We start from the raw sequence: 41,769 nt of genomic DNA, 5'->3' as shown, positions 1-41,769 counted from the left end.
TTTTTGAAAAAGCATTATTCCGACTTGGAACTTTCTTGTTTGGATGATGCTTTTGAAAATATTTTTAGCGCGCCCTTGATTTCTCGTATACATTTATAAATGTGCCGGTGGTAGCCCACTGGTACAAAAAGGAAGAAGGGAAAAATTAGGGTGTTTGGGATGTTTGGGGGGTGTGGGTACATTGCTCGTGAGTTCTGTCGCAGCTGAGGCTGCGATTCGGGAATGAAAGGTATGAGAGTTCTCACAGCAATGTAAAAATCCGCCGGAGATTTCTCCGACGGATTTTTTTTATGAAAGTCGCTATGGTTGTCATGCCCGACTTGAACGGGCATCTCCTTCTTGTTAATGCTTGAAAATAGCGATGTGCTTGTTCTTGGCGGGGCGACCGAGCAAATCGAAGTCCTTTGATTTTGCCGGATTCAATTTGGGGCGACGTTTCGTGGAAATAATGGCGGTAGAGTATTTTTCAATGGGAACGAAGAAAAACGTGAGTGTATTTCTGTAGCCTCCGTGAATTTTTTCGGTGGCGGTAAGTGTGTCGCCTCTCATTTCGTATTCGTAAGTGGCGCGAATTTCGTTTTTGAGGTAGGAAATATATTCGTAACACTTGTTTTCGTTTGCTGAGTCGCGAACAATATAATTTCCGGAGCCGTCTTCGGATTGATATAAAGTATCATTACGGATGTAAACTGTGTGCACATAGGTGTTTAGACCATCGGGGTTTTTATTTCCTGATGAATCGAGATATGAAACAACGTAAAAGACGGAGTCTTTTGTTTCGTAGATCAAGTATTCAGTGATTGGTGGATTACCTTTGCCTTCTTGGCGGACTCTTTTGAAATCGCCCTCTTGTGTAATGGTGGTCTTGACTCCATAGGCTTCAAGAGTTAACTCTTCTGGACTTAGGACTTTGATTTCCCAATTGTCGGAGCCGTGTTTTTTGGTGTAAGTCTTGGCACTGTCAACATGAGTGCCTGTGTAGTAATACTTGTTGTTGTCGAACTCCGTGCTAAGGCTAGTGTCCGCATAATGGAGGTAAATGCTATCTACAAAAAAATTCTTGTAAATCGCTGTTATAGGCTCACTAGATTTTGGATATTCTTTGGCGAAAATGTCAAAGGTGGAACGGAGGCAATCGATAGCGAATGCGTTCAATGCTCCCAAAGTAATGATAAGGATAAGTTTTTTCATATAGAAGAATATACAAAAATCTTATTTGCATAAATAAAATAAGGCGACCGAAGCCGCCTTTTTATAGTATTGTCATTCCCGCCTCCGAGCGGGAATCTCCCTCTCGTCTAAAGACTGCTCATCAGTCGCTTTTTCGCGGGGCTGTCCGGGAGCGGGAGGAACGTCTCTTGAGCGAAGGAGCGCATGAGCATTTCCTGGGCGGCCTTTTTCGGGATGCCGCGGCTCACGAGGTAGAACATCTGTTCTGCATCCAGTTCGCCGACGGTGTTGCCGTGCGTGCATTCCACGTCATCGTGATAAATCTTGAGGACGGGCTTCACGGAGACGCTAGCATCTTCGCTCATGAGGATGGTGTTCACGAGCTGGCTGGAGTTGACGCCCGTGCAGTCGTAACCGACGATAACGCTTCCGTCGTAGCTCACGCGTGCAGAACCCGAAAGCAGGTTGCGGGCAAGCTGGGTGCTCACCGTGCGCGGGGCTTCGTGGTAGATGGTGAGGCGGCTGTGCTGCGAGGCTTCGCCATCGAGAACGTGGAGGCTCCTGTAATCGAAGTTCGCGCCTTCTCCTTTGAGGTGGCATTCAACGCTCACGCGGCCAATGGCGGTGTCGCGGCAGATGCTGGAGAATCGGACGTTGGCGCCTGCGGCTTGGTTGATGTTGAAATGCCTAAAGCGGAGCGGCAAATCGCAAGCCGGGTTTGCAAAGAAGATTTCCACGTCTGCATCTTCGCCAACGTTGATGTCAAAGCGCTCGGCGGCGATGTCGTGCGAAACTTTGTTGTCGAGAATTTCGAGGCTCACCTTGGCGCCTTTGCCGATGTCAAGGACGGTGTGGCCAAAGTCGTTGTTGCACTTGAGCATGGCCATTTCGGCGGCGCCGTTCACGATTTCGCGAATCATGGGGCGGGCTTGATTTGCAATCGGGAGGAGGGCGGCAAAGTCGGTTTCTTGGTTGGCCGGGGTTGCTGCCGGGGAAGTCGTTGGGGCTGCTGCAAAATCCGTGCCCATGAATTCCGGAGTCGGGATTTTTGCGACCGGGAAGAACGACCAAAGTTCGTTATTGCGCTTGGGCATGCCGAGTTCGCGGAGGCGTGCTATCGCCTGTTCCGCGGTGGGCAAGTTCTGTATAAATTCAGCGTTCATTATGCGTCCTCGCCGTTACTTGGCTTCTTCAATCCAGTCGTAGCCTTGATCTTCGAGCTTGAGGGCGAGTTCTGGGCCACCGCTCAAGATGATTTTGCCGTGACGGAGCACGTGAACGTAAGTGGGCTTGATGTAGTCCAAAAGACGCTGGTAATGCGTCACGAGAATCACGGCCTTTTCGGGCGACATGATGTGATTGATGCCGTTTGCCACGATGCGGAGGGCGTCAATGTCGAGGCCGGAGTCCGTTTCGTCGAGGAAGCTCACCTTCGGGTCTAGAATCGCCATCTGGAGGATTTCATTGCGCTTCTTTTCTCCACCGCTCATGCCGTCGTTCACGCCGCGTTCACGATAGCGTTCGTCCATTTCGAGCAAGTTCATCTTTTCTTCGCAGAGCTTCTTGAAATCTTCGTCGCTCATTTCGGGCTGGCCGAGGTAGGCGCGCTTGCTGTTGAGTGCCATCTTCAAGAATTCGACGTTGTTCACGCCCGGAATTTCGGTCGGGTACTGCGTGCTGATAAAGAGGCCAGAATTGGCGCGTTCGTTGATTTCCATTTCGAGCAAGTTCTTGCCGTTGAGTTCTACGGAACCGCCATCGACATGGTAAGCGGGGTGACCTGCAATCACTTTGGAGAGCGTGCTTTTGCCGGAGCCGTTCGGGCCCATGATGGCGTGGACTTCTCCCGGCTTGACCTCAAGATTGATCCCTTTCAGGATTTGGGTGCCGTCTTCGATACTTGCTTTAAGGTTCTTGATGGATAACATATTTCCTCTTTAATTTTAAAATCTTGTTGGGCTTAGCCGAAATCGTCCATGGCTCCAAAGTCATCGTCGGGAACGTAGGGTTCGTCTTCGTTCGGGTCGTATGGTACATCTTCAGGAGGTTCGCTCGATGCGAATTGCTCATCGCTTTCGAATGGAGGCGGGGCTTCCATCTCCGGGGGCATTTCGTTTGGTTGTGCCGGGGGTGGTGCGGGAACCTGCTGCGAGAACTGCGCGGCGTTCCCTCCGTTCATCGCAAGCTCGTTAATTTCTGTGTAAAGCTCGATGAGCGGTGTTTTGCTCTGGATAATCTGCTCGGCGAAAACGTCCGGCGTAATGGCCGAAATCTTGCGCTTCTTGGCAACAATTTGAATGCCCTGCGTGAACTTGTTCAACTGCATACGGAGACGCATGCCTGCTTCGGAATCGAGCGGGATGAGTTTTTTGTAGCGGTCGCACAGATTGAGCGTGAGCACGGCAACCGTGTCGTAAAATTCCAAAATCTCGTTCGGCGTTTTCCACGTCTCATCGGGGAGTTGCTCCAAGAAAAGCTGCAACTGCGGCGAAAGCGATTCGTACAATGTTCTCGGCGAGAATGCGCCCGTTTCTGCATATTGCGCGAGAATCGACTGGATAAATTCATCAATCAGCGGGGAATCAAAAATCTGGATTCCGCTGGCAGCAAAGTCCATGTCGAAGTATTCTGCGGCGCGGTCGAGAAGGGTGGGGTTGCGGTAAAGTAAATTTGCAAATCGCACTTCAATCGGCGACAACAGTTCCCACGGAACGCTTACTTGCGGTGCTGCGGGTTGTTCGGCGGTGGGTACTTTTTCGCGTTTCGGGTGTGCCACCTTGATGCCCGCGAGCGAGCGCGTTGTGCTGTAACGCTCGGAAACAAGCTTCAAATATTGGTTGCGAAGTTCCGGATTTTCAATGCTCTTGATGAGCGTCTTTGCTTGCGTGATGAATGCGGCTCGGTCTTCGGGACTGTTGTTCGGCATGGTGCGTCCGAGATAGCTGAGCCAGTCTTCGGCGGTGCGGAGCGCTCTTTTGAAGGCGTCCGGGCCTTGCTCGTTCACAAAGTTGTCCGGGTCGATCTTGGTGCCGTCCGGTCGTGAAAGCGCAAAGATTTTTGGCGAAAGGCCCTTGGGGAGCACAATTTCGAGACTGCGGCGCGTGGCATTTTGCCCGGCGGCATCTCCGTCAAAAACAAGGTAAGCCGTTTTCGCATAGCGGGCGAGAATGCTGGCGTGATTCTCGGTAAGTGCCGTACCCGATGCGGCCACGACGTTCTGCACACCGCTTTGGTAAAGGCTGATGAGGTCAAAATATCCTTCGACGATAATGACCGCTTTTTCTTGTAAGATGGCGTTTCGGCTGTGGTTCAGTCCGAAGAGAATATCGCGCTTGCTGTAGAGCGCGGTTTCCGGGCTGTTCATGTATTTGGCAAGTTTTATTCCGTTGTGCGATGCGGGGTCGCTCAAGTCTCGACCGCCAAAGGCGACAACGACTCCCGAAAGGTTCTGGATGGCAATCATCAAGCGGTCGCGGAACTTGTCTGCGATACCGCCATTTTCTTTTTCGACGGCAAGCCCAGCCTTGACGCAGTCGCGTGGCGAAAAGCCGTTGCGTGCGGCGTAGCCGATTAAGCCTTCTCGCCCTGTCGGGGCGTAGCCGATGTGGAACTGTTTGCGCGTCTCAGGCGAAACATGACGCTTGTTCAGATACTCTAAAGCTTTGGGACTTAACGTGAGCTGTTGCTCGAACCATTCGCAGGCAAGCTCGTTAAGCTTCCGGACCATTGTGCGTTCTTCGAGCACTTCGGAATTGACGTTGTTGCCGAGGTTCGGAAGTGCAAAACCCACAAAGTTGGCGACCCATTCTACAGCGCCCTTGAAGTCGAGTTTTTCGTGTTCCTGGATGAACTTGAAAACATCGCCACCCGCACCGCATGCAAAGCACTTGTAAATGCCCAGCGTGGAATTTACCGACATGGACGGGGAGTGGTCATCGTGGAATGGGCACACGCCGACGTATTTGTTGACCCCGCTTTTTTTGAGCGGCAAGAACTGCTGAATGACCAACGCGATATCCGCTTGGTTCTTGAGTTCTTGGATGATTTCGTCGGAGTAGAAAGGCATGCGCCAAATGTAGAAATTTTGGGGGAGCGGGAATGTCGTAATACGCCTTTGGTGCGCTTTGCTTTGGGTTTAGAAGTCGCTTGCTGATTTGGAAATTTTCTTATTATATTGCCATTTATAGTTTTTGTCTATTAAGTTTTTGTTTAAATGAATTTAATTTATACTTAAAGAATGGTTTTTAGCTATTGGTCAATAGTCAATAGAAAAATTGTCCGGCTTTCATGCCGGATATTTTGCATATAGTATAGTCAATTGTAAAATTTCATTCTTATTGAAAAAATATTGGACCAAATCGCTCAAAAAAGCGTGTTAATATAAAGGACGGGGAGCCGTTTTCTGTCTATGAACCCGACATTATCGGGTGTTTTAACACCGGAAAAATATGGAAAATAATATTGTGGCCGAAACGAAAAATAGCCACGGCGAAATGATTAGCGAGGCCAAAACTTTCGAAGAATTCAAGGGCGCGGGTGTATTCGCGGACCTTCTTCTCGACAGAACTTTTAAGAAAGCCTTCAATCCTGACTCGCAGAACAAAGTATGTTTGATTGCGCTTTTGAACGCCGTACTTGAAGGCGAAATAGCATCTCCGATTGTTGATGTGCAGTCCCGAAACAAGGAATACAGTGACGGTTCGAACGAAAATCGGACTTCCGTTTTCGACTTGCATTGCATCGATTCGGCACAGCGTAGGTTCATCATCGAGGTTCAGATTCTTTTTCAGGAAAACATAGTCAATCGCTCGATTTATTACGCCTCGCAGACAATCATTGCTCAGGGGCAACGCGGCAAAAAGTACAATTACGAATTGAACCCTGTCGTTACTGTTGTGTTCATGGAATTTAACGTGTTTGCCGATGACCGCTACATCCGTCGGGCAAAGCTTCGCGAAATCAATGGATCTTGCATTAGTGATACGCTCAATTTTGCGTTTGTGGAGCTTCCGAAGTTCAACAAGCCTTTGGACGAACTTGAAACGACGCTCGACAAGGCGCTTTATGCTCTTAAGAACATGAAAAATATGACGCAGATGCCCAAGCAGTACGCGAATACGGTGTTCGAGCTCTTGTTTTCGACAGCGAAATTGGCTAAATTATCGAAAGAGGAACAGAAAATGATCGACGAAGCTCAGAAAGCCAAGTGGGATGAATACGCAATCCATAAAGCGGCTATTGATAGCGGCTTGCAGCAAGGTCTTGAACAGGGTCTCGAACAGGGTCTCGCACAGGGTCTTGAAAAAGGTGCCAATCAAAAAGCTCGCGAAATTGCAAAGAAAATGTTGTTGAAGAATGAACCTATTGATAAGATTATCGATTTCACTGAACTTTCTGAAGCTGATATCCTCGCTATCAAGGCTTCTCTCGGCCAATCGTAAATTGACGAAGTGCTTTGAATAATAGAAGTCCGGCTTACCCGCCGGACGTTTTGCTTTCTAAACCACGGCTTTGCTTTTCCAGCGGCCGCTACGCCAGCGCCAAATGTTGGCAAACGAGCGGTAGAATTCGTCGGCTGCCATGCCTAGCCAAAGACCGGGGAGTCCAAGCCCAACGACAAACGCGAGGATAAGCGAGGTTGCAAGGCCGAGTGTCCACATCATGCCGCTACCCACGAGTGCCGGGAATTTGGAATCGCCTGCGGCACGGAGCGATGTGGTGACGATAAAGTTTACGGCTTTGAAGGGTTGCACGGCGACGTCGCACCAGAGGCAGATTTTGCCGAGGCGGAGGACTTCGGGATTGTCGGTGTAGAGCCTGAGCAGGTGTTCGCCGAGGAGCGCGACCGCGACGGATAGCAAGAATCCGCTGGTGATGCCCACGGCGAGGGTTTGGTGCACGCGGCGATTTGCTTTGACGTAGTCATGTGCGCCAACGAGGTGCGCTACGAGAATCTGGTTTCCGCTGCCGAGGCCGACACCGAGAATGACGGAGAGTGCAGCGAAGTTCCCTGCGAACACGCGGGCGGTCATTGCGGTTGTGCCGATATAGACGACCATCGCGGTGATAAACACTTGGAAAAGCTGAAAACTGATGGGTTCTGCGGCGGCGGGGAGTCCGATGCGAATCCAGTCGGGCAAAAGAACGCGGGTGCGTTTCCAGTCGCGAATTTTGCTGTGGTGGTGTACTTTGAACTTGAGCACAAGCCAAAGGATGCCCGAAGAAATGAGCCAGGAAAGTGCGGTCGCGAGGGCGACTCCGTGAACGCCCATTTTAGGGAGTCCAAAAAGTCCTTCAAGGAACACGACATTCAAGGCTGCGTTTGTGGCAATCGTGAGAGTGTTGCCTACGAGGTTCCAAATGGTAAGGCCGTGTGTTGCGATGAGGGCGGTCAAAATGGTTTGCAGAGCGCGGAAGGCAAACCCGAACGAAACGACGCTTAAAAATTGCGTGGCGTATGCGGCGGGGGCTTCGGTGAGTCCCATCCATTGCGGAATGTTCCCGGAAAGCGGATAAATGATGAGCGTGAGCGCGATGCCGAGAAGGATGCTCCCGAAAAGGACCATCGTCTGAGTGCTGCTGGCGTGGCTGTTCTGTTTCGCGCCAATGTATTGCGAGACGATGCTTGCGCCGGATTGCGCAAAAGCGTGGAGCGCGGTGAAAAGAGCTCCGAGAATCGGGAGCATGGCGCCAACGCCCGCGGCTGCGGTTTCGGAAGTGCGCGACAAAAACCAGCTGTCCATCATGGGCTGGATCATGCTCACGGCAAATGTGAGGATTAGCGGCCACGAAAGGCTGATGAGCGAACGGTCTTTGACGTCGATCTGTTTCATGTGTAAAAATCTAGAAACAACAAAGGCCCCGTCAAAGGGCCTTTTTGATGAAAATGTTTTCAAGTGTATCCAGTGTTTTTATTAGACGTAGAGTTTATTTGTTTTCTAGGGCCGTTGCCAGTTTTTTCTTGGCTTCGCGGCGGATGCCGGCTTCTTCATAACGGCGGATTTCGTCTTCGGTTTCGGGAATAATCGAGGGAATCGGGGTCGGTCTTCCGTTTTCGTCCAAGGCGACAAATGTCATATAAGCGTGGCAGATGACTTCGGGCTGCCAGGATACTTGCGGGTCAATTCCAAGGACTTTTACGCCGATTTCCATGGAGGTGTTGAAGGCGCGGTTGACGGATGCCTTGATAGTGAGAATTGTTCCGACGGTAGCGGGTTTGAAAAAGCGCACGTTGTCAATCGAAACGGTTGTGACTTTGCGTCTGGAATGGGTGCAGGCGGCAATGCAGGCTGCCTTGTCGAGGAGCGATGTCAGGTGTCCGCCGAATACAAAATTGTAGGCGTTGACGTCGGAAGGGTGGACGATGTCGCGGGTTTCGACTTGCGATTGTTTGACTGTCTTTGCGTTTTCCATGTTCGAAAAATAAATATTGTTGTGGGCGTGTTGGGCGCTGAATTTCTATATTCGGGGCATTATGGAAGAAAAAAAGACTTATAGAGAAGTGATGCCGGGAGAACTCCCGTGCGAAGTGCCGGAATGTGACGGCGTGATGGTCGTAGACCCCGATAACAGCTACAAACTCACCTGCGACAAATGCGGGCATATTAAGGAATAGGAATTAGGCGTTAGGGGTTAGGTTATAGGATTTATAATCGCGACTCCGTCGCCCGTTTTATAGATGCACGAAGTGCATGAAATTAACCTAATACCTAAAACCTGTAACCTGAAACCTATAGAATGATTTTGTCTGATTTGAAGATTGAATATCCGGAGCTTCCCGTTGTTGAACATCGGGAGGAGTTTTTTGAGCTTTTAGAAAAACATCAAGTTATCATCGTCAAGGCGGATACGGGTTCCGGCAAATCGACGCAGTTGCCGAAGTTCTTGTTAGAATGGTTTCTAAGTCAGCAAAATAACGCTGTCATTCTGGAGGGGCAAGGCCCCGATAGAATCCAAAAAATAATGGATCCTATCGTCTCTCGGCTCCAGGATGACAAACGCTTGTGCTCAGAGCACGAAGTGCGACCTTTCAAAATCGGCGTGACGGAGCCTCGGCGTTTGGCGGCAATTTCCATTGCCGACCGCTTGCGCGAAGAACTCAAGGACGAAGAGCTTGTCTCGACGAAAATTCGTTTCTGGGAACAAGGTACAAATGAAGCCCCCATCAAGGTGATGACGGACGGTATCTTGTTGCAGGAGTTCCGCAAGGACCGCTTGTTCCGGCAGTATAATGCCATCATGATTGACGAAGCGCATGAACGCTCGTTGAACATTGATATCTTGCTCGGCATTTTCAAGACTGTTCTTGCTCGTCGTCCAGATTTCAAGTTGATTGTTGCATCGGCAACGCTTGACGCAAAACTTTTTGAAGAATTTTATGACAACAGCTGCGTGATGGAAGCCGAAGGCCGCACGTACCCTGTGGATGTGGAATATTATTTTGGCGGTTCGGCAGGCTCACCGACCTTCAGTTCCCTGAGCTTGTCGAAGGGAAATGAGTCGAAGGATCTCCGCGATATCAGTGGCAAGGGCGATTCTGGCTTAATCGAAGAAGCGCGTGATGCGATTCTCGATTTGGAAACGCGACATCGCGACCACTTGCTCTGTTTTTTACCGACGGAACGCGACATTCAGGACTTGATGGGCGAGCTTGCTCATGAACTGGATGCTGCAACTTTTGACGTGCTCCCGCTTTACGGACGCATGAGTCCTGATGAGCAGCGCCGCATTTTCAAGCACACGGGCAAGACTCGCGTGGTCTTGGCGACGAACATTGCTGAAACATCGCTTACGATTCCGGGAATTGCTTACGTTGTCGATACGGGTATGGCCCGAATCTCGCGCTACAATGCGCAGGCGAGAATCCAGGGGCTTCCCGTTGAAGAAATTTCGAAGGCCAGCGCGCGGCAGCGCACTGGACGCGCAGGGCGCGTGAAGCCCGGCGTGTGCATTCGCCTTTACTCTCCCGAGAATTTTGAAAAGCGCGATGAATTCACGGAGCCAGAAATTCGCCGTAGCAATTTGGCAAATGTCGTTTTGCAGTTGCGCAGTCTCGGGCTTGAACTCGAAAACTTCCCGTTCTTGCAGTCGCCTCCGCATTCGGCATTCCGTGGCGCTTACAAGACGTTGTTTGAACTTGGCGCACTCACGGCTGACAATTCTAGCGGTCATGTGACCAAGCTTGGCCGCGATATGACGCGCCTCCCGATGGACGTGTCGCTTTCGGCGGTGCTTTTGCGCGCCCGTGATTTGGGCGTTTTGCAGCCGGCGCTTATCGTGTGCTCGGCGCTTAGCATTCAGGATCCGCGTGTGGTGCCGAACGATGAACCGGAACGCACTCGCATCCGTCAGCTGCACCGCAAATTCTGCGGTCACAAGAGCGACTTCCTCGTTTACGTTTCGATGTGGAATGCGTTCTGCACGGACTGGGACGGCAAAACTTGGAACAAACTCCGCAAGTTCTGCGATAAGAACAGCATGCACTTTTTGCGCTTGCGTGAATGGGTGGATTTGTACGAACAGTTCAGCCGCATTCTCGAAGTAAAGTTTGAAAATAAAGTTTGTCCGTTTGATTCGTTCCATCGCGACAATTTGCACATTGCGCTCCTTTCCGGATTCTTGGGCGGGATTGCGCATCGCGATATTGAAAACGGCTGTTACCGCTTGGTGAGCGGTCGCGAAACGCATGTGTTCCCGGGTAGCGATTTGTACGCCAAGAGTGTGGAATGGCTTTTCAGTGCCGAAGTCCGCGAAACGAGCCGCACGTTCCTCACGAAGGCTGCCGAAATCAAGCCGGAATGGATTTTGCAAGTGGCAGAACCGTTCTGCACTCGTCGCTGGTTTGAACCGACGTGGAATAAAGAACGTGGCTTTGTAGAAGCGGTCGAAGAAGTAAGCTTTAGAGGGCTTGTGATTAGCCGTGGCCATCGTATCGATTACGCCCGCGTGAATCCCGAAGACTGTGCCCAGATTTTCTGGCGTGAGGCGGTGGTGATGGGCGAGGTGGCAAGGCCTTTCGATTTCATGAAGCACAACGACCGCGTCGTTGAAAATCTCCATGCGCTTGAAGCGCGAAAACGCCAGTTCGGACTTGCCCCCAGCGAAGATGCGCTTGTGGATTACTACACGCGAATTGCGGGTAACGTCAATTCCATCAAGACGCTCAAAAGCTACATCTACGAGCACACCGACCAGTTCCTCAAATTTGATGAAAAGTATTGGTTGGATTTGTTAGACGAGAGAACGGGCGTTGCCCTACAGACGAATGACGAGAGAGGGTTCAATCGCATTGTCATTCCGGGCTTCGTCCCGGAATCGCCTTCTCGGCAAAGAAAGGGGAATCCCGATCAAGTCGGGATTGACAAGTGTGGAAACGCACCTGCTCCGCAGTTAGGCGGTTCCATCGAGCATTTCCGCATCGGCGAGCGCGTTGTTACAGGTGAAATGGTCTTTGACGCCACTCGCGATTGCGATGGCATTACGCTCAATTTGCCCTATGACTTGCTGACTGAAATTTCTCCGGCGAAATTTGCGATGAGCATCCAGCAATGGCGCGAATGGATGATTGAATCCGTGATTCGCGAAATGCCTAAGAGCGTCAAGAAATTGCTCGAAGCCAAGCGCACCGCGATTGATGATGAATTCTTTGCGGCGCTCGATAACTTCCCGCATAAAGCTCCGTTATTGCTCCTTTACGAAGTGCTTTCGAATACAAAGGAAATCCGCTCGGGTGCAAACGGCGCAAGCATTGACGTTCCGACGGTGAATCCCGACAAAGAAAATCACCTGCGTTTGCATTTGGTCGTTTCAAAGCCTGGTTTCCCGGAACCTTATAAACTCGAAATTTCTCCCGAATGGGGCTCTTACCGCATGTTCTTGGCGGTTCGCCCGGCGTTAGTGACGTTTGGCATTGACTTCCCGCTCGAAGGAATGCGCTTTGGCTGGCGTCTTGGACAATCGGCGTTGATGGTGTCGGATGAATCCCGTTTTTGGCAAGCTTTCCGCAAGCGTGTTGAGGGCGCGCATCTTGAATCCGCTGCGCATCCCGCACCACCAAAGACTTCACTCTCCGAAGAGAAAAAACAGCTCATTGCCGACCGCTTGAACTTGCTTGAAATGGGCGGTGTCTTTGCTGATAACTTTGAAACGGCTCTCAAAATTTGGGTCGCAAAATCGCTTGCTGCAGATAGCCTTGATGCGACTCGCTGTGTGCGCTTTACAGGGCTAGAATTCTCACGTGGCAAAAAGATTCGCGACTTCAAGAGTCTTGCTGCAAACACCCGTAGCGAAGATGAAGAAATCCGTCTTTCACTTGTTCGTGCTACATACGAATCTGGCCTCATCAGTGCTGACGCTTTTGTAAAGTGCTGGAATTTGCTCAAGGATTTCAGCGTGGAAATGCGAGGTGGGAGCGCCAAGTCGACCTTAAAAAATAAAACCATAATTGCAATCCGTTCGGCGTACCAAAAAGAACTTACTTTATTTGAACGTCTGTGCATTCTTGCCGAACTTTTCAACATAGAACTCCCGTTTGGCGCATCTCGAGATTTCAACGCATCCCGTGAATCCGGTACGTCTCGCGAAAGTACGGAACTTTCGGCGGGTACTCTCCGCGAATATTTCCGCCCGTATCTTAAAGCTCGTTACCTCAAGGACCACGAACTGAAAAATGCCCGTGAACTCCTCGGAAAAATCGACCGCACGACAACGGATGACCCGGAATTTGCCGAACTTTACTTGCAAGCGAAGGCAATGCTTGAAGATTTTGAAATCCTCAAGTACAAACGCAAGGGTAATGACGCCGAAGATATTGTGGAAGAAGACGCTTTAGCAAGGTTGAAAGGCCGTTTTGGACGACTTTAACTACTTTCGCGGGCGCGAATTTTCTAAATTTGTCGCAATGAAATCCGTTATCCGTATATTGCTTGCATTCAGTTTGGTAATGCTTGCTGCTTGTAAAACGAAAGACCCGGTGATTGTCACCGTGGGCGATTCCAAGTTGCACCAGTCGGAGGTTTACACGTACGCTCCTGATTGGGATTCCTGGGGCGATCGTGAACGCATCCTCTTTTTGCAACGCTGGATTGATGAAGAACTTGTGTACCAGCAGGCTGTGAAGGCCGGTGCGCTGAAAGATTCTGTGCTCATTCGCATGATTGAACGCACTAAGCGCAAGATTGTCGCCGATTATTTCATGCAGTCTTACCTCGATACGATGATTGTGAGTGATGTCGAAAAAATTGACTTCTACCACAAGAACCAGGACCTTTACCTGAACGGAAAGACGACTGTTTCGGGGGCTATCCTCACCTTTGCCGACTGGAAGTCCGCTGTCATTTATTACAAGGAATTCAAGAACACCAAGTTCGAATCCATCCCGCCTAACCATCGCCTGGTGAAGCGCATGAGGGAATTTGACGGTGTCGATGAAACTCCGGATCCGTGCATGATTCCGTCGATCCGCCGTGCGGTTGTCGGCCGTATTACTCCGATGAAGGTCTGCGATGGCGCTGCAAAGATTGCGGTTGTGACTAACAAGCTTGATTCTGCCGATGCGCGTCCGCTTGATGAAGTGATTGACGATGTTTCTATGCATGCCTGGGTGGAACACCAGAATATGGTTGTGAAGCGTCTCAAGGATGAATGGAAAACCGGAATCCCTATAATTACGAAGATGAATGTTCTTAGTGAAAAGGAAAAATAATGATCAGTAATCGAATTGCCTCTTTAGTTTTTGCCCTGTCTGTCGCTTGTTTTGCCGAGCCCGTGTTGATGGAAGGCATTGCGGCTGTCGTCGATGGCAAGCCGATTATGCGCTCGGATTTCATGAACAACCTCTACAGGTTCCAGGAAACGCCCGAAGCGGCAAATATGACGGAACAGCAGCAGAAAGAAGCTGTGCTGAACCGCATGATTGAAGAAAAGGTTTTGCTCAGCCGCATTGACCGCGACTCGATTGTGATTTCGGAAAATGAAGTGGACCAGCGCGTGACGGCTCATCTCCAGTCCATTGCCGCAAGCCAGAAGATTGATATGGCTACGCTTGAAAAGGCGGTGCGTGCCCAGCTCGGTCTTTCGATGATCCAGTACCGCGAACAGCTCGGTAAGCAGATTCGCAACCACATGGAAATTTCACGTGTGCGCCAACTCCACGTGGGTACGATCCACCCGACCAAGAAAGAGGTGGACTTGTTCTACAAGGATTACAAGGACTCGCTCCCGCGCCAGTTCAATTGCGTTTTGTTGAGCCACATCCAACTCCCGATTAAGCCGGATTCCATGATTGTGGACTCTGTGAAGCGCTTTGCCGAAACGTTGATTGATAGTCTTAATCTCGGCATCAAATTTGAACTTTTGGCCCAACGTCATTCACAGGATAGCTCTGCCGCAAAGGGTGGCGATCTCGGTTACTTCAAACGAGGCCTTTTGGACCCTGCCTTTGAACAGGCGATTTCTCGTTTGAAGACTGGCCATTATGCATCGACTCCGGTCAAGACGGATTTGGGCTGGCACATTGCACGCGTGCTTGGCCGTAAAGAAGACGGTGTCCGCTCCGCACAAATTCTCTTGCGCACGATTCCGACGGCAAAGGATTCCGCTGCGGTTGTGGCACTCGCCGATTCTCTCCGCAAGAGCATTAAGTCGAAGGATGAATTTGCCAAGGCTGCAAAGAAGTTTAGTGAAGACAAGTCCAGTAATTTCCAGGGCGGTTTGCTTGGCTGGTTCCAGCGTAACGAAATGGAACCTGCTTATGTGGATCCGGTCGCAAATTTGAATGTCGGTGAAATTTCGGAGCCGGTCATGATTGACGGCGCTTACCACTTGTTCCGTCTCGACGATTCCCGCCAGGTGCGTGAACTCACGCTCGAAGAAGATTACGGCAAAATTGAACTTATGGCCGCAACGCATTTGGAAAATGAAAAGCTCCAGAAGCTCATCCAGAAGTGGCGCAAGGAAGTTCTCGTCGAAATCCGAATGACGGAATAATATGATTCATTTTACCCACGTCACGAAATCTTACGAAGCCAACTGGAAGGCGTTGAACAACGTCACGTTCCGTATAAACAAAGGCGAGTTTGTTTTCTTGACGGGGCATTCCGGCGCCGGAAAATCGACGGTGCTGAAACTTATCTACATGGATGAACGCCCAGACGATGAGCGCGGCGGCCAGGTGATGGTCAAGTTTTCGGACAACGTATTGTACGACAGCAAGAACACTCCGGACTATAGAATCCAAGCGCTCCGCCGCAAGATGGGAATCATTTTCCAGGACTTTAAGCTTTTACCGGACCGCAATGTTTTTGAGAATGTGGCGCTTGCGCTCCGCATTGTCGGCACTCCGAGCAACAAGATTAACGCGGCTGTCTTTGACGCGCTTGCGCTCGTGGGCATTAGCCAAAAGCGTTTTGCGATGCCTTATACGCTCTCGGGCGGTGAGCAACAGCGTGTGGCGATTGCTCGCGCGATGGTGCACAACCCGTATTTGCTTTTGGCGGACGAACCGACTGGTAACTTGGACCCGAAAAACGCCGAAGAAGTCTTCTGCATCTTCAAGGAAATCAACGCCCGCGGAACGACCATCCTCATGGCAACGCATAACCCGGACTTTTATCTGAACAGCCCGTTCCGCCGCCTCGAACTCAGCCACGGCGAACTCTTGAACCGCGATATTCTGTAAGCTCTATTTGTAGAAGGTTTGGGGAAATGAAACGGTTTGTATTTTTATTTTGTTTGGTGGTGCTTTGTTCTCAGGCTTTTTGCGAAAAGGAATGGGCGGGGGGATTTTTTGGAATAGACGCATCATTCTGGGGAAAAAAACGGATTGATGATCGGGTGTTTAGCCGAGATGATATAATTCTTTCCATTGAATCGGGACAGAGAATGTTGGAAAATCTTCATTTGAATACCGAGTTTGGTGTACACTTTATTTCGGATAAACGTGATACGAGTCATTTGGAATATAGAGTATCTGTAATAAACTCACTTGTTACTTTGGGTTTTCTTCCGTATATTCTAATGCATGGTGATGGTCACTATGAAGACAAAATTCCGATGAAAATTTTTTTAGGGACTCTGTTCTTGTTGAATCCGACTGTGGAGTATTTCTTTTGGAAGGGCTGGGTTCCTGTATCGGTGAGTGCTGGCTATAAGATGGATTGGTTTGCTTTTAGTCCTGGTCATAAATTCTATTTCAGGCCACATGCTGATTTGAATATTAATTTGATGCTTTTAAGAGTTTCTGCATCGTATGCTTATGTGGCTACGAATACCTACGATATTAAAAGGGGTCCGCGATTTTATTTGAAAGTTTATTTCGGGTGGCTAAACCGAAATTTTAATGAATAGAGATTTTAAATAGCGTTCTTTCTTGAATGCAAAAAGAAATGCCCCGCTTTCGCGGGGCATATTTCCTAGAATAAGCGTTACTAGAACAAGCTCGGATCTTCGCTAGAACCTTCGCTTTCACCGCTCCCGTCGCTAAACGGGTCTGCCGGCGAAATGCGGCTCACGCGCTTGATTTTCTTGGCGGTGAACTTGCTGCCGAGAGCCTTGTAGCCCTTGACTTCTGCTACTTCCGTCAAGTCGAGTTCTTCTTTCTGCACTTCGCGACCCACCTGGTATTCCATCAGTTCGCGCGCGTCATCTGTAGCAAAGAGCTCGATGAGCTTTGTGTCCTTGTGGTCGGATACAACGCTGAATTCCGTCGTCATGGGGCAGCCTTCGAGATTGAAGCGCTTGACCATGTAGTTGAAATTCGAGCCTTCGAAGTAGAGCACCGTAAAGACCTGCGCGGGGTCGTACTTGTGCAGATACTTGATGTTCGAACCCACGAGAATCGGGTCTGCCATGTTGTGAACGCGGGCGCTACCGTCTTGCTTGATGATCAAGAGCTTATCGTTTTCGCCAAATTCACCGAGGCAATCGCCCTTCTTCTGCGTCGAGACGATACCGCTCGGAGCATCGAAGTAAAGCACTCTTGCACCAAGCGTCGAAACGCCCTTGCGGAGTCTCTTGACCGTCTTAATCGGGTACTTAGAAACGATGTTGCCAATGGCGCCACGTCCCTTGACTTCGACTTCGCTAAAATCGACTTCAAAATTCAGCTTGATACGCGGACGCGGCTTCAAGATGACTTCGACCACTTCGGCTTCGCCGTTCATGTTGCTCGACATGTAAAGAATCTTGCTACCGGGCTTGTTCTTGCCCATGTAGTAATCCTTGTCGCGAGTCACGCCGCCGACGTTGAAGCGCTTGATGTAAGCGTAGCCGTCCTTGCCATCCTGGTGGATGACGTTATAGATATGGCGTTCGTCGTCCTTGTTGAACTTTTCGACGAGAATGATATCCTTACCGACAAAGTCCTTGTCGCTGACCTTCACGACCTTGAAGCTTCCGTCGGCCTTGAACACGATCAAGTCGTCGTATTCCGACACGTCGAAGAGGTATTCTTCCTTCTTCATGCCCGTGCCCACGAAGCCTTCCTTGCGGTTCACATAAAGCTTCTGGTTTGCAAGAGCCACGTGTACGGCGTTCACCTTACCGAATTCGGCAATCTGCGTGCGGCGTTCCTTGCCTTCGCCGTACTTCTTCAAGATGTTCTTGAAGTGGTTCACGGCGTAATCGATAATGTGTTCCTGGTTGTACTTGCACTTTGCAATGTTTTCTTCGAGTTCCTGCAAAAGCTGGTCGGCCTTTTCGCGGTCGTAATGGCTTATGCGACGGATCGGAATTTCAATGAGCTTGCCGATTTCGTCGTCCGTAACGGTCTGGCGGTGCAGACGCTTGAGGTACGGCGTGAGGCCTTCGCGAACGAGGCGGATAATTTGTTCACGGTCCTTTGCCTTCTTAATGACCTCGTAGACTTCCTTCTCGATGAATATTTTTTCGAGCGTGGTCATGTGCCACTTGTCTTCGAGGTGCTTCAGTTCGTTAGCGAGTTCCCATTCCAAAAGCTTCACGGTGTGTTCCGTGTTGAGCTTCAAGATGTCCGAGACGCCCACAAATTTCGGGTGCTTGTCGATAATGACGCATGTGCACGGAGAAAGCGATTTTTCGCAGTCCGTAAAGGCGTAGAGCGCGTCAATGGCCACCTGCGGGTCTGTCCCCGGCTGCAAGTGCACGAGAATTTCGACGCCCTGGCTCGTGTTGTCATCCACGTGCTTGATCTTGATTTTGCCCTTGTCGTTTGCCTTGACAATGCTTTCAATCAAGCTCACGGTCGTGGTGCCGTACGGAATTTCGCGGATGGCGAGCGTCTTGTTGTCGACCTTTTCAATCTTCGCGCGGACCTTGACCTTGCCCCCGCGTTGACCGTCGTTGTAGTCCGTGACGTCAATGATGCCGCCCGTGAAAAAGTCCGGGTAAAGCGTAAACTTCTTGCCGCGCAAACAGGCGATGCTAGCCTCGCAGAGTTCGCGGAAGTTGTGGGGGAGGATGGAAGTCGAGAGACCGACGGCGATACCATCGACGCCCTGTGCCAAAAGCAACGGGAACTTGACCGGGAGGGTCACCGGTTCCTGGCTGCGGCCGTCGTAGCTCGGAATCCATTCGGTGGTTTCGGGGTTGAATACGACATCGACAGCGAACGGCGTGAGGCGGCCTTCGATATAACGGGGGGCTGCTGCGCGGTCGCCCGTGTAGGGGTTGCCCCAGTTACCCTGGGTATCGATAAGCAAATTCTTCTGGCCGAGGCCCACAAGTGCATCGCCAATGGAGGCGTCACCATGCGGGTGGTAAGCCATCGTTCGACCGACGATTGTAGCCACCTTTTGGTAGCGTCCGTCGTGGTTTTCGAACATGGAATGCAAAATACGGCGCTGGACAGGCTTCAGGCCATCTTCATAATACGGGACCGCACGGTCCAAAATCACATAGCTGGCGTAATCGAGGAACCAGCCGTCATAAAGTCGTTCTAGGTGGTTGACGTTAGATAAACCTAGAGTAGTATCGGGTGTTTCTTGATTCATGGCTCGAAATGTAGTAAAAATTTCCTGTCAGAAAATTTTGTAGTGCTCATTAGGGCAAAAAAAATGGGCGTTCCCCGGATCCATCCCTAACGCAAATGCTTGTTGATTTTGCAACCAACCGATTGCACGCTACGGCTCATTCCTGTTTTATCTTTGATAAAATTCGAGGAATTGGGAAAAAATGACGAAATCGATAGTTTCACAACATAAATACTACAATTGCTTTACAAAAGCAACTTTTTGTGGTATATTTAGGAGTATGAGCACCGTGGTCACAAATATTCGAATTGATAAAGAGCTTAAGGCTCAGGCAACAGAACTCTTCAACGACTTGGGACTGACTCTTTCTCAGGCGTTTACGGTTTTTCTGAAGCAGGCTATTTTGCATCACGGTTTGCCGTTTGCCGTTACCAGACCTCCGTCCAAAGAACTCCTCGAAGCAATAAAGGAAGGCGAAGAACTCGCTCACGATCCTAACGCTAAGACGTATGCAACACCGCAGGAGCTATGGGACGAGTTGGGTATATGAATAATTCGTATAAGTACATTGTTCGGGCGACCAATCGTTTTAAAAAGGCTGCCAAGCGAATGACTAAGCGTGGAAAAGACACCCAAAAATTAAAGGATGTTGTTGAAATATTGGCAAAGGGCCTTTCTCTTGCGGATTCATATAAAGACCATCCCCTTATCGGGAATTGGAGCGGACACAGAGAGCTTCATATAGAACCAGACTGGTTGCTTATCTACAAAATCGAAGAAAACATCCTGATTTTAGAGTTGGTAGATACCGGAACGCATTCCGACCTCTACAAGAAATAGATTTCGGGCGCTTCTCTTACCTTGCAACCCTCACGCTCTGCATCTTGCCGGTGGTGCGGTTGCGCAAGAAGTAGATTCCCGAGGTTTTTACGACGTTGGCAGACTTGAGCCTTGTTGATGCGTCGCTAAAGCCGTAGGCCGAGAGCTTGCCCAAGCGTACGCCTTGCACATCAAATACATCGTAATTCTGGAGCGTGTTCTGCTCTAGGCGAATCTTGTTATCGATTTTTTGGTCAATTGCATTTGGATTTTCCAGAGCGATTGTATCCAACGAGTCTAGCGGGTGTGTCGGAATGCCGCTAGAATACATGTTCTTGCTGTCTGCCCAGTGCCCTTTGAAATATTCTTCAAGCCAGTCCATAGCAGGGCGATTTTTTCCATCTTTGATGAGGCCTGTATTTGTGGGGTTCATCCGCGGCGTTTCCCCGTAAATGTAGCCCCAGAGAGTGACTCCCGCAACATATTCCGATTCCATGAAAACGGGAATATGTTCTGCAAAGCAAGCCTTCTGAAGGTTGTCATCATCCGTACCGATGCTGTATTCTGTAATGAGCAAGGGAATCTTTATCTTGTCGTAAATTTTTTGAATGCCGTCCCGTATTGTACTCCCGGCAATGCACTTTGTCTCAGAGCCTGAACCTTGGATCATCCAGTTTGCTGCCTGCAATCCAAATGCATCGATAGCCGCATTTTGTTCTTGAAGTTTCAGAATGAGATTAACCGTCGGATCGTTTTCCCAACGCATTTCGTCATAATCGTTGTAAATCAGGGTCGCATAAGGCCAGCGTTTACGAGCCATATTGAAGGCCGTGGCCACAAACTTGTAGTCGCCATCGTCGCCGCCGAGAGCCTCAATTACGTTGTTGTAGGCATCAAATCCGGAATGATAGTGACCTGTGCTATTACGGACCGCTCCATCGACAACTTCAATCTGATGAATTTCGGGATAATGCTTGGCAACGGCGTCAAACCAAGCCGTAATGGCTTCCTTGGTTTCGTTCACGTCGAGCCCATTCAGCCAATGTGGCAAATGCGTCCCTTTCAGCAGATTGCGGAACTTGAAGGGCATGCGAGTATCCCATCGATTTAAAACAGTCCACTGATGAACAGCGTCGCATTTTGAAAAATCGTAATTGCCGCGTTCCTTTTCGACGGCAATCCATGTGCACGCGTTATCCGTAGTAATTTCATTCCAATAGTCCTCATAATCTTCGGGAATGGATTGACCATCGACAATGACATTACCTAGACGTTTTTCTGCACCGTTGGCAAGGCCTAGCATATAGCGACGAACTCTCGAATCCTTGAAATATTCCTTGAGCCAAGTCATTGCCGGGCGGTCAACGCCGTTTTTAATAAGGCCGGAATTACCCTCCTCCAACCAAGTTTTGCCGTAAATGTAGCCCCAAAGGGTAATGCCCTTCACGTATTCTGTTTCCATCAAGAGCGGAATATGCTCTATGTAGCACTTTTTCTGAAGATTATCGTCCTTGTCTCCGACATCGTATTGTGTAATGTATATGGGAAGGCCTGTTTGTTCGTGTGCATCGTTAAGTGCGCGTTTGAGGACGGAGAAATGCAAGCACTTGCGTTTGCCGCTCCCTTGTGTGGTTGTTTCGTGAAACTGCATTCCAAAGGCATCAATCGGCGCACCCTGGGCCTTGATTTTCTTAACAAGGTCTATGGCTAGCTCCTTATTCCATTGGATTGTATTGTAGTCATTGTAAATTAGGATGGCTTTGGGCCAGCGTTCACGTGCCATTTTAAAAGCCGTGACCACGAATTCGTAGTTTCCGCTATCGCCGCCAAGGGCTTCAACCAGATTGCTGTTGGTATATCCAGAGTGATAGTTGTTGTTGTTGATTTTGACGGCTTCGTTTACCACTTCAATCATTTCGAGGTCGGGATAACGTTCTTTAACCGCATCAATCCAATCAGTCCAAGCTTTTTTTGTTTCGCTAGCGTCGAGAGTCTTTCCCAACCACTGCGGCTTTTGGGAACCCCACAACAGGGTGTGAAACGAGAAAATAGCCTTGTTCTTTTTTGCCCAATTATAGGCGAGGTCGCAACCGGTCCAATCGTATTCACCACGTGTTTTTTCGACATAGCCCCAAACGCACCCGTTCTCGGCAGTAATCTGGTTCCAGTAGGTGCCAAAATCTTCGGGGATTTCGCCAAAAACGGTCGTGTTGCCCAAAAACTTGGACGCGCTGTCGGCCAAGGCCGCAAACGAAAAAGTTGATGACGCAAGGACAAATGTCAAAGCCTTAAATATTTTTGAAAACACACTCATTGCGACTCCAGATTTTTTTAGGTTACAGCACGTAATAATAAAACTACCTCGAAAACGTAGGAAAATTACTCTTACCTAGAAATCTTGCATTGACAAAACATCTATATTTGTACCTAAAATGGTCAGTTCGAAACCCATCCTGACTTAAAACAAAACTAGGAGACATTATGCGTTCAGAAGCTGAACTCAAAGGTGTTACGCTCTTGGGCAACAATAAGACCCAGTACAAGACCACTTACAGCCCCGAAGTGCTCGAAAAGTTCCCGAACAAGCATCCGGGTAACGATTACATGGTCACGTTCAACTGCCCGGAATTCACGAGCCTTTGCCCGAAAACCGGCCAACCGGATTTTGCCGAAATCAAGATTAATTACATTCCTGACCAGTATTTGGTGGAATCCAAGTCCCTCAAGCTTTACATGTTCTCGTTCCGCAATCATGGCGATTTCCACGAAGACTGCGTGAACATCATCATGAAGGACTTGGTGAAGCTTTTGGACCCGAAGTACATCGAAGTCGAAGGCATCTTTATGCCGCGTGGTGGCATTTCTCTTTATCCGTTTGCAAACTATGGCAAGCCGGGTACCGAATTCGAAGCTATCGCCAAGACGCGCCTCTTCGCTGCTATCGATAGGAGAAAGTAATCGTGCAAAACGAACTCCTTATGATAGCCTCCATTTTCGTGTTCTTTGGAGGTCTCGTCGCTTTCTTCCGCTTCTTCGGCAAGCAGGGCATTTTTGCCTGGACCGTCATTGCAACGATTGCTGCAAATATCGAAGTCTTGATTCTCGTGCACGCTTTTGGGCTCGACACCACACTCGGTAATGTCATCTTTGCTTCTTCGTTCCTCGCAACGGACATGATGAGCGAAATCTTTGGCAAAAAAGAGGCCAGCCGCTGCGTAAAAATCGGCATCCTTGCGAATGTGACGTTTATTCTCATTTCGCAGAGCTGGTTCTTGTACATCCCTGCTGCAGGCGATACGATGGCGGAACCGATTCGTACGGTGTTTTCGAATACACCTCGCGTGATGCTTGCGAGTTTGTTCGCATACGCAATTTGCGAAATGTTCGACGTTTGGGCGTATCACGCTTGGTGGAAATGGTCCGAAAAGCAGTTTGGCGACAAAAAAGGTTATTTATGGCTCCGCAATAACGGCTCTACGCTGCTAAGCCAACTGATAAACGTCGTTGTGTTCAACTTGCTTGCATTCGCAGGCGTTTTTCCGTGGAATACGATTGGCGAAATATTAATCTTTGGCTACGGCATTTTCATCGTGACTTCGCTCATGGATACTCCGTTTGTGTATCTCGCTCGTCACATTTCTGAAAAACATCCGGAATTGCTGAAAGAGTAGGCTTTAGGGCCTGTCGTGTTGCCTGTAAAATGAAATCATAGCTTAGTCTTTTTTTATATTTTACGTGGTTATTCAAATTACAAGGTATTATTATTAAGCACCTCTTTAAAAATCCGTTTATCTTAATTACGTCTGTGGCGTTTTTGCTGCAAACGATTATGCTCGTCCTGTTCTACGCTTTGCCCGATCCGCTTGGTCTTTCGGTGCCCGAAATGTTTGCTGGCAAGACTATTTGGCAAATTTTCATGGCGTATGGCGCAATTCTCGTGATGTCTTCCATCTTCACGTTCTTGAAGAGCCCGCGGGCGCTTGCGGTATTTTACGTTATTTACTTTTTCTTTGCTGTTGCGGACTACGAAATTTTCCGCTTCAACCATCAGCGCCTTTCGTATTCGTTTATTCGTACCTATTTCCATCCTTCGAATATTGCCGATGCAACAACGATATCGACGCTTGGTGGCGATGGCATTGGGACCGTGCTTTGGATTGGCCTTGTGTTTTTGATTTTGGCGGCTGGTGTAGCATTTTGCGTGACGTATTCCATGCGTCAAAAGCGCATGACTATGGCTCAAGTTGCAATTGCCCAAAAGCCGAACAAGAGGATTGCAGTCACGATGCTTTCCTCAGGTTTGACGCTTTCGCTTATTCCGTTGCTTTTGTTTATTGTGGGCGCTCGTGGCATTACGAATTTCCCATTTCAAATCGATTGGCGCTTTACGCTTGGAAAATGGACTTTGACAGCTCCTGTGTTGCACATTGCGGGGCTTGAAACATTTGAATTTTTCCGAGATGGCTATTCCATTACGGATGAACTTATCCGAGATTTGGATGCCTTTTTGCCTTCTGATTTTGCAGGGGCCCGCTCGGACAAAAATTATCCAGGTTATCGCAATGCTTCGCAGCACGAGTTTAAGGCGACAAGGCCGTACAACATCGTCTTTATTTTCGGAGAATCTTACAAGGGGCGCGTGCTGAACCAGATGCTCGAAGGCGACACCGCTCTCGCGCCGAACTTGTGGAAAATGGCGCATGTTGGCGGGCTTTGGTTCAAGAATGCGTTTAGCGGAAGCTATCCGACAGTCCGTGGCACAACTTCGACTTATCTTGGATTCCCTTCACACCCGAATCGCGATGTGCCTGCGTTCTATGCCTCGAATCACTTCAAGGGATTTCAGGAATTTTTGACAAATTATCATCGCGCGTACGTGACGGTTTCAAATCCGGTATTTGACCATACGTTACCTTTTGTGGAACGTTTTTATGGCAATAACTGGCGTGTGATTGAAGACCCGAAAATTCCGGGAACTTCAGACAGCTTAGGCATGGATTTGGCGATTGAAATGCTCAAGACGATGCCTTCCGATAGCGCTTGGTTCTTGGCGGCGAATACAATTGCAACGCATATTCCGTTCTACGGTTACCCGGATAGTTACGCCTCGAAGCCCGAAGATGCGATGGTGCGCTTTAAGAATGCGCTCCGCTATACGGACGAGCAAATGGGCCGTTTCTTTGAGGCGCTTTACGCCCGTCCTGATTTTGACCGCACGGTTGTCGTGATTCTTGGCGACCACGACACGCCTGTCGATTCCATAGATTATAAGGTTCCGCAGCCGCTTGGCGTTTCGGCTGCGCAGATTTTCATGGGGATTTTCTCTGCCGATACAAACCTCTTTAAAGGTCTTGAAATCCGCGAAGATGTGGCATCGCAGCTCGATATTGGCCCAACGATTCTTGATTTGGCGCAGGTCCGCGCTCCAAACCATTTCTGGGGTTACGACTTGCTCACCGAAAAACGCCCGGCGGAGCAACCTTCGCTATTCTATACGCAAAATGCTTACTATCTCGGTTTCCGCGATTCCGTGCTTACGGGCGGTCTCGAATCCGAAGAGGTGTACAAAGGCAAGAACGGCAATTTCGAGTTGGTCTCTGATTCGCTTTCGCTTTATTGGAAATCTCGTGCAGTTGGTGCGAGCAAGTTACTGCGTTCGCTTCTGCGTAACGACAACATGTTGCCCCATTAATCGCCTTTTCCCGCTGTTCGTCGGAATTTGCCGAGGGCTTCGTGCGAATGTTGTAAGAATATTAATATATTTCTACACATGAATACGAAAAAGTCGTTTGCCGAAAAATTCTCACAGTGGTACATTCCGCTGATTTGCCGTCATAAATATGCGGCCTTAGCGTTTTATTTCTTCCTCGCTCTCCTCCTCGCGTTTCCGATTCTCGTGAAGCCAGGGCTAAAACTTGACGCTGACCTTTCGCACCTCTTGCCCGAAGATACGCCGAGTGTGAAGGCGCTCGAAGAATCGTACGAGCGTTTTGGCAGTACCGACCGTTTCATGATTGCCATCCAGAGCGAAAGCGTGGAACTTGCCGCGGCTTTGCAGGATTCCATTCAGGATTACATCCACAAAAATTGGCAGGGCGATTTCGTCTCGACGCAGGTGGATAACGATAACCAGTTCTTCAAGGACAATGCGCTTTTGTACCTCCCGGTCAAGCACCTTGAAAAGATTCGCGATAATCTCGAAGACTTGCAGCTTGAAATTGGGCGCAAAAATGGTCCGCTCGTTGTCGATTTGCTCGGCGATGGTTCGGATTCTACGAGCACGGCAAACGGTGAAGCGGCTCCGAAAAAAGAACGCGTCTGGTTCGATGCCAATTTGCCGATGGAACTCGGTCTTCCCGAAGAAGCTGTGAGCGCATTCGATGCATTCTTCAAGAAAGAAGCGAAAGTCGATACGGTTAGCGGTAAAAGGGAATGGAACCCGAAGGCTTATCTCCCGGATAGCTTGAAGAATCGTTTAATCGGCAGCCCGGAACCCGACAGTACAGGCAAAATTCTCTTTAACGCAGTTGTAAACGCAAAGTTGATTAAGCCCTCGACCGACTATGAATTTGTGACGAAAATTCTCGCAAAGACCGATGAGCTTTTAACATATTTCCGTAGCAAGACTTATCCCGTGCCGACTCGCTTTACAGTGGAAGGCACTTACGAAGGCTTAAAAGAAGTTGATGAAGTTGCAAATGACAGTATTTTCTCGTTCGCCATTAGCCTTGTCTTGATTTTCCTCTTGACTGCATTCTTCTTCAGGAGCGTCAAAGGCCCGATTCTCGTGACCGGCTCTGTGCTTTATGCTTGCCTCCCGACGCTTGCGTTTACCGCGCTTTTCTATGGCAAGCTGAATCCGTTTACGGTGTTTGTGGCATCGATTATTTTGGGTATTGGTATTGACTACTCGATTCACATTTTGGGCAATGCGCAAAAGCTTTTGAACAAGTACGATTCGCTCGAAGATGTTCTCGAAGAAACGCAGCGCAAGATGCTCAAGCCGTTTATCTTGGCAAGTTTCACGACGATTGCCGCGTTCCTCACGCTCTTGGTTGCTCATTTCCGCGGATTCTATGAATTTGGCATTGTGGCATCGATGGGTGTGCTCTTTAGTATGATGACATCTGTCCTCGTTTTGCCGGTCTTTGTCGCCTGCATGGGCGGTATCCCGGCGGCTCCGCAGAAGTCGCTCTTGCCGGATTCCTGGAGTGAACAGCGCATTTTCAGTTTCTTCAAGCATGCCGCTCTGATTGGCTTTGTGCTTGGCGCTGTGGCGCTCTGGTTTGCTCCGCATGTGGATTTTGAACACAACTTGAAGAACCTTCGCCGTGTGCATACGGATAAGGTAATTCCTGCGGCTGAAAAGAAAATTTCAACTAAGGTAACTCGCGCGACAAACCGTGCCGTGACCTCGACACCTGCGGCGGTAATGGGTTCCAAGGCCGAACAGCTTGACAAACTTTACGATACGTTGATGATTCGACTCCATGACGAGAAAGATCCGCTCTTAGGCAGTTTCCTTACGCTCAAGAGCTTTGTGCCGCCTGCAGATTCTCAGGAAAAGCGCCTTGAAGTCATTGAAGAAATTCGCGACCTTGTGGAAGCTCGTGTCTTTGACAAGGCCGAAGGTGATGACTCGACGAACGTCTCGACGCTCCGCAAATTGGCTCAAGTCGAAAAGCCGTTTACTGCCGAAGATGTGCCTGCCTGGACGCTTGACTTGCTCCGTGAAAAGGATGGCTCTTACGGTAAGATTGGCTTTATTTATGGTGACTTCCCGAGCTGGGATGCCCATGCGTTGCACCGCTTCCAGGAACGCTATGGCAACTGGAACTTTGATGGCGAACGCTTGCGCACATTCTCGTCGCAGTTCATCCTTTCGGACGTGATTGAATCGGTGAAGGCGGATAGCTTTAACTTGGCTTCGGTCATTGTGCTTGTCATTTTCCTCACGTTGATTGTTTCGTTCCGCAAGCCTTCGATGTTCTTGGCGGGTGGCGTCTCGTTTGGCATGGGGGCGCTCCTCACGCTTGGCCTCCTGGGCGCTCTGACGTACTTCTTTGAATTTGGAAAAATCAGCATCTACAACGTGATTGTGATTCCGATGACGCTGGGTATTGGCATTGATGCGACAATCCACTTTATTACGTCTTGGTGCTCGAAATCCAATGAAGGGATGAACCTTCGCCAGCTTTTTGATACGACGGGCCGTAATGTAATGGCGAGCTCAACGACGACGATTGCTGGCTTTGTGGGCTTCCTCTTTACAACGCATCGCGGCTTGCAGGGCATTGGTCACCTCGCTTGTATTGGAATTTTCATGTTCCTTGTGACAAGTATAATTTTCTCGATGTATTTTTGCGGCTCCTGGCTTAAGAAAAAGGATGAAACGAAATAAAGGATGATTTATGAGTAAAATCAACACAATAGTCGTTGCGGGTGGAACGCATGGCAACGAACGCACGGGCGTGAGCCTGGTCGAAAAGTGGAAGGCTCATCCTGAATGTTATAATACGCTTTGTAAATCGGCAAAAGTTGATATAGTGCTTGCGAATCCGGAGGCCGTGCGCCTCAATCGCCGTTATCGCGACCATGACTTGAATCGCGCGTTTTCGCAGACATGCCTGGATGTGGCGGTAGAACCAGTGCAGTATGAATTTCGCCGTGCTCGTGAACTCAATAAGATTTATGGGCCCAAGGGCGAAAATACGCGCACCGACTTGATTTTGGATGTGCATAACACGGGTTCGAACATGGGCTATTGCCTAATCCTTTCGACTCGTGATCCGTTCACGATGAAGGCTTCGGCAGTGCTCACGCAAGAATTTGAAGACGCCTGGATTTATTACCAGCCCGAAGAACGCTGCGCTTCGCCGTATTTTGGAACGGTCGCCAAGGCCGATGTGTGCATTGAAATTGGCCCGCAACAGCATGGAACGCTGAACGCCGCCATTTTTGAACGCTCCGAAAAGCTCGTGAAACGTTATCTGGAACTTGCGGAAGAATGGAACCGTGGTGAGTTGCAAAAGCGTGCGCCGATTAAGGTCGAAGTTTATACGCAATTACGAGACTTGGGCTATCCGAAACCACAGGGCGGTGGAGCCATACAGGCGATGATCCACCCGGAATTGGACGGTCACGATTACCGCGAACTCAGACAAGGCGACAAGCTTTTCCGTACGTTCGATGGCAAGGACATCTTGTTCGAAGGCGAACCGGATGGCTGTAGCGTCTATCCGATTTTCATCAACGAACCTGCGTACTACGAGAAAGACATCGCCATGAGCCTCACCGTGAAAACCGTGGAAGAGTGGTAGGCGGCAAAGCCGCAGTGATTAGTGGCTAGTAAACAGTAGGCTGTAACGAATTCGTTATCCAGGAGCCGCAGGCGATAGGAACCCGGGAGGTTGAGATGTATGAGGTCGGGGCGTCGCCCCTTTGGGTTTGAGATCGCGACTTCTTGAGCGGAACCGATTACATTGTCATGCCCGCCGCCGTGCGGGCACCTCCCTGCATATCTTGGATTGCGGATACTTTTCTAAATTTATTGCGAAATAAAAAGGAATTTTAGCATGATTGAATTTGACGAATCTGGTGTGCCGAGTGCTGATTTGACTCAAGTAACGGGCGAAGAAAGTCTCAAGAATTTCATGGACATCGTCCAAGAACTCAAGGAAAAACCATGGGATTCACGTCTGAACGAGATCCTGGATGCGTTCGAAGACTTCTTGACAATCCGCCCTGAACCGCCGCAGTCATGGCAGGACAACTATGCCTCTAGCGGAAAGCAATTTGACTATTATCAGATTGTCTTGCCCGAAGATTTCCAGGACCCGTACGAAGATGACCTTGGAAACATCAATCGTTTGCGTGGTGAATTTGCTCGTGTGCCGAGCACGATGGCTCTTGAACATGAACTCGTGAGCCGCAATTACTTTATTTTTGAAAATGGCCATGCCGAACCGATTCCTGCACCACGCCCGATTCTGATGCTCGAAAGTAAGGACCGCGCCGATGATGAAGAGCCGCAGGAAGGCGATATCACGTGGGATTGCTGCATCTCGATTTTTGCCGATGGCAGCTATGTTGCCTACAATCTCGATCACGATGACGAAGAAGAACTTGGCGAAGATTTCAAGGTTGTCTTTGAAAAGCATATCAAGACGCTTTCGAAGTTGCAGCTCGTGATTCCCGTGGAAGGTCGCGATTACGGCATCCTCCGTAGCGACGCATAATCGCTATGGATAAATTCGAAACAGAAATCTACCTGCGTTACAAGCAAATTATTGAATCGCAAAAGGCATGCTCCTTTACATGTCATCCCGGACTAGTTCCGGGATCTCCATTTCTTTGCAAAACTGAATTGTCATCCTGGAGGGCTTTGCCCGATAGGATCCAGAGCGATTCCTGTGCAGTCCCTCGCCATGTTTACATGGCAGATTTGCTGGAACGTTACGATGCGTTTTGTTTTGACGGATACGGCACGCTTTACAATCGCGGAAGTTTTGTTTACCCTGGTGCGATGGAATGGTTCAAAATGCTTCGCCGTGCAGGTAAACATTTGCGCCTTGTGACAAACGCAGCCTCCGATGTCGATGAAGTTTTGGCTCGTGATGCGGACAAGCGTGGTTTTGTTTTTTCAACGGAAGAGACTATTTCATCGGGGAGCTTGTTGCCGAATCTCGTGGGACGCTTGCGTCGTGGTGAATATGTAGATGGAACTGCCGCGCTTTCTAGCGCTGCCGCGAAACAGCTTGAATTGCGCGAGGTCTATTACATTGGCCGTGAAACGGGCAAGCATGTTTTGGAAGCTTGTGGGATAACAGCCGTTGCGATGGATGCAGAACCTGCCGAGCCGATTGTCGCTATTTCGTCTGCAAAAGACACGCCCGAAACGTATGCGCGTGCGGTCAAAATTTTACAACGTCCGGGTGCGATACTTCTCGTGCTCAATTCAGATGCCTGGGCTCCCAAAATTCCCGATGAAAATGGTGTGACTGTTCGCGAACCCGTTTCTGGAGCTCTTTCCGAACGCTTGCGTCGTGATTCTATGTGCTATGCCAATGGGGGAGAAGGCTGCGCCACTTATTATTTGGGGAAGCCTTTCCCTGCAATTTGGGAACGCGTCAAATCTTCGCTTCCGGCGGGCTCTCGCGTGCTGATGATTGGTGATACGCTTGGAACAGACGTGTATGGCGCAAAAATTGCGGGCTTTGATAGTGCGCTCGTTGTCGGTCGAAATGTTCCTGCCGCAGAATTAGAAGCTGACGAAAAGGCTCTCGGTATTCGCCCGGATTATTATTTGGAACCGTAAAATAAAAGAACCAAGCTTGCGCATTTATTTTATCACAAAAAATTCGCCCATCGTTTCTTTATAGATGTTTCCGTAATTTTTTACGTTATACAGTTGTACGTGAGAACCTGAAATCTTACTTGCAATCTCGATATACATATCTCTTAAGGTGGCGTCGGGCGCTTCATTCAATAGCTCCGTAAAGCCACGAGTAAAACTGTTAGTCAAGTAGACACCTATTTCTTCGTTTCGTTCATCGGCCTTGCTTGTTCCGCTGTTTCTCCGAGACCTCCACTATAGCAGGCTTCTACGGCAACTAGTACCTTGCGGTGCGGAATCTGTTTTATCAGCAAAATAATCTGTTCGTAACTGATTTTATAATTCCAAAATTCGCTCTTCGCACTTCGTGCATGACCGAATTTTGTGATTCGCCGCCAGTCACCGCTTCGCGGCTGACTCCTCACCCTGACGGGCTTATCGCTAGCGCGATAATTCCAAAATAACTCGCACGCACTTCGTGCACCTCGTTATTTTGTCGAACCCTCTTCTCGGGTTCTCGACCTATCACAATATAAAATAAATGGACCCCAAAAGGGATCCATTTATTTTCGAGCGGGAAAAGGGTCTCGAACCCTCGACATCGACCTTGGGAAGGTCGCGCTCTACCAACTGAGCTACTCCCGCATGGGTAGTCCTAATTTAGTAAAATTAGGGGGCTTGTAAAGGGATGCTTTCTTTTTTTCTATTATTGAAATATGCAAAAACTTAAGTTTAAATCTGTTTGTGGCGTTGTGGCGCTCGTTTGTCTTGTTTCGACGAATATTGCGTGGAGCGAAGGAGGATCAAAACGCGGCTTTTTTGATAGTTTCGTAAACTTCTTTACGCCGAGTGGCTCTGTGCAAGGCGAAGGTCCTATTTTCGATGAACTTAAGGGAGTTGAATCGCAGATTGACAAGATTGAGGTTCAGTATTCTAGAGAACGCCGTCCAGGCAATAAGACGCGTTATCGCAGGCAGTTGGATAGCCTCCGCAATGTCCGCGATTCTTTGATTACGGTTATTGAAAAAATGCCGACAAATGTCGCGCAATCAAGCGCAACCCTTTCAAGTGCTGAACTGTCTAGCTCAAGTGAGGCTGTACCTACGCTGGTAGCGAATTCTTCGTCCGCGGCGGTTCCCGCAAGCAGTGCTGCAAATGTTGTTTGCTCTCGCGATACGGTCTTTGTTCACGATACGCTTGTCGTGCGCGATACGGTCGTGATTCACGATACGTTATTCGTTGTACTTGCAAATAAGCCCGAAGCTGCTCCTAAAGCGGCTCAGAAAGGCAATAAAAAAGCGAAGACAACTCCTGCGAAAGAATAGTGCTTAGATCCTATCGCCTTTGGCTCCAGGATGACTGTGGAGACGTTAAGTCAATTGCTTTTGTCACTCTGGAACCGCTAGGTGATAGAGTCCATAATGTTTTTTTATGAAAATGCGCGGCTTCTCGGCCGCGCTTTCTAGTCATTCCTTATTCCTTAATCGTATATCCCGAACGGAAGTTCTCGATGAGACAACTGCTGATGCTTACGCTCGTATCGTATTCGGGAATGTCCTCGCGCTTGACCCAAGTGGCGCAGGCGAGTTCTGCCTCTTGCATGTGGATGGTCGGGTCGCCGTCGAGTTCTGCTGTGTAGCCCGAGATGAGCGATTCCGAGAACGGCCACGGCTGGCTACCGAAGTACTTGATGTTCTTGACGCGGACGCCTGCTTCTTCAAGGACTTCGCGCTTGACCGCCTGTTCAAGCGATTCGCCGATTTCCACAAATCCCGAAATGAGGTACATGCGCGTTTTGTCTGGATTGTCCAAATTGCGGGCCATCAAAAGCTCGTTGCCGTTGCGAACTGCAACGATAACGACCGGTGAAATCTTGGGGTAGACCGTGTTCTTGCAGCTTGGGCAAATCATGGAACGTTCTTTGTTGCCGCGCTTCATGAGACATCCGCACTTGCCACAGAATTTGTTCAAACTTTCCCACTTGGCGATGTGTGCGGAAGTTGCACCGCCGAGGCGTTCCAAATGATTTTCGAGCGTTCGGAATGTGCGGTTGCCACGAAACTCGTAACCTTCCGGAATTTCAGGCAAGTTCGAATTGCACAAGAAATAAGCGTCACCGTCAATGCTAATCAAGTAATGGCATTCACATTTAGGGAAGTCGCGCACTCGTGGTATTTCGTAAACATCTTCACCCGCTTTCTTGAAAAGTGTTTGTTCGCCATTGAAAATAATCAAGTAATCTGTGGGCTTGGGTTCAATGGTCTTAAATTCGTTATTCAGCTTGTGCGGTGTAATTTCGTGAATCATAGGGGAGTTATTAGTTGTTAGTTGTGATATTGTAAATAAGGAGATTCCCGATCGAGTCGGGAATGACACATTCCGAGGACTGCGAATAAAAAATGATGTCAGAAAGAGTAGTAAACATTATAACGTGAAAACGCTTTTATTTCTTATGGAATAATTTTTTGGCGGTCGAAACGCCCACGAATGAAAATAGAATTCGTGCTATCATTTGGGGGGCGCTGTGAACCTGCGGGTAGATTTTGTGTGCATTACGGACAATCCATGGGAACCATAGAGGCGATAAAAACGCATGGCTAAAGCGCAATTCCAAGAACTGAATGAACTTGTCCAAGAATCGGCGGCTTTCGTCTGGTAGTTTCTCGAAAAGGTTCGAGCCTTTGACTGCCTTTGCCCATTGCACGTTCGTTTGGAGCTTTTCACTCCAAGTTTTGTTGCCTTCGCCGATGGCGTTGTTGCCATGAATGCGATATTGGATAACTTTATCTGCGATAGCGCGGTAGCCGTTTTCTACAGTGGCGCAAAGTGTAATCCATTGATCGTGTACAGGCACGTCTTGCGGAATCGGGAGCGCTGTCTTCAATAGCCCGGCTTTGAACGCAACCATGCATCCGGTGACGTTTGTGTAGCCGGTGAGGAGTGCTTGCTGGCTCAGTTGCTCGACAATTTCGGCTTTCTTTCGCCACGATGATTCTGTGACGACTCCGTCTCCATCGATAATTTCGGCATCGCCAAAAGTCATGGAACTGTCGCCAATCTTCTGGTTCATAACTTCTAATTTATTCGGGAGCCAAATGTCATCTTGGTCGGCAAGGAAAATCAAATCGTCATCTTCGAGTAGGGCAGCGGCTTTCTCTAACGCCGTCGAGAATGCGGCACGATGCCCTCTGTTCTTTTCAAACTTGGTGATTTCTAGCGGGAGCTTATCCTTGTAACGTTCCAAAATTTCACATGTAGAATCTTTGGAACCATCATCCACTGCAATTATAACATCGGCCGGTCTCGTCTGCGCAACCAAAGAATCAAGCATCTGCGCAAGATACTTTTCTCCGTTATAAGTTGCGAGTGTGATGCAAATTTTCATGCTCAACGCCTAACGCCAAAGGATATGCCACGCGAGGTACGCACGGTATGCGATTCTAAAGTAAAGGCTGTTGGTGCTCTTGCCGCCCGTGAACGAGACTGTGTTTTCGTGACGGCGGTAAAGTTGCAAAACTTCGTCTTGGTAGCCGCACTTGAAATGCTTTTGGGCGTAATACGAGACCCACAAATCGTGCGCGACGACTTTCGGCGGGAACGGCATGCAAGCGTCTTTCACTTGTTTGGTAAAGCACATGCAAGCGCCGAGCCAGCAATTGTTGATGATGTTTCGCAAGAGCGATTTTTTCATCGGCCATTTTTCGTCGTAATGGCGTTCCTTGATCACGTTCAAGTTGGCATCGACGAGCGAGCAATTGCAAAGAATCGTGTCGTAGCCGCCTTCTGTGAGGAACTTTTCCATCTTGTCGAGTTTGCTCGGCAACCAGACGTCGTCTTGATCGGCAAAGTAAATCAAGTCGCCCGTGGCCTGTCGCATGGCGTTTTCAAAATTGTGCGCCACACCGTGGTTCTCGTTGTGGAAAATCTTGATTCGCGGATCGTTGTAGCTCTGGACGATTTTCAATGTATCGTCTTTCGATGCGTCATCAGAAACGATGAGCTCGTCATCTTCCCTAAGTTGCGGAATAATGCTATCCAACTGTTCCTTGATGTATTTGGCGCCATTGTAGGTCGCCATGCAAATGCTTCTTCTCATACCTAGAACCAACTATACAAAATTTTGTACATCAAGAACTTTAAGTACGATAATCCGAAATCCTTGTGGAGCAATTTTGCGACTTGGAAGAACTGTTTTTGCCCTGCGCGTGCGATGGCGCGTGCGAAAATGCCTTTGCGAGCTTGCTCTGCGCCAAGCGTGTTGCTGGTGTGTTGGCGGTAAAGAATCGGCGAATCGTCAATAATCGAGATGACGCCGCCTTTAAAATGGACGCAAAGGGCAACCCATTCATCGTGCATGGTCGCACGTGGTGACATCGGGAGCGAAGCCTGTTTTGCTGCGTGGTTGAACATCATCGTGCAGCCGGTAACCACATGTCGCACACAAATTAATTCTGGGTGCTTGCGGAAAACGTCAATTTTCAGGTCTTTGTTGAATGAATACGAGAGCAAATTCAGTTGTTCGTCAACAACGCCCAAATCTGTCGCTACAAGAATGGGTACTTTTTTCGCGGCAGTCTCTTTCTTGGCGTATTCTGTCTCGATTTCCTTCATCCGAGCAAGAGTTTTCTCAATTTTCTCCAGCAACCAAATGTCGTCCTGGTCGCAGAACATGTAATACTCGGAATCCACATTTTCGAGCAAATACATAAAAGACTTCGCCGCACCTCGGTGCTTTTGCGAGTCTTTTAAAATCGTAACTCTGTCTGGAAACATTCCGTGAAATTGATCGACGATTTTCATTGTATCGTCCGAGGAGCCGTCATCACGAACATACAAATGGAACTGTTTACAAGATTGCTGGAACAGCGATTCAAGCTGTTCCCAGATGTACTTGCCGCCATTGTACGTAGCAAGCAAAATTGCAATATCGTAATTGTTGTGTTCCATAGATTTATCGTTCGTTTTTTTCTAAAAGGCGACCCCGTCCCCATACGCGGATCATGACCACATAAGAACTAAAGTTCTAAGTGGTCAAAGAGCACAGAGGCCGGGGTGACATTTAGGACCTTTGACTTCCTCTTTCGTCTCTCGTCTGTAGCCCGCCGTGGCGGGCGTTCTCTCGTCTATTCCAGATACGTGTACCCGTAAAGTCCGGAACGATAGATGTTCAAGAATTCCTTGCCTTCCTGAAGCGTAATCTTTCCTTCCTTCACAGAGCGCGTGACCCAGTTTTCCATGTTGCGGACAAGAGCCTTGTCGCTGAAGTTCACGTAGTCGAGCACGTCTTCCACGGATTCACCGTCAATCACCTTGTCAATATCGTAGCCGCCCTTGTCGTTGCAGACAATATGCACAGCGTTCGTATCGCCAAAGAGGTTGTGGAGGTCACCGAGAATTTCCTGGTATGCACCGACGAGGTAAACCGCGATAAAGTACGGTTCGTCCTTCTTGATCGGGTGGAGAGGAATGGTGCGTGCCACTTCGCCGCCGCGAACGAACATGTCAATCTTGCCATCGCTATCGCAAGTCACGTCCTGAATTGTCGTCTCAATCGTCGGCTCTTCGTCCAAACGCTGGATCGGCATAATCGGGAACACCTGATCCACGCCCCAGCTGTCCGGGAGGCTCTGGAAAAGGCTGAAGTTGCAGAAGTACTTTTCGGCAAGCAAGCGCGGGAGTTCGCTCAATTCATAAGGCGGATGGCGCAAGTCGCGTGCGAGCAAGTCCACCTTGCGGGCAATGCTCCAGAACAAACGTTCGCTCATAGCGCGCGTCTGCAAATCCACATCGCCCATCTTGAAACCGCTCAAGGTGTCGTCGTTAATCTGCATGGCATCGTGCCAGCTTTCGAGCAAGTTCTTCGGAGAAAGGCTCTTGTAAATGCCGTACAAGTCCTTCAGTGCTTCCGGAGCGTCATCGCTAATTTCGTGAACGCTTTCGTCAAAGAATGCCTGGCCAGCCGTTTCAAGCACGTTGAACACCAAGATGGAATGGTGTGCCGAAAGAGCACGGCCCGATTCCGCAATGATATTCGGGTGAGGAACATCGGCATTTTCGCATGCTTCGAACATCGCGTACACAACGTCGTTTGCGTATTCCTGGATGGAATAGTTCACGGAGCTTGCGTTAGAACTGCGCGTACCATCGTAATCGACGCCCAAGCCGCCGCCCACGTCCACGAATTCAAGGCCCATGCCCATCTTTCTAATTTGAACGTAGAACTGCGACACTTCGCGGAGTCCATTCTTAATATGGCGAATGTTCGTAATCTGGCTACCCAAGTGGAAGTGGATGAGCTTCATGCAGTCTTCCATCTTCTCTTCCTTGATGTAGTCGAGAGCTTCCAAAAGTTCAGAGCTATTGAGACCGAACTTGCTGTGGTATCCGCCGGATTCTTCCCACTTGCCACTACCAGAGCTTGCAAGCTTGATGCGGATGCCGATGTTCGGGCGCACACCGATGCGACGAGACAAGTCTACAACCAAGTGAAGCTCGTTCATCTTTTCGACGACAATGAAAATCTTCTTGCCCATCTTCTGTGCGAGGAGAGCAAGCTCGATAAAGTCTTCGTCCTTGTAGCCGTTGCAGATAATCAACGCGTCCGGATTTTCCATGTTCGCAAGTACCGCATGGAGTTCCGGCTTGGAACCCGCCTCGAGGCCGATGTTGAACTTGGAACCGTGACTCACCACTTCTTCCAAGACCGCGCGCTGCTGGTTCACCTTGATTGGGAAGATGCTGTAATGGCCACCTTTGTAGCCATATTCAGTCGTCGCCTTCGTGAAGCACTCGTGAATCTTTTCGATGCGGCTGTCCAGAATATCCGGGAAGCGCAACAACACAGGAGTCGAAACATCGCGCAAGGAAAGTTCCTGCACGAGCTCGTAAAGGTCGATGCTCGGACCGCCATTCTTGATCGGCGAAACCGTCGCGTGACCCTTGTCGTTAATGTCAAAGTAACTTACGCCCCAACCCTTTACGTTGTAAAGATCTCGGGAATCGTCAATGCGCCATTTTTTCATTGTTTAGTCTCAAGAATCAGGTGTCAAGTTTAGTTATTAGTCAATAGTCATTAGTCTGTAGTTTATACTAGGCGACTTTGTCGCTTTTATAACAACTAATAACCAATGACTAACTACTAATGACCGACTTTTTTAGTCGACTAATACAGGATTAAAGTCTTCGTTCCACGGGAGACCGTATTTGGTGAGGGCTTCCATGAACGGATCCGGATCGAACTCTTCGACCGTATGCACACCCGGCTTGTTCCACTTGCCCGTGAGCACCATCATGGCACCGCACATAGCCGGAACGCCAGTTGTGTAGGCGATAGCCTGGCTGCCGAGTTCCTTGTAGCATTCCTGGTGGTCGCAAACGTTGTACAGATAGTAAGTCTTCGGCTTGCCATCCTTAGTACCCTTGAAAATGCAACCGATGTTCGTCTTGCCCACTGTGCGAGGACCGAGGCTTGCCGGGTCCGGGAGGAGAGCCTTGAGGAACTGGATAGGCACAATGTCCTGACCCTGGAACTTGATCGGCTGCGTGCTGAGCATGCCAACATCTTCGAGGCAACGCATGTGGTCGAGGTAGCTCTGACCAAACGTCATGAAGAAGCGAATGCGCTTCACGCCCGGAATGTTCTGGGCGAGAGATTCAATTTCTTCGTGGTGGAGGAGGTACATGTCCTTCTTGCCGACCTGTGCGAAGTTGTATTCACGCTTGATGCTCATGGCCGGGATTTCAACCCAGTGGCCCTTGCCGTTCTCGTCCGTGTCCCAGTAGCTGCCCGGAGCAGAAACTTCGCGGAGGTTGATTTCCGGGTTGAAGTTCGTTGCGAACTTGTAGCCGTGATCGCCGCCATTGCAGTCGAGAATGTCGATTTCTTCAATCGTATCGAACTGGTGCTTCAAGGCGTAGGCGCAGTATGCCTGAGAAACACCCGGGTCAAAGCCGGAACCGAGCAAAGCCGTGAGACCAGCCTTTTCAAACTTTTCCTTGTAAGCCCACTGCCAGCTGTAATCGAAGTAGGCGCTAAAACCCTTTTCCTTGCAGCGCTTGTCGTAGACCTTGCGCCATTCCGGATCGTCGATATTTTCCGGCTCGTAGTTAGCCGTGTCCATGTAGTTCACGCCACATTCAAGGCATGCATCCATGATGGCGAGGTCCTGGTAGGGGAGGGCGATATTCATCACCAGGTCCGGCTTGTATTGCTTAATGAGAGCAGAGACGTTCTCGGCCTTGTCAGCGTCCACAGCGGCAGTCGTGATGACCGTCTTCGTGTTCGGGCGGAGTTCCTGAGCCAACTTCTCGCAATTTTCGCGATGACGGCTGGCGATGCAGATTTCGCTAAAAACTTCGCTGCAGGTGCAGCACTTCTTGATAGCAACTGTGGCAACGGCGCCACAACCGATAATCAATGCTCTTGCCATTTTTTATTTGTTCCTCATTTGTTGAGAGTTAATCCATCGGGATGGCGATCCCGGTAGAGAATGTTACTAACTAAAATTTAGGAACTTTTGCATGCTGCGTGCGGAGCAGAGCGCATAACAAGCCTGTTTTGCATCGTTCCTGAGCACTTCTTCCTTGTCATTCCCCATTTGATGGGGAATCTCCTTGCACGAGACTTGTGTTGGGCGTTCCCTTGCCCATGGGCAAGGTCGGGCTATATCGCAAGGCCGCCCGTGCGCACCTACGGCACCCCCGCGCAGCTCTTGCGACGGACCTTCGGCAGGATAGCATTGAAAAAGGTCCCTGTGGTTCGACAAGCTCACCAACCTTATGCCGAAGGGCCGCCACACCGTGGTCACTATCCTTAACGCAATTTAACGCTTTTTTGTGCTTTGCTTTTTTTATCAAATGTTAAAATTCTACGGCATATTTGTTAAAGTGCCGTAATTTTGTTATATTGGAAGTATGCCAAAATACGATGGAAGAGAAATTCGCAATACCGAAGGTTTCATAGTTCGCAACGACTTGAGCACTTATCAGTATCATCAGGTTTTGCAAAAGGTTCAGTCGGGTGAATTGCTTCGCCTTCGACCAGGAGTTTTTACAGAACCCATCGTATTGGCTGATACGATGCTTGATATAGACATTCTTGTGCCTGGTGGAGTGCTGTGCATGTTCTCGGCATGGGATCACTACGAACTTACCACGCAGATTCCTAACTCATTTTGTGTAGCCATTCCACGTAAACGAAAACTCGTATTGCCTGAATATCCTCCAATAACGCTTTATTATTGGTCTGATCATCTGCTGGATTTTGGAATCACGATAGCGGAGGTGCATGGGCATAAAGTACATGTTACAGATTTAGAACGTTCTGTCTGCGATGCTGTAAAATACCGAAATAAAATCGGATTAGATGTATGTGCAGAAATAGTCAAAAGCTATCTCAAACGTCGCGGTAGGAACATCTCAACACTTATGAAATACGCAAAAAAACTGCGAGTCGCAAAGACTTTGAGCACATATTTGGAAATAGGACTATAAACTTTTTTCATCTCATTTATTGTATATTTAAAATATGGATACTCCCGAAATGAGCAACCGCTTTGATGCAGAAGACATCCGCAAACTGCGCGAGTGCAATTCCCTGAAGCATTCTAAGATGTCCCACAAGGAGATTTTAGATGACATTCGACAGGGAGCTGAATCCTTTATGTCTGAATTCAGCCGTTGCGTTGCCGACAAACAAGCTGTTTACGACGCCCGTAAAAAGAAATAGAAATTTGAATGTTTTTCAACGAAATTCGGACTATCTAAACATTTTCCGTATTTGGTTGAAAATCTGGTTTGGAAGACATTTTTTTCAAATGCTCTTGAAACTTATGCAAATCTTTTTGCATTGTTTCATAGTCCTCGTTAAAGAACTCAAGCGCATCTTTGATTATGGCGCTTTTATTTTTCAAATCAGCATAGGCTTTTTTGCATGAATCTTCGTTTGTCAAGTCATAGTCTCTAGCAAAATAATGAACGAGATAATTTCGAGTTTCAATAAATTTTTTGAATTTAGTTCTAGCGCGACGGAATCGTCCTTTCGACTGGATTTTATAATCGAGTTTGAGAGCGAACAGATTTTGCTCTTTTGCATTTTCCAAATCTTTGTCACAACGGGGCGTGTAAATAGCGTCTAGCATTTCTTGGCCAATTGGGCCAAGAGGAGCCTTGTCTTCTTTTTGCTGTTTTTCTACAACCTTCTTTAATTTATCTAGTAGTTCTTCAGGAGTTTTGCCGGTCCAAAGGCCTCCACGATGTTGATGCATCCAACGGAGTCTAAGTTCAATAAAATTGCATACATAAAGCGTTCTACCCAATAATTCAAAAATCTGAGATTGAGAGTAATCGTTTTTTCCTAGAGTATTCTTAAGCATTACAATCCTTTATTGACAGTATTCCTTTTGCAAAAGAACATTTGTATTCGTAATGACCTTTTAATAACCCTATTGGTATTGGGCGCTTTGCCAAAGGATTATGCACAATCATATTTAGCTTTACGCT

The 41,769-nt window shown here is 48.9% G+C and carries 34 protein-coding genes and 1 tRNA gene; 19 read left to right on the top strand and 16 right to left on the bottom strand.

Translation table 11 applies throughout. From position 1 onward, the window contains the following. Positions 1-342: 342 nt before the first annotated feature. The 4 genes from B3A20_RS11640 to dnaG all read right to left on the bottom strand — a co-directional run bounded on the left by B3A20_RS11640 (position 343) and on the right by dnaG (position 5,236). Entirely contained in the window at positions 343-1,191 is an 849-nt protein-coding gene (locus B3A20_RS11640; protein ID WP_290764986.1) for a hypothetical protein, read from the bottom strand. A gap of 107 nt (positions 1,192-1,298) precedes the next feature. Beyond that, on the bottom strand, positions 1,299-2,333 hold the full coding sequence (locus B3A20_RS11635; RefSeq protein WP_290764984.1) for a SufB/SufD family protein: 1,035 nt from the start codon (positions 2,331-2,333) through the stop codon (positions 1,299-1,301). A gap of 15 nt (positions 2,334-2,348) precedes the next feature. Continuing rightward, complete coding sequence (sufC, locus tag B3A20_RS11630; protein ID WP_290764982.1) at positions 2,349-3,098, bottom strand: Fe-S cluster assembly ATPase SufC; 750 nt, start codon at positions 3,096-3,098, stop codon at positions 2,349-2,351. A gap of 32 nt (positions 3,099-3,130) precedes the next feature. Further along, positions 3,131-5,236 (bottom strand): DNA primase, encoded by a 2,106-nt coding sequence (dnaG, locus tag B3A20_RS11625; RefSeq protein ID WP_290764980.1) that lies wholly within the window; start codon positions 5,234-5,236, stop codon positions 3,131-3,133. Positions 5,237-5,618: 382 nt separating this feature from the next. Here dnaG and B3A20_RS11620 point away from each other — a divergent pair, with 382 nt between their 5' ends. After that, the gene (locus tag B3A20_RS11620) at positions 5,619-6,611 is read left to right on the top strand and encodes an Rpn family recombination-promoting nuclease/putative transposase (protein ID WP_290764977.1); all 993 of its coding nucleotides are present in this window, start codon (positions 5,619-5,621) and stop codon (positions 6,609-6,611) included. Positions 6,612-6,668: 57 nt separating this feature from the next. On the opposite strand, the gene B3A20_RS11615 is transcribed toward B3A20_RS11620, so the two are convergent. Both B3A20_RS11615 and B3A20_RS11610 read right to left on the bottom strand, forming a co-directional pair. Continuing rightward, positions 6,669-8,003: an MATE family efflux transporter gene (locus B3A20_RS11615; protein WP_290764975.1), complete on the bottom strand. Its 1,335-nt coding sequence runs from the start codon at positions 8,001-8,003 to the stop codon at positions 6,669-6,671. Positions 8,004-8,097: 94 nt separating this feature from the next. Next, a complete protein-coding gene (locus B3A20_RS11610) occupies positions 8,098-8,583 on the bottom strand; it encodes an acyl-CoA thioesterase (RefSeq protein ID WP_290764973.1) in 486 nt (161 codons plus the stop codon). Positions 8,584-8,644: 61 nt separating this feature from the next. On the opposite strand from B3A20_RS11610, the gene B3A20_RS11605 reads away from it, so the two are divergent. From B3A20_RS11605 to B3A20_RS11580, 6 genes are all read left to right on the top strand, one after another. Next, positions 8,645-8,785 carry a hypothetical protein gene (locus B3A20_RS11605; protein ID WP_012820363.1) on the top strand — a complete coding sequence of 47 codons (141 nt, stop codon included), beginning with the start codon at positions 8,645-8,647 and terminating at the stop codon, positions 8,783-8,785. A gap of 122 nt (positions 8,786-8,907) precedes the next feature. Further along, positions 8,908-13,032 carry a DUF3418 domain-containing protein gene (locus B3A20_RS11600; RefSeq protein ID WP_290764971.1) on the top strand — a complete coding sequence of 1,375 codons (4,125 nt, stop codon included), beginning with the start codon at positions 8,908-8,910 and terminating at the stop codon, positions 13,030-13,032. Positions 13,033-13,069: 37 nt separating this feature from the next. After that, on the top strand, positions 13,070-13,873 hold the full coding sequence (locus B3A20_RS11595) for a hypothetical protein (RefSeq protein ID WP_290764969.1): 804 nt from the start codon (positions 13,070-13,072) through the stop codon (positions 13,871-13,873). Next, positions 13,873-15,156 carry a peptidylprolyl isomerase gene (locus B3A20_RS11590; RefSeq protein ID WP_290764967.1) on the top strand — a complete coding sequence of 428 codons (1,284 nt, stop codon included), beginning with the start codon at positions 13,873-13,875 and terminating at the stop codon, positions 15,154-15,156. Before B3A20_RS11595 ends, B3A20_RS11590 begins: the two co-directional genes overlap by 1 nt. Before the next feature lies 1 nt (position 15,157). Next, on the top strand, positions 15,158-15,847 hold the full coding sequence (gene ftsE, locus B3A20_RS11585; RefSeq protein ID WP_290764965.1) for a cell division ATP-binding protein FtsE: 690 nt from the start codon (positions 15,158-15,160) through the stop codon (positions 15,845-15,847). A gap of 26 nt (positions 15,848-15,873) precedes the next feature. Beyond that, a complete protein-coding gene (locus B3A20_RS11580; protein ID WP_290764963.1) occupies positions 15,874-16,515 on the top strand; it encodes a hypothetical protein in 642 nt (213 codons plus the stop codon). Between the two features lie 80 nt (positions 16,516-16,595). Here B3A20_RS11580 and B3A20_RS11575 read toward each other — a convergent pair whose 3' ends face one another. Then, complete coding sequence (locus tag B3A20_RS11575; protein ID WP_290764961.1) at positions 16,596-19,136, bottom strand: DNA gyrase/topoisomerase IV subunit A; 2,541 nt, start codon at positions 19,134-19,136, stop codon at positions 16,596-16,598. A 259-nt stretch (positions 19,137-19,395) separates the two neighbouring features. On the opposite strand from B3A20_RS11575, the gene B3A20_RS11570 reads away from it, so the two are divergent. Then, complete coding sequence (locus B3A20_RS11570; RefSeq protein ID WP_088629922.1) at positions 19,396-19,665, top strand: type II toxin-antitoxin system RelB/DinJ family antitoxin; 270 nt, start codon at positions 19,396-19,398, stop codon at positions 19,663-19,665. Then, complete coding sequence (locus B3A20_RS11565) at positions 19,662-19,955, top strand: type II toxin-antitoxin system YafQ family toxin (protein ID WP_290764958.1); 294 nt, start codon at positions 19,662-19,664, stop codon at positions 19,953-19,955. The genes B3A20_RS11570 and B3A20_RS11565 overlap by 4 nt, the downstream gene beginning before the upstream one ends. Positions 19,956-19,971: 16 nt before the next feature. On the opposite strand, the gene B3A20_RS11560 is transcribed toward B3A20_RS11565, so the two are convergent. Continuing rightward, on the bottom strand, positions 19,972-22,248 hold the full coding sequence (locus B3A20_RS11560) for an endo-1,4-beta-xylanase (RefSeq protein ID WP_290764956.1): 2,277 nt from the start codon (positions 22,246-22,248) through the stop codon (positions 19,972-19,974). 167 nt (positions 22,249-22,415) lie between these two features. On the opposite strand from B3A20_RS11560, the gene queF reads away from it, so the two are divergent. The 7 genes from queF to B3A20_RS11525 all read left to right on the top strand — a co-directional run bounded on the left by queF (position 22,416) and on the right by B3A20_RS11525 (position 31,251). Then, positions 22,416-22,892 (top strand): preQ(1) synthase, encoded by a 477-nt coding sequence (gene queF, locus B3A20_RS11555; RefSeq protein ID WP_290764954.1) that lies wholly within the window; start codon positions 22,416-22,418, stop codon positions 22,890-22,892. 2 nt (positions 22,893-22,894) lie between these two features. Continuing rightward, positions 22,895-23,605, top strand: a complete 711-nt coding sequence (locus B3A20_RS11550) for a queuosine precursor transporter (protein ID WP_290764952.1) — start codon at positions 22,895-22,897, stop codon at positions 23,603-23,605. Between the two features lie 158 nt (positions 23,606-23,763). Continuing rightward, the gene (locus tag B3A20_RS11545; RefSeq protein ID WP_290764950.1) at positions 23,764-25,626 is read left to right on the top strand and encodes an LTA synthase family protein; all 1,863 of its coding nucleotides are present in this window, start codon (positions 23,764-23,766) and stop codon (positions 25,624-25,626) included. A 78-nt stretch (positions 25,627-25,704) separates the two neighbouring features. Continuing rightward, on the top strand, positions 25,705-28,335 hold the full coding sequence (locus B3A20_RS11540; protein ID WP_290764949.1) for an efflux RND transporter permease subunit: 2,631 nt from the start codon (positions 25,705-25,707) through the stop codon (positions 28,333-28,335). A 10-nt stretch (positions 28,336-28,345) separates the two neighbouring features. Beyond that, positions 28,346-29,254 (top strand): aspartoacylase, encoded by a 909-nt coding sequence (locus B3A20_RS11535; protein WP_290764947.1) that lies wholly within the window; start codon positions 28,346-28,348, stop codon positions 29,252-29,254. Between the two features lie 255 nt (positions 29,255-29,509). Continuing rightward, positions 29,510-30,172 carry a hypothetical protein gene (locus B3A20_RS11530; protein WP_290764945.1) on the top strand — a complete coding sequence of 221 codons (663 nt, stop codon included), beginning with the start codon at positions 29,510-29,512 and terminating at the stop codon, positions 30,170-30,172. Positions 30,173-30,318: 146 nt separating this feature from the next. Further along, positions 30,319-31,251 (top strand): HAD-IIA family hydrolase, encoded by a 933-nt coding sequence (locus B3A20_RS11525; protein WP_290764942.1) that lies wholly within the window; start codon positions 30,319-30,321, stop codon positions 31,249-31,251. Between the two features lie 590 nt (positions 31,252-31,841). On the opposite strand, the gene B3A20_RS11520 is transcribed toward B3A20_RS11525, so the two are convergent. Next, positions 31,842-31,914 (bottom strand) — tRNA-Gly (locus tag B3A20_RS11520). 71 nt (positions 31,915-31,985) lie between these two features. Here B3A20_RS11520 and B3A20_RS11515 point away from each other — a divergent pair. Then, complete coding sequence (locus B3A20_RS11515; RefSeq protein ID WP_290764939.1) at positions 31,986-32,594, top strand: hypothetical protein; 609 nt, start codon at positions 31,986-31,988, stop codon at positions 32,592-32,594. A 148-nt stretch (positions 32,595-32,742) separates the two neighbouring features. Here the strand turns inward: B3A20_RS11515 and nudC are convergent, their stop codons facing one another. The 6 genes from nudC to B3A20_RS11485 all read right to left on the bottom strand — a co-directional run bounded on the left by nudC (position 32,743) and on the right by B3A20_RS11485 (position 39,698). Next, entirely contained in the window at positions 32,743-33,576 is an 834-nt protein-coding gene (nudC, locus tag B3A20_RS11510) for an NAD(+) diphosphatase (protein ID WP_290764937.1), read from the bottom strand. A gap of 136 nt (positions 33,577-33,712) precedes the next feature. Then, positions 33,713-34,654, bottom strand: coding sequence for a glycosyltransferase (locus B3A20_RS11505; RefSeq protein WP_290764933.1), 942 nt, complete (start codon positions 34,652-34,654; stop codon positions 33,713-33,715). A gap of 9 nt (positions 34,655-34,663) precedes the next feature. Further along, entirely contained in the window at positions 34,664-35,365 is a 702-nt protein-coding gene (locus tag B3A20_RS11500; RefSeq protein WP_290764931.1) for a glycosyltransferase, read from the bottom strand. A gap of 2 nt (positions 35,366-35,367) precedes the next feature. Continuing rightward, complete coding sequence (locus tag B3A20_RS11495) at positions 35,368-36,216, bottom strand: glycosyltransferase family 2 protein (RefSeq protein ID WP_290764928.1); 849 nt, start codon at positions 36,214-36,216, stop codon at positions 35,368-35,370. Positions 36,217-36,392: 176 nt separating this feature from the next. Further along, positions 36,393-38,291 carry a biosynthetic arginine decarboxylase gene (speA, locus tag B3A20_RS11490; protein ID WP_012820343.1) on the bottom strand — a complete coding sequence of 633 codons (1,899 nt, stop codon included), beginning with the start codon at positions 38,289-38,291 and terminating at the stop codon, positions 36,393-36,395. Positions 38,292-38,423: 132 nt separating this feature from the next. Beyond that, positions 38,424-39,698: a saccharopine dehydrogenase family protein gene (locus tag B3A20_RS11485; RefSeq protein WP_290764925.1), complete on the bottom strand. Its 1,275-nt coding sequence runs from the start codon at positions 39,696-39,698 to the stop codon at positions 38,424-38,426. Positions 39,699-40,182: 484 nt separating this feature from the next. Here B3A20_RS11485 and B3A20_RS11480 point away from each other — a divergent pair, with 484 nt between their 5' ends. Continuing rightward, positions 40,183-40,761, top strand: a complete 579-nt coding sequence (locus B3A20_RS11480; RefSeq protein ID WP_290764923.1) for a type IV toxin-antitoxin system AbiEi family antitoxin domain-containing protein — start codon at positions 40,183-40,185, stop codon at positions 40,759-40,761. Between the two features lie 34 nt (positions 40,762-40,795). Then, on the top strand, positions 40,796-40,996 hold the full coding sequence (locus B3A20_RS11475) for a hypothetical protein (protein WP_173564841.1): 201 nt from the start codon (positions 40,796-40,798) through the stop codon (positions 40,994-40,996). A gap of 34 nt (positions 40,997-41,030) precedes the next feature. Here B3A20_RS11475 and B3A20_RS11470 read toward each other — a convergent pair whose 3' ends face one another. Further along, the gene (locus B3A20_RS11470) at positions 41,031-41,642 is read right to left on the bottom strand and encodes a hypothetical protein (protein ID WP_290764921.1); all 612 of its coding nucleotides are present in this window, start codon (positions 41,640-41,642) and stop codon (positions 41,031-41,033) included. Positions 41,643-41,769: the final 127 nt, after the last annotated feature.

The organism is Fibrobacter sp. UBA4297 (genome assembly GCF_002394865.1).
GTDB lineage: Bacteria > Fibrobacterota > Fibrobacteria > Fibrobacterales > Fibrobacteraceae > Fibrobacter.
This window is presented reverse-complemented; position numbering and strand designations above follow the sequence as displayed.

Coding starts and splice junctions, on each gene's coding strand:
- B3A20_RS11635 (WP_290764984.1), bottom strand. CDS start 2,333: ATGAACGCTGAATTTATACAGAACTTGCCCACCGCGGAACAGGCGATA.
- B3A20_RS11535 (WP_290764947.1), top strand. CDS start 28,346: ATGAGTAAAATCAACACAATAGTCGTTGCGGGTGGAACGCATGGCAAC.
- B3A20_RS11505 (WP_290764933.1), bottom strand. CDS start 34,654: ATGAAAATTTGCATCACACTCGCAACTTATAACGGAGAAAAGTATCTT.
- B3A20_RS11620 (WP_290764977.1), top strand. CDS start 5,619: ATGGAAAATAATATTGTGGCCGAAACGAAAAATAGCCACGGCGAAATG.
- ftsE (WP_290764965.1), top strand. CDS start 15,158: ATGATTCATTTTACCCACGTCACGAAATCTTACGAAGCCAACTGGAAG.
- sufC (WP_290764982.1), bottom strand. CDS start 3,098: ATGTTATCCATCAAGAACCTTAAAGCAAGTATCGAAGACGGCACCCAA.
- B3A20_RS11495 (WP_290764928.1), bottom strand. CDS start 36,216: ATGGAACACAACAATTACGATATTGCAATTTTGCTTGCTACGTACAAT.
- B3A20_RS11500 (WP_290764931.1), bottom strand. CDS start 35,365: ATGAGAAGAAGCATTTGCATGGCGACCTACAATGGCGCCAAATACATC.
- dnaG (WP_290764980.1), bottom strand. CDS start 5,236: ATGCCTTTCTACTCCGACGAAATCATCCAAGAACTCAAGAACCAAGCG.
- B3A20_RS11470 (WP_290764921.1), bottom strand. CDS start 41,642: ATGCTTAAGAATACTCTAGGAAAAAACGATTACTCTCAATCTCAGATT.
- B3A20_RS11540 (WP_290764949.1), top strand. CDS start 25,705: ATGAATACGAAAAAGTCGTTTGCCGAAAAATTCTCACAGTGGTACATT.
- B3A20_RS11600 (WP_290764971.1), top strand. CDS start 8,908: ATGATTTTGTCTGATTTGAAGATTGAATATCCGGAGCTTCCCGTTGTT.
- B3A20_RS11530 (WP_290764945.1), top strand. CDS start 29,510: ATGATTGAATTTGACGAATCTGGTGTGCCGAGTGCTGATTTGACTCAA.
- B3A20_RS11575 (WP_290764961.1), bottom strand. CDS start 19,136: ATGAATCAAGAAACACCCGATACTACTCTAGGTTTATCTAACGTCAAC.
- B3A20_RS11610 (WP_290764973.1), bottom strand. CDS start 8,583: ATGGAAAACGCAAAGACAGTCAAACAATCGCAAGTCGAAACCCGCGAC.
- B3A20_RS11595 (WP_290764969.1), top strand. CDS start 13,070: ATGAAATCCGTTATCCGTATATTGCTTGCATTCAGTTTGGTAATGCTT.
- B3A20_RS11590 (WP_290764967.1), top strand. CDS start 13,873: ATGATCAGTAATCGAATTGCCTCTTTAGTTTTTGCCCTGTCTGTCGCT.
- B3A20_RS11580 (WP_290764963.1), top strand. CDS start 15,874: ATGAAACGGTTTGTATTTTTATTTTGTTTGGTGGTGCTTTGTTCTCAG.
- B3A20_RS11560 (WP_290764956.1), bottom strand. CDS start 22,248: ATGAGTGTGTTTTCAAAAATATTTAAGGCTTTGACATTTGTCCTTGCG.
- B3A20_RS11475 (WP_173564841.1), top strand. CDS start 40,796: ATGGATACTCCCGAAATGAGCAACCGCTTTGATGCAGAAGACATCCGC.
- B3A20_RS11605 (WP_012820363.1), top strand. CDS start 8,645: ATGGAAGAAAAAAAGACTTATAGAGAAGTGATGCCGGGAGAACTCCCG.
- queF (WP_290764954.1), top strand. CDS start 22,416: ATGCGTTCAGAAGCTGAACTCAAAGGTGTTACGCTCTTGGGCAACAAT.
- B3A20_RS11615 (WP_290764975.1), bottom strand. CDS start 8,003: ATGAAACAGATCGACGTCAAAGACCGTTCGCTCATCAGCCTTTCGTGG.
- B3A20_RS11485 (WP_290764925.1), bottom strand. CDS start 39,698: ATGGCAAGAGCATTGATTATCGGTTGTGGCGCCGTTGCCACAGTTGCT.
- B3A20_RS11570 (WP_088629922.1), top strand. CDS start 19,396: ATGAGCACCGTGGTCACAAATATTCGAATTGATAAAGAGCTTAAGGCT.
- speA (WP_012820343.1), bottom strand. CDS start 38,291: ATGAAAAAATGGCGCATTGACGATTCCCGAGATCTTTACAACGTAAAG.
- nudC (WP_290764937.1), bottom strand. CDS start 33,576: ATGATTCACGAAATTACACCGCACAAGCTGAATAACGAATTTAAGACC.
- B3A20_RS11515 (WP_290764939.1), top strand. CDS start 31,986: ATGCAAAAACTTAAGTTTAAATCTGTTTGTGGCGTTGTGGCGCTCGTT.
- B3A20_RS11545 (WP_290764950.1), top strand. CDS start 23,764: ATGCTCGTCCTGTTCTACGCTTTGCCCGATCCGCTTGGTCTTTCGGTG.
- B3A20_RS11480 (WP_290764923.1), top strand. CDS start 40,183: ATGCCAAAATACGATGGAAGAGAAATTCGCAATACCGAAGGTTTCATA.
- B3A20_RS11565 (WP_290764958.1), top strand. CDS start 19,662: ATGAATAATTCGTATAAGTACATTGTTCGGGCGACCAATCGTTTTAAA.
- B3A20_RS11640 (WP_290764986.1), bottom strand. CDS start 1,191: ATGAAAAAACTTATCCTTATCATTACTTTGGGAGCATTGAACGCATTC.